Source organism: Blastomonas ursincola, from assembly GCF_013607875.1.
Lineage (GTDB): Bacteria > Pseudomonadota > Alphaproteobacteria > Sphingomonadales > Sphingomonadaceae > Blastomonas > Blastomonas ursincola.
Genome location: NZ_VDES01000002.1, coordinates 1,041,132 through 1,096,800, shown reverse-complemented (window position 1 = coordinate 1,096,800; position 55,669 = coordinate 1,041,132). Strand labels below are relative to the sequence as shown.

The 55,669-nt window shown below is 65.2% G+C and carries 56 protein-coding genes and 1 tRNA gene (1 of these 57 running past the window's edge); 37 read left to right on the top strand and 20 right to left on the bottom strand.

From position 1 onward, the window contains the following. The 9 genes in view from FG486_RS11425 to FG486_RS11385 are tightly spaced (at most 37 nt apart) and all read left to right on the top strand, a layout consistent with a single transcriptional unit that may run on beyond the window. Positions 1-246: the 3' portion of an STAS domain-containing protein gene (locus FG486_RS11425; protein WP_060977763.1), read on the top strand. Its footprint begins 33 nt before the window's first position; the window shows 246 of its 279 coding nt (coding positions 34-279); the start codon falls outside the window, past its left edge; its stop codon occupies positions 244-246. Then, on the top strand, positions 243-2,585 hold the full coding sequence (locus FG486_RS11420) for a chemotaxis protein CheA (protein WP_181267565.1): 2,343 nt from the start codon (positions 243-245) through the stop codon (positions 2,583-2,585). Before FG486_RS11425 ends, FG486_RS11420 begins: the two co-directional genes overlap by 4 nt. After that, positions 2,582-3,451 (top strand): CheR family methyltransferase, encoded by an 870-nt coding sequence (locus tag FG486_RS11415; RefSeq protein WP_181267564.1) that lies wholly within the window; start codon positions 2,582-2,584, stop codon positions 3,449-3,451. The genes FG486_RS11420 and FG486_RS11415 overlap by 4 nt, the downstream gene beginning before the upstream one ends. Beyond that, on the top strand, positions 3,448-4,485 hold the full coding sequence (locus tag FG486_RS11410) for a protein-glutamate methylesterase/protein-glutamine glutaminase (protein ID WP_066276669.1): 1,038 nt from the start codon (positions 3,448-3,450) through the stop codon (positions 4,483-4,485). The genes FG486_RS11415 and FG486_RS11410 overlap by 4 nt, the downstream gene beginning before the upstream one ends. Next, a complete protein-coding gene (locus FG486_RS11405; protein WP_066276674.1) occupies positions 4,485-5,027 on the top strand; it encodes a chemotaxis protein CheD in 543 nt (180 codons plus the stop codon). The genes FG486_RS11410 and FG486_RS11405 overlap by 1 nt, the downstream gene beginning before the upstream one ends. A gap of 16 nt (positions 5,028-5,043) precedes the next feature. Next, positions 5,044-5,424: a response regulator gene (locus FG486_RS11400; protein ID WP_081096883.1), complete on the top strand. Its 381-nt coding sequence runs from the start codon at positions 5,044-5,046 to the stop codon at positions 5,422-5,424. Between the two features lie 30 nt (positions 5,425-5,454). Further along, the gene (locus FG486_RS11395; RefSeq protein WP_023836565.1) at positions 5,455-5,892 is read left to right on the top strand and encodes a chemotaxis protein CheW; all 438 of its coding nucleotides are present in this window, start codon (positions 5,455-5,457) and stop codon (positions 5,890-5,892) included. 37 nt (positions 5,893-5,929) lie between these two features. After that, positions 5,930-6,979, top strand: coding sequence for a chemotaxis protein CheB (locus FG486_RS11390; protein ID WP_060980192.1), 1,050 nt, complete (start codon positions 5,930-5,932; stop codon positions 6,977-6,979). Next, positions 6,969-7,247, top strand: a complete 279-nt coding sequence (locus FG486_RS11385) for a hypothetical protein (RefSeq protein ID WP_066276659.1) — start codon at positions 6,969-6,971, stop codon at positions 7,245-7,247. Before FG486_RS11390 ends, FG486_RS11385 begins: the two co-directional genes overlap by 11 nt. 7 nt (positions 7,248-7,254) lie before the next feature. On the opposite strand, the gene FG486_RS11380 is transcribed toward FG486_RS11385, so the two are convergent. Continuing rightward, complete coding sequence (locus tag FG486_RS11380) at positions 7,255-8,001, bottom strand: MauE/DoxX family redox-associated membrane protein (RefSeq protein WP_241695699.1); 747 nt, start codon at positions 7,999-8,001, stop codon at positions 7,255-7,257. Continuing rightward, positions 7,998-8,270 (bottom strand): metal-sensitive transcriptional regulator, encoded by a 273-nt coding sequence (locus FG486_RS11375; RefSeq protein ID WP_066276652.1) that lies wholly within the window; start codon positions 8,268-8,270, stop codon positions 7,998-8,000. Before FG486_RS11375 ends, FG486_RS11380 begins: the two co-directional genes overlap by 4 nt. A gap of 74 nt (positions 8,271-8,344) precedes the next feature. On the opposite strand from FG486_RS11375, the gene FG486_RS11370 reads away from it, so the two are divergent. Genes FG486_RS11370 through copD form a run of 4 tightly spaced genes read left to right on the top strand, consistent with a single transcriptional unit; the run spans position 8,345 to position 12,488 of the window. After that, positions 8,345-10,108, top strand: a complete 1,764-nt coding sequence (locus FG486_RS11370) for a copper resistance system multicopper oxidase (RefSeq protein WP_181267563.1) — start codon at positions 8,345-8,347, stop codon at positions 10,106-10,108. Beyond that, positions 10,105-11,151 (top strand): copper resistance protein B, encoded by a 1,047-nt coding sequence (locus tag FG486_RS11365; protein ID WP_181267562.1) that lies wholly within the window; start codon positions 10,105-10,107, stop codon positions 11,149-11,151. Before FG486_RS11370 ends, FG486_RS11365 begins: the two co-directional genes overlap by 4 nt. A 17-nt stretch (positions 11,152-11,168) precedes the next feature. Further along, positions 11,169-11,558, top strand: coding sequence for a copper homeostasis periplasmic binding protein CopC (copC, locus tag FG486_RS11360; RefSeq protein ID WP_181267561.1), 390 nt, complete (start codon positions 11,169-11,171; stop codon positions 11,556-11,558). A gap of 3 nt (positions 11,559-11,561) precedes the next feature. Continuing rightward, positions 11,562-12,488: a copper homeostasis membrane protein CopD gene (gene copD, locus FG486_RS11355; RefSeq protein ID WP_137775296.1), complete on the top strand. Its 927-nt coding sequence runs from the start codon at positions 11,562-11,564 to the stop codon at positions 12,486-12,488. 122 nt (positions 12,489-12,610) lie between these two features. Here the strand turns inward: copD and FG486_RS11350 are convergent, their stop codons facing one another. Next, positions 12,611-14,011, bottom strand: a complete 1,401-nt coding sequence (locus FG486_RS11350; protein WP_181267560.1) for a methyl-accepting chemotaxis protein — start codon at positions 14,009-14,011, stop codon at positions 12,611-12,613. Positions 14,012-14,214: 203 nt separating this feature from the next. Between FG486_RS11350 and FG486_RS11345 the strand changes: the two genes are divergently transcribed. From FG486_RS11345 to FG486_RS11320, 6 genes are read left to right on the top strand one after another with little or no spacing between them, the layout of a single operon-like run. After that, positions 14,215-14,955 (top strand): cytochrome b/b6 domain-containing protein, encoded by a 741-nt coding sequence (locus tag FG486_RS11345; RefSeq protein ID WP_181267559.1) that lies wholly within the window; start codon positions 14,215-14,217, stop codon positions 14,953-14,955. A 15-nt stretch (positions 14,956-14,970) separates the two neighbouring features. Further along, positions 14,971-15,642 carry a response regulator transcription factor gene (locus tag FG486_RS11340; RefSeq protein ID WP_181267558.1) on the top strand — a complete coding sequence of 224 codons (672 nt, stop codon included), beginning with the start codon at positions 14,971-14,973 and terminating at the stop codon, positions 15,640-15,642. Further along, the gene (locus FG486_RS11335) at positions 15,642-16,658 is read left to right on the top strand and encodes a sensor histidine kinase (RefSeq protein WP_181267557.1); all 1,017 of its coding nucleotides are present in this window, start codon (positions 15,642-15,644) and stop codon (positions 16,656-16,658) included. The genes FG486_RS11340 and FG486_RS11335 overlap by 1 nt, the downstream gene beginning before the upstream one ends. A 46-nt stretch (positions 16,659-16,704) precedes the next feature. Then, positions 16,705-17,829, top strand: coding sequence for an efflux RND transporter periplasmic adaptor subunit (locus FG486_RS11330; RefSeq protein WP_181267556.1), 1,125 nt, complete (start codon positions 16,705-16,707; stop codon positions 17,827-17,829). A 4-nt stretch (positions 17,830-17,833) separates the two neighbouring features. Next, a complete protein-coding gene (locus FG486_RS11325) occupies positions 17,834-20,944 on the top strand; it encodes an efflux RND transporter permease subunit (RefSeq protein WP_181267555.1) in 3,111 nt (1,036 codons plus the stop codon). Then, on the top strand, positions 20,941-22,173 hold the full coding sequence (locus FG486_RS11320) for a TolC family protein (protein WP_181267554.1): 1,233 nt from the start codon (positions 20,941-20,943) through the stop codon (positions 22,171-22,173). The genes FG486_RS11325 and FG486_RS11320 overlap by 4 nt, the downstream gene beginning before the upstream one ends. A gap of 211 nt (positions 22,174-22,384) precedes the next feature. Here FG486_RS11320 and FG486_RS11315 read toward each other — a convergent pair. Beyond that, a tRNA-Leu gene (locus FG486_RS11315) sits at positions 22,385-22,471 on the bottom strand. A 233-nt stretch (positions 22,472-22,704) separates the two neighbouring features. On the opposite strand from FG486_RS11315, the gene FG486_RS11310 reads away from it, so the two are divergent. Then, positions 22,705-23,649, top strand: a complete 945-nt coding sequence (locus FG486_RS11310) for a complex I NDUFA9 subunit family protein (protein ID WP_181267553.1) — start codon at positions 22,705-22,707, stop codon at positions 23,647-23,649. Positions 23,650-23,671: 22 nt separating this feature from the next. Here the strand turns inward: FG486_RS11310 and FG486_RS11305 are convergent, their stop codons facing one another. Beyond that, positions 23,672-24,274: a TetR family transcriptional regulator gene (locus FG486_RS11305; protein ID WP_066281204.1), complete on the bottom strand. Its 603-nt coding sequence runs from the start codon at positions 24,272-24,274 to the stop codon at positions 23,672-23,674. Between the two features lie 111 nt (positions 24,275-24,385). Here FG486_RS11305 and FG486_RS11300 point away from each other — a divergent pair, with 111 nt between their 5' ends. After that, a complete protein-coding gene (locus FG486_RS11300) occupies positions 24,386-25,258 on the top strand; it encodes a metal-dependent hydrolase (RefSeq protein WP_066281219.1) in 873 nt (290 codons plus the stop codon). 127 nt (positions 25,259-25,385) lie between these two features. Here FG486_RS11300 and recR read toward each other — a convergent pair whose 3' ends face one another. Further along, on the bottom strand, positions 25,386-25,982 hold the full coding sequence (recR, locus tag FG486_RS11295; RefSeq protein ID WP_181267552.1) for a recombination mediator RecR: 597 nt from the start codon (positions 25,980-25,982) through the stop codon (positions 25,386-25,388). A 50-nt stretch (positions 25,983-26,032) separates the two neighbouring features. Between recR and fmt the strand changes: the two genes are divergently transcribed. Next, complete coding sequence (fmt, locus tag FG486_RS11290; protein ID WP_181267551.1) at positions 26,033-26,938, top strand: methionyl-tRNA formyltransferase; 906 nt, start codon at positions 26,033-26,035, stop codon at positions 26,936-26,938. After that, a complete protein-coding gene (gene truA / locus FG486_RS11285; RefSeq protein ID WP_181267550.1) occupies positions 26,935-27,675 on the top strand; it encodes a tRNA pseudouridine(38-40) synthase TruA in 741 nt (246 codons plus the stop codon). The genes fmt and truA overlap by 4 nt, the downstream gene beginning before the upstream one ends. Here truA and FG486_RS11280 read toward each other — a convergent pair. The 5 genes from FG486_RS11280 to FG486_RS11260 form a co-directional block, all read right to left on the bottom strand. Next, positions 27,672-28,991, bottom strand: coding sequence for a sensor histidine kinase (locus FG486_RS11280; protein ID WP_181267976.1), 1,320 nt, complete (start codon positions 28,989-28,991; stop codon positions 27,672-27,674). The genes truA and FG486_RS11280 overlap by 4 nt on opposite strands. Before the next feature lie 76 nt (positions 28,992-29,067). After that, the gene (locus FG486_RS11275) at positions 29,068-29,745 is read right to left on the bottom strand and encodes a response regulator transcription factor (RefSeq protein WP_060977605.1); all 678 of its coding nucleotides are present in this window, start codon (positions 29,743-29,745) and stop codon (positions 29,068-29,070) included. Between the two features lie 117 nt (positions 29,746-29,862). Further along, positions 29,863-30,183 carry a PepSY domain-containing protein gene (locus tag FG486_RS11270; RefSeq protein ID WP_137775299.1) on the bottom strand — a complete coding sequence of 107 codons (321 nt, stop codon included), beginning with the start codon at positions 30,181-30,183 and terminating at the stop codon, positions 29,863-29,865. A gap of 207 nt (positions 30,184-30,390) precedes the next feature. Continuing rightward, a complete protein-coding gene (locus FG486_RS11265) occupies positions 30,391-31,122 on the bottom strand; it encodes an SIMPL domain-containing protein (protein ID WP_181267549.1) in 732 nt (243 codons plus the stop codon). A gap of 178 nt (positions 31,123-31,300) precedes the next feature. Continuing rightward, the gene (locus FG486_RS11260) at positions 31,301-32,152 is read right to left on the bottom strand and encodes a D-amino-acid transaminase (protein WP_181267548.1); all 852 of its coding nucleotides are present in this window, start codon (positions 32,150-32,152) and stop codon (positions 31,301-31,303) included. Positions 32,153-32,273: 121 nt separating this feature from the next. Here FG486_RS11260 and FG486_RS11255 point away from each other — a divergent pair, with 121 nt between their 5' ends. Further along, positions 32,274-34,094 (top strand): ABC-F family ATP-binding cassette domain-containing protein, encoded by a 1,821-nt coding sequence (locus FG486_RS11255; protein WP_181267547.1) that lies wholly within the window; start codon positions 32,274-32,276, stop codon positions 34,092-34,094. A gap of 18 nt (positions 34,095-34,112) precedes the next feature. Here the strand turns inward: FG486_RS11255 and FG486_RS11250 are convergent, their stop codons facing one another. Continuing rightward, positions 34,113-34,424, bottom strand: coding sequence for a chorismate mutase (locus FG486_RS11250; protein ID WP_181267975.1), 312 nt, complete (start codon positions 34,422-34,424; stop codon positions 34,113-34,115). Positions 34,425-34,647: 223 nt separating this feature from the next. Between FG486_RS11250 and rpsD the strand changes: the two genes are divergently transcribed. Beyond that, positions 34,648-35,262 (top strand): 30S ribosomal protein S4, encoded by a 615-nt coding sequence (rpsD, locus tag FG486_RS11245; RefSeq protein WP_023836510.1) that lies wholly within the window; start codon positions 34,648-34,650, stop codon positions 35,260-35,262. A gap of 63 nt (positions 35,263-35,325) precedes the next feature. Here rpsD and FG486_RS11240 read toward each other — a convergent pair whose 3' ends face one another. Continuing rightward, complete coding sequence (locus FG486_RS11240; RefSeq protein WP_181267546.1) at positions 35,326-37,242, bottom strand: alpha/beta hydrolase family protein; 1,917 nt, start codon at positions 37,240-37,242, stop codon at positions 35,326-35,328. Between the two features lie 260 nt (positions 37,243-37,502). After that, positions 37,503-38,315, bottom strand: coding sequence for a response regulator (locus FG486_RS11235; RefSeq protein WP_060977458.1), 813 nt, complete (start codon positions 38,313-38,315; stop codon positions 37,503-37,505). A gap of 250 nt (positions 38,316-38,565) precedes the next feature. On the opposite strand from FG486_RS11235, the gene FG486_RS11230 reads away from it, so the two are divergent. Further along, positions 38,566-38,811 carry a NepR family anti-sigma factor gene (locus FG486_RS11230; RefSeq protein WP_181267545.1) on the top strand — a complete coding sequence of 82 codons (246 nt, stop codon included), beginning with the start codon at positions 38,566-38,568 and terminating at the stop codon, positions 38,809-38,811. Further along, complete coding sequence (locus FG486_RS11225) at positions 38,811-40,406, top strand: sensor histidine kinase (protein WP_181267544.1); 1,596 nt, start codon at positions 38,811-38,813, stop codon at positions 40,404-40,406. Before FG486_RS11230 ends, FG486_RS11225 begins: the two co-directional genes overlap by 1 nt. Before the next feature lie 101 nt (positions 40,407-40,507). Here the strand turns inward: FG486_RS11225 and tgt are convergent, their stop codons facing one another. Then, positions 40,508-41,650 (bottom strand): tRNA guanosine(34) transglycosylase Tgt, encoded by a 1,143-nt coding sequence (gene tgt / locus FG486_RS11220; protein ID WP_181267543.1) that lies wholly within the window; start codon positions 41,648-41,650, stop codon positions 40,508-40,510. A gap of 132 nt (positions 41,651-41,782) precedes the next feature. On the opposite strand from tgt, the gene FG486_RS11215 reads away from it, so the two are divergent. Next, positions 41,783-42,124 carry a BufA1 family periplasmic bufferin-type metallophore gene (locus tag FG486_RS11215; protein ID WP_060977462.1) on the top strand — a complete coding sequence of 114 codons (342 nt, stop codon included), beginning with the start codon at positions 41,783-41,785 and terminating at the stop codon, positions 42,122-42,124. 105 nt (positions 42,125-42,229) lie between these two features. Here the strand turns inward: FG486_RS11215 and FG486_RS11210 are convergent, their stop codons facing one another. Then, positions 42,230-43,969, bottom strand: a complete 1,740-nt coding sequence (locus tag FG486_RS11210) for a DUF885 domain-containing protein (protein ID WP_181267542.1) — start codon at positions 43,967-43,969, stop codon at positions 42,230-42,232. Between the two features lie 157 nt (positions 43,970-44,126). Between FG486_RS11210 and FG486_RS11205 the strand changes: the two genes are divergently transcribed. From FG486_RS11205 to FG486_RS11170, 8 genes are all read left to right on the top strand, one after another. Continuing rightward, positions 44,127-45,383 carry an MFS transporter gene (locus FG486_RS11205; RefSeq protein WP_181267541.1) on the top strand — a complete coding sequence of 419 codons (1,257 nt, stop codon included), beginning with the start codon at positions 44,127-44,129 and terminating at the stop codon, positions 45,381-45,383. Between the two features lie 55 nt (positions 45,384-45,438). After that, positions 45,439-46,356 carry a cysteine synthase A gene (gene cysK / locus FG486_RS11200; protein ID WP_181267540.1) on the top strand — a complete coding sequence of 306 codons (918 nt, stop codon included), beginning with the start codon at positions 45,439-45,441 and terminating at the stop codon, positions 46,354-46,356. A gap of 269 nt (positions 46,357-46,625) precedes the next feature. Next, positions 46,626-47,081, top strand: coding sequence for a helix-turn-helix domain-containing protein (locus FG486_RS11195; protein ID WP_241695698.1), 456 nt, complete (start codon positions 46,626-46,628; stop codon positions 47,079-47,081). A 57-nt stretch (positions 47,082-47,138) separates the two neighbouring features. Continuing rightward, positions 47,139-47,486: a hypothetical protein gene (locus FG486_RS11190; RefSeq protein ID WP_060977467.1), complete on the top strand. Its 348-nt coding sequence runs from the start codon at positions 47,139-47,141 to the stop codon at positions 47,484-47,486. A 31-nt stretch (positions 47,487-47,517) separates the two neighbouring features. Beyond that, positions 47,518-47,940: a hypothetical protein gene (locus FG486_RS11185; RefSeq protein WP_066280332.1), complete on the top strand. Its 423-nt coding sequence runs from the start codon at positions 47,518-47,520 to the stop codon at positions 47,938-47,940. Continuing rightward, positions 47,937-48,368, top strand: a complete 432-nt coding sequence (locus tag FG486_RS11180; protein ID WP_137775302.1) for a helix-turn-helix domain-containing protein — start codon at positions 47,937-47,939, stop codon at positions 48,366-48,368. Before FG486_RS11185 ends, FG486_RS11180 begins: the two co-directional genes overlap by 4 nt. A gap of 73 nt (positions 48,369-48,441) precedes the next feature. Continuing rightward, on the top strand, positions 48,442-49,098 hold the full coding sequence (locus FG486_RS11175) for a GNAT family N-acetyltransferase (RefSeq protein ID WP_181267539.1): 657 nt from the start codon (positions 48,442-48,444) through the stop codon (positions 49,096-49,098). A 166-nt stretch (positions 49,099-49,264) separates the two neighbouring features. Then, on the top strand, positions 49,265-49,687 hold the full coding sequence (locus FG486_RS11170) for a Ros/MucR family transcriptional regulator (RefSeq protein WP_060977111.1): 423 nt from the start codon (positions 49,265-49,267) through the stop codon (positions 49,685-49,687). Positions 49,688-49,790: 103 nt separating this feature from the next. Here the strand turns inward: FG486_RS11170 and FG486_RS11165 are convergent, their stop codons facing one another. The 3 genes from FG486_RS11165 to FG486_RS11155 are packed head-to-tail and all read right to left on the bottom strand — an operon-like array spanning position 49,791 to position 54,400. Then, positions 49,791-51,440 (bottom strand): caspase family protein, encoded by a 1,650-nt coding sequence (locus FG486_RS11165; RefSeq protein WP_181267538.1) that lies wholly within the window; start codon positions 51,438-51,440, stop codon positions 49,791-49,793. Positions 51,441-51,443: 3 nt separating this feature from the next. Then, positions 51,444-52,976 (bottom strand): SUMF1/EgtB/PvdO family nonheme iron enzyme, encoded by a 1,533-nt coding sequence (locus FG486_RS11160; RefSeq protein WP_241695697.1) that lies wholly within the window; start codon positions 52,974-52,976, stop codon positions 51,444-51,446. A gap of 56 nt (positions 52,977-53,032) precedes the next feature. Further along, a complete protein-coding gene (locus FG486_RS11155; protein ID WP_066280349.1) occupies positions 53,033-54,400 on the bottom strand; it encodes a hypothetical protein in 1,368 nt (455 codons plus the stop codon). Positions 54,401-54,618: 218 nt separating this feature from the next. Here FG486_RS11155 and FG486_RS11150 point away from each other — a divergent pair, with 218 nt between their 5' ends. Then, entirely contained in the window at positions 54,619-55,104 is a 486-nt protein-coding gene (locus tag FG486_RS11150; RefSeq protein ID WP_181267536.1) for a hypothetical protein, read from the top strand. On the opposite strand, the gene FG486_RS11145 is transcribed toward FG486_RS11150, so the two are convergent. Next, positions 55,101-55,625 carry a 2'-5' RNA ligase family protein gene (locus tag FG486_RS11145; protein WP_181267535.1) on the bottom strand — a complete coding sequence of 175 codons (525 nt, stop codon included), beginning with the start codon at positions 55,623-55,625 and terminating at the stop codon, positions 55,101-55,103. The two genes, FG486_RS11150 and FG486_RS11145, sit on opposite strands and share 4 nt — an antisense overlap. Positions 55,626-55,669 lie beyond the last annotated feature (44 nt).

Sequence of the window (55,669 nt, the reverse complement as noted above, 5' to 3'; positions counted from 1 at the left end):
CGCGCGAGCGCGATCTCGCTGCATGCCGAATTGCGCGACAAGCTGAAGGCAGGACCGGTGGCGATCGACGGGTCGGATGTCACTGCGCTGGGCCAGGCCATGCTGCAGCTGCTGCTGAGCGCGCGCCAGACCGCCAACCGCACCGGGCAGGCGCTGACCATCACTCCTTCTGAAAAAATGCGCGCGACACTGACCAATGCCGGAGCCGATCCGGACATGCTGTGCGGAAATGGAATGCCGTCATGACCAACGAGGAAATCCGTACCATCTTCTTCGCCGAGTGCGAGGAAGCTCTGGCCTCCGCCGAACGGGCGCTGACCATCTGCAAGAGCCAGCCCGACAACATGGACGCGGTCAACGACGTGTTCCGCTCGGTCCACTCGATCAAGGGTGGTGCGGGCGCGTTCGGCTATACCGCGCTGCAGGTCTATACCCACGGGTTCGAAACGCTGCTTTCGGATGTGCGCGACGGCATCCTGCCGATGACCGAGGATCTGCTGTCGCTGCTGCTTCGCGCGCTCGACCTGCTTGGCGACCATGTCGCACGGGCGCTCGAGGGCAGCGAAGCGCCCGATGACAGTGCGATGATCGCCCAGCTGGCAGCGGCGCAGCAGGGTGGCGGCGCTGCGGCTGCCGCTCCCGCCGAAGCTGCTGCTGCTCCCGCTCCGGCAGAAGCGGCGCCCGAACCGGTTGTCGAAGCGGCGCCCGAAGCGCCCACCGCCACCGGATCGTCTTCCGACGTCGACGATCTGCTCTCGTTCGATCTCGATGCGATGCTCAACGACATCGCCACCGAAGTCGCACCCTCCAAGCCCGCCTGGCGCGTCACCATGAAGCCGCAGGCCAGCGCCATGCTGAACGGCGGCGAACCGCTGCTACTGCTACGCGAACTGCGCTCGCTGGGCGAAGGCACGGTGCGGCTCGACACCAGCGCGCTGCCCGATCTCGACAGCTTCGATCCCGCCGGTGCCTATCTGGCCTGGGACGTGACGCTGCCCGGCGATGTCGAGCGCGATGCGATCGAGGACGTGTTCGGCTTTTCGGGCGACGACCTGGACGTCGCGATCGATTCGGGCGGTGTGACCCCCGAAGCTGCGCCTTCGGCTCCTGCCCCGGCGGTCGAAGCCGCACAGGCCCCCACCCCCGCGCCCGCCGCAGCGGCACCTGTCGCCGAGCCGGTGGCAGAACCCGCGCCGGCCGCTGCGCCCCCGCCCCCGGTCGCCGCACCCGAGCCCGTCGCTGTTACACCCGCCCTCACACCGGCAGCAGCGCCCGTTGCCGCGGCTCCGACTGCGCCTGCCGCTGCCCCCGTGGAAGCCGCTGCCGCTCCCGCCGAAAAGACCGAGACGCCCAAGCCCGCGCTCGTTTCGTCGCAGCCCGCTCCGGCGGCGCCTGCCGCGCCGGTTTCGCAATCGGTGCGCATCGATCTGCGCAAGCTCGATCAGCTGATCGACACCGTCGGCGAGATGATGATCGCGCAGGCGATGCTGGGCCAGCAGATGTCGACCTATGGCATGCGCAACAGCAGCGAACTCGCCATGCTCGAATCGCTGACCCGCGACGTGCAGGAACGCGCAATGGCGATCCGCGCCCAGCCGATCAGCACCGTGTTCAGCCGCGTTCCGCGTCTGCTGCGCGACCTGCAGGCGAGCACCGGCAAGAACATCAACCTGGAAGTCTCGGGCGAGACGACCGAAATTGACAAGACGATCATCGAGCGCCTTGGCGATCCGCTGACCCATCTCATCCGCAATGCCGCCGACCATGGCATCGAGGACGCGGCCACGCGCACCGCGAACGGCAAGAGCCCCGATGGCACGCTCAAGCTCTCGGCCGAGCAGCGTTCGGGCCGCATCCTCATCCGCATCGAGGATGACGGTCGCGGGATCGATCAGGCCAAGGTGCTCAAGAAGGCCGTCGAAAAGGGCCTTGTCGCGCCCGACGCCAACCTGTCGGCAGACGAGATCAACAACCTGATCTTCGCACCCGGCTTCTCGACCGCCGAAACGGTCTCGAGCATCTCGGGACGCGGCGTCGGCATGGACGTTGTCCGTCAGAACGTGAAGGATCTGGGCGGTCGCATCACGGTGAAAACCGAGCCCGGCGCGGGCACCAGCTTCATCCTGACGCTGCCGCTGACGCTCGCCATCGCCGACGGCATGACCGTCACGGTGGGTTCGCAGACGCTGGTGCTGCCGCTGTCGCACATCGTCGAAAACCTGCGTCCGGGCGAAGGCGAGATCCACCGCCTTGGCAACGGCCGCCTGATGCTCAAGGCGCGCGACCGGTTCATCCCGGTGGTCAATATCGCGCGTGCACTCGACCTCGATGGCGAGATCAACGATCCGACCGAGGCCGTGCTGATCATCGTCGATACCGAGCTGGCAGGCCAGGCCGCGCTCCTCGTGGATTCGATCGTCGACCAGCGCCAGATCGTCATCAAGAGCCTCAACGCAAACTATCGCTCGGTCGAATGCGTCGCCGGCGCGACCATTCTGGGTGACGGCCGCGTGGCGCTGATCGTCGATGTCGATGGCCTGGTCGCTGCCGAAGCAGGCACGCAGAGCTATCGGGAGGTTGCGTGAACGCGCAGGCCCTCTCTTTCGAGACGCTGCCGGGGATCAGCCGGGCGGTCTACTCGCCGGAGGATTTCGCCACCGTTCAGCGGCTGGCGCATGAAACTGCGGGTATCGTGCTGGTCCCGGCCAAGTCGATGCTGGTCTATTCGCGCCTGGCCCCGCTGGTGCGCGAATCGCGCTTCACCACCTTTTCCGATTATCTCGCCTCGCTGAAGGGCAATGAGGAAGAGCTGCGTCGGGTGATCTGCGCGCTGACCACCAACCACACCTATTTCTTCCGCGAAGACCATCATTTCGAGCATCTGGGCGAGGAAGTGGCCCCGGTGCTGATCGCCAAGGCGCGCAAGGGCCAGCCGGTGCGCATCTGGTCGGCGGGCTGCTCGAGCGGCGAGGAAACCTGGTCGATCGTCACCACGATCCTGGGCGAGGACCCGCGCATGGCGGCGACGCTGGCGGGCACCGATCTGCGCATCCTGGCGACCGATCTGGACGACAATGTGCTCAATACCGCGCGTGCAGCGAGCTATTCGACCGAGAATATCTCCGCGATGCCCGCCGAACTGCGCCGGTTGTGGACCCAGTCGAGCGGCGCCACCACCACGATCAACCCCCAGGTGCGCAACCTGGTGAGCTTCAACCGGCTCAACCTGTTGCATGACTGGCCGATGAAGCGTCAGTTCGACGTGATCTTCTGCCGCAACGTCATGATCTATTTCGACCAGCCGACCAAGGAACGGCTGGTGGCCCGGTTTGCAGATCAGCTGCTGCCCGGCGGGCATCTGTACATCGGGCATAGCGAACGCGTTATTGGCCCTGCCGCTGCCCGTCTTACGCAAATCGGTAAGACTATTTACCTTAAGGAGGGCGCATGAGCATTCGTGTCCTGATCGTCGATGATTCTCCCACCATGCGTGCGCTGCTGGTCGAGGCTTTGCGCCCGGCCGCGGACATCCAGGTCGTGGGCACGGCGGTCGATGCGCGCGAGGCGCGCAGCATGATCAAAGCGCTCAACCCGGATGTCGTCACGCTCGACATCGAGATGCCGGGAATGAGCGGCCTGGAATTCCTCGAAAAGCTGATGACGCTGCGCCCGACGCCGGTCGTGATCGTGTCGGGCCTGGCGGAAAGCGGCTCGGCGATGACGGTGCGCGCGCTCGAGATCGGCGCGGTCGAATGCTATGCCAAGCCCAGCGGCGCTGCCGGCAATATCCTCGTGTCCGATCAGGGTCGCCTTGCCGAGATGATCCGCAACGCTGCCCAGGCCAAGGTGCAGGCGCATGACCGTGCCCGCCCTGCCCCGGCCCCGCGCCAGACGCTGGGATCGGCGCAGACCCGGCTGATCGCGATCGGCGCATCGACCGGCGGTGTGGAAGCGCTGCACGTGCTGCTGAGCCAGTTCCCCGCCGATTGCCCGCCCACCATGGTGGTGCAGCATATCAACGGCGCCTTTGCCGAAGCCGTCGCGCGCCGTCTCGATTCGGTCTGCGCGCCCAAGGTGATGATCGCCGAGCCCGACCTGCCGGTGCGTGCAGGCCATGTCTATATCGCGCCCGGCACCGAACGGCATCTGGAAGTGCGCGGCAGCAGCAATTCGGGCATGTATGTCCGCGCGCGGCCCGGCCCGAAGGTCAGCGGCCATCGCCCCAGCGTCGATGTGCTGTTCCATTCGGTCGCGGAAAATCTGGGCGCCGACGCCATCGGCATCCAGCTCACCGGCATGGGCAATGACGGCGCGCACGGGCTGCTCGCCATGGCCGAAAGCGGCGCAATGACCATTGCGCAGGACGAGGCGACCTCGGTCGTGTTCGGCATGCCAGGCGCGGCGATCGCGCTGGGCGCCGCCAGTGTGGTCGCGCCGATCCATCGCATCGCGCAGGTCGCCTTCGGAGGGGTCGCGCTATGCTGATGGAAACCATCGACTTTTCCAAGCACAAGCGGGTGCGCCTGATGGTCATGCAGGGCCAGGCGCGGGTGAGCGGCGATCCCAGGCTCGAGCTGACCACCGTGCTGGGCAGTTGCATCGCCTGCTGCCTGTATGACGCCTCGAACAATATCGGCGGCATGAACCATTTCCTGCTCGCCAGCCCGAGCAACGATTCCGGGCTGGACGAACATTATGGCGTGTACCTGATGGAAGTGCTGATCAACGAGATGCTGGCTTATGGCGCGGACCGCCGCATGCTGCGCGCGCATCTCTATGGTGGCGCCAACATGTCCAGCGGCATGAGCTGGATCGGCACGGCCAATGCCGAATTCGCGACCTCGTTCCTCAAGGCGGAGGGGATTCCGTTGGTCAGCCAGTCGGTCGGCGGCCCGTCCGCCCGCCGCGTCGATTTCCGCCCCTATCATGGCCAGGCGCGTTGCCGCATCGTCGACAACTCGCAGGCTCCGAAAGACCTGCCCACACCCAAGCCTCGTGAAGATCACGGCGATATTGAGCTGTTCTGAGAGAAGGACCCCGAAGATGACCTGTGCTCAAGAAAAGACCCGCATTCTGACGGTGGACGACAGTCCCAGCATGCGCGCGCTGCTCAAGCATGCGCTGACGGCGGAGGGATTCCATGTCGACCAGGCCGATGACGGCGTTTCCGCGCTCGATTGGCTTAAGGAGAACGAGTGCGATGTCGTTATTACAGACATCAACATGCCACGCATGGACGGCTTCGGCCTGATCGAGCACCTGCGCAAGGGCGCGATTCACGAGAATCGCCCGATCCTGGTGCTGACGACCGAGGCGTCCGAGGAAAAGAAGGCACAGGCGCGCCGGGCCGGTGCGACGGGATGGATCGTGAAGCCGTTCGACGCTGTGAAGCTCGCGGCTGCCGTCCGCCGCGTCACGCACTGATCCTGCTAGCCTGTTGTTGGGGGAAGAGAAATGAACCGTCAGCTGATCACGTTTGAAGTCGAAGGCCAGACCTTCGGAATCGACATCATGGGCATCCGCGAAATCCGCGCCTGGTCGCCCACCACCCGCCTGCCGCGCGTGCCCGATTACGTTGCCGGCGTCGTCAACCTGCGCGGCATCGTGCTGCCGGTGATCGATCTGGCGGCGCGCCTGGGCTGGAACAAGTCCAAGCCCGGCGAGCGGCACGTCATCATCGTCACCGAGGTCAACGGGCAGCTCAAGGGCATGATCGTCGATGCGGTGCGCGATATCGTGACCTTCGACCAGAGCGCGCTGCAGCCGCCGCCGACCACGGGCGATTCGGTGCTGCCCTTCCTCGAAGGGCTTGCCTCGCTCGACGACCGCATGGTGATGGTGCTCGACCTCGTCGCCCTCACCCATGAAATCGAATATGCCGACGCTGCCTGATCGCAGCCTGATTTCCCGTAACTGAAGGGTCAAACCAATGACTGCCGCCGCCCGTGTTCTGATCGTCGATGACTCCATCACCATGCGTGCGCTGTTCACCAGCGCGCTGGAAAAGGACAAGAATATCGAGGTGCTGGGCGCCGCCCGCGACGTCATCGAGGCGCGCGAGATGATCGCCGAACTGCGCCCCAACGTGCTGACGCTCGACGTCGAAATGCCCGGCATGAACGGCATCGACTTCCTCGCCGAACTGATGGCCGAGCGCCCCATTCCGGTGGTGATGCTCTCCACCCTGACCCAGAAGGGCGCGGACATCTCGCTGCGCGCGATCGAGCTGGGCGCGGTCGACTGCTTCCCCAAGCCGCAAAAGGCGACGGCGGAAGAATTCGCCAAGATTTCGGGCAAGCTGTGCAAGACCGTGCTGACCGCCGCGCGCACCAATCTGGAAGCGCGCGCCAAGGCCAAGGACGCGGTCGATCTCAGCGCCTCGTTCAATTATCGCTGGAACGGCCAGGTCATCGCGATCGCGGGCGGAATGGGCTCGATCGACCCGGCCACCGTTGCGGTCACCAGCCTGCCGACCAACTGCCCGCCGACCATCGTGTCGCTGGCGATCGACGAGGCGCTCTCGGCCTCGCTGACGGCCAATCTCAACAAGGATTGCCGCGCGCAGATCAAGATCGCCGAAGACGGCGCACTGCTCGAACCGGGCATCATCCATGTCGCGGTCGATCCGCGCTATCATGTGGTGATCGACAGCTGGCCCAATGGCCGCATCCGCCTGGTCGAACGCGATCCCGTCAACGGTGCGCGTCCGTCAGCCGACCTGCTGATGGCATCGCTCGCCAAGACCGTCGGTGCCAAGGGTGTCGGCCTGCTGCTCTCGGGCGGTGGCGAAGATGGCGCCGCGGGCATGGGCGCGCTGCGTGCCGCGGAAGGCACCTGCCTGTTGCAGTCGCCCGACACCGCGCTGATCCCCGAAATGATCGGCGCCGCCATCGCCAAGGGCATCATGAACTTCGTGCCCCCGGCGGAATTCGGTGCACGCCTGTGCCCGCCCGACGAGGCGACGCAGAATGCTGCATGACCGCACGGCCCTGCGCGTCATTGCCGATCTGCTGCGCTCTACCGGGCATCTGACCGAACAGGTCGGCTCGTCGCTCTGCCAGGACGAGGAGACGGCTATCCGCAACCTGACGCTGCTGCAGGACATCGACCTGCTGGCGCAGCGTCAGGTCGCGATCGCCGAGATCCTGGAATCGGAGGACCTGTCGCAGTCGCTCGCCAATTGCCGGCTCGAATGGATCGCCAGCGCCTACCGCCCCGTCAGCAGCGGCCACGCGCCGGAGGCCTGACGCCGGATCACATGGCGGCGCCGCTGGCCATCCATAGCGCCATGGCGACCATCATGACGTTCTCGGTGAGCGAGACGAAGCCCAGCGGCACGCGCGAGCTGCCGCCGACACAGGCGCACTTGATGTCGCGCTTCTGCACATAGACTGCGTAGAAGACCGACACCGCGCCCACCGAACCGATGAACAGCGCGACCGGGATCGACACCCAGTCGAGCGCCCGCGCGAGCATCAGCACCCCGGCGAGCCCTTCGGCAAACGGGTAGATATAGGCATAAGGCAGCCAGCGCCGGGCCAGCAGGTCATAGCCCAGGAACATCGTCGCGAACGCATCGACATCCTGCAGCTTGGGCACCGCAAGCAGGCACATTGCCACCGCGATAAACGTCTCGATCGTCATCACCGACAGCAAGCTGCCCATGGTCAGCCAGCTGATCGCGCCCGCCATCAGCGCGGCGATCGCGAACAGCGCGATCACAGGCACATAGGAAACCGCATCCGCGTCCTTCACCTTCTTGCCGAAATATCGGCGCAGATCGTCATTCCCGCCGATCCTTGACCCGTCGATAAAGGTCTGCGGCGTGGTCTTGACCCCATGCTTCACCTTGAACGCATCAGTCTCCTCGCGCGTCGTCAGCCAGTGATCCTCGACCGCGTAGCCCTGGCTCTCGAGCAGATACTTGCTCTTGAGGCCATAGGGGCAGACATGCTTATCCATCACCATGCGATGGAGCACGGCGGTCTTGCGCGCGGTCATTTCTTGACCTTCTCGAACAGCTCGATCAGCTCGTTGAACTTGATCCGCTGCTCGGCCGCATCTCCCGATGCGATCGCTTCCGACACGCAGCACGCGGCGTGATCCTTGAGGATCTCGCTCTCGGCCTTGGAGAGCGCCGCCTTCACCGCCTGCATCTGGTTGAGAATGTCGATGCAATACCGGTCCTGCTCGACCATCTGCGCGATGCCGCGCACCTGACCTTCGATGCGTTTCAAGCGGTTGAGGATTGCGGTTCTGTCCTTGGCCATGCTGGTCCCTCCAAAATGGCGTTGCATACCATAGGGGGGTATAGTATGTGCGCCGCAGAGGATAAGCAAGAACCATGCGCAGAGATTTTTCCAGACGATCCATCCTGACCGGCATCGGCGGCGGCCTCGGCCTGGCCGCCATGCCCGCCTGGGCGCAGGGCCACAGCATGCACGGCGGAAGCCACGGGCGCGGCGGCCCGCGCATTCCTGCCGGCTTCGACGAGGTGCGCGGGCCTGAGGTCAATCTCTCGATCGGCAGCGGCCATCGCATCGTCCAGGGGCGGCGCGGCCCGGGTATCGCGGTCAACGGCAGCGTGCCGGGACCGCTGATCCGCCTGACCGAAGGCGATACTGTTCGCCTCAATGTCACCAATACGCTCGATGTCGACAGCTCGGTGCACTGGCATGGGCTGCTGGTGCCGTTCCAGTATGACGGCGTGCCGGGCATCAGCTTTCCGGGGATCAGGCCGGGCGAGACCTTCACCTACGAATTCCCCGTGCGCCAGTCGGGCACCTACTGGTATCACAGCCATTCGGGGCTGCAGGAACAATCGGGCCATTACGGGCCGATGATCATCGAGCCGAAGGGCGGCGAGACGATCGCGGTGGATCGCGACTATATCCTGCTGGTCAGCGATTTCACGACGCTCGACCCGCATTTCATCATGAAGCGGCTGCGCACCGGCGAGGGCTTTTTCAACCGGCAACAGAATACATGGACCGACGATTATCCGATGTCGGGCGAAGAGCGCCGGATGTGGGCCCAGATGCGGATGATGCCCACCGACATCGCCGATATCGGCGGCAAGACCTATACCTTCCTCGCCAATGGGCGCGGCCCGAAAGAGGGCATGGAATATCTGTTCAAGGCCGGTGAACGCATCCGCCTGCGCATCATCAACGGCGCGGCGATGACCTTCTTCAACATCCGCATCCCCGGCCTGCCGATGACCGTGATCGCGACCGACGGCCAGCGCGTCCGCCCGGTCGAGGTCGACGAACTGCAGATCGGCACGGCCGAGACCTATGACGTGATCCTCGAACCAGGGTCAGCCCCCGCCTACAGCATCGTGGCCGAATCGATGGACCGGTCGGGCATGGCGCTCGCGACGCTAGCGAGCGCGCCGGGGCTGCGTGCCGAGGTGCCCGCACTGCGCGATCCGCCGCTGCTGACCATGGGCGACATGGGCATGAACCATGGCAACGGAATGGATCACGGTTCCATGGATCACGGTTCGATGGACCATGGCTCGGGCAGCATGAGCATGCAGGGCATGAAGATGCGCGACACCACGCTGCTGCCGCCCGACGTCAAGGTCGGCCCTGGCATCGACATGGTCTCGATGGCGCCGGTCGACAAGATGGGCGATCCGGGCCTTGGCCTGCGCGATGTGCCGCACCGCGTGCTCAACTATCGCATGCTCGCGGCGGCCGAACCCAATCCCGAAGCGCGCGAGCCGACCCGGCTGCTCGAACTGCACCTTACCGGCAACATGGAACGCTATATGTGGTCGTTCGACGGGCGCATGTACTCAGCGGTCAGCGACGTGCCGATCCGCTTTGCCTGGAACGAGCGGGTGCGGGTGAAGCTGGTCAACAACACTATGATGGCGCACCCCATCCATCTGCATGGGCTCTTCTTCGAGATGGTCAACGGCCAGTCAGCGGCGCTGCAACCGCGCAAGAACACGATGATCGTGCAGCCGGGGGCGAGCGCGCAGTTCGACCTCACCGCCAACGAACCGGGCGACTGGGCGTTTCACTGCCACCTGCTCTATCACATGCATGGCGGGATGATGCAGACCGTGACCGTCGCCGGGCCGGAGCGCGCGGCATGAAGCTGGAGCTGCTTGTCTCGGCTGCGCTGATCCCGCTCGCCACCCCGGCGCTGGCGCAGCCGCATCAAGGGCATGGCGACCATCAGGCTGCAGGCCCGCATGCCGGTCACCAGGATCCTCAAGCGCAGGAAAAAGCCGAGCCCGCCGACCCGCATCAGGGCATGGACCATGGCACGATGGACCATGGTGAGATGGATCACGGGGCGTCGGATCAGCGGGCGGTGGACCACAGCACCATGGATCATTCTGCCATGGGCCACGGCGCGCCGGAGCCTGCGGCTGCCTCACCCGGCCCCGACATGGAAACCCCGCCCCCGCCCGAAGCCGGAAGCGGCGCGCCGCGCGCGGCAGACGCCATCTGGGGTGCCGAGGCGATGCGTGCCTCGCGTGAGGACCTGCAGAAAACCCATGGCGATTTCACCCTGTTCTGGTTCCAGGCCGACCGCGCCGAGTTTCAGGCACGCCAGGGTGACAATGGCTATCTCTGGGACCTGCAGGGCTTTTACGGCAACACCACGGACAAGTTCTTTTTCAAGAGCGAGGGCGAAGGCAGTTTCGGCGAACCGATCGAGGAGCTCGAGTTCCAGGCGCTCTATTCGCGCGCGATCGCGCCGTTCTTCGATCTGCAGGCCGGGTTCCGCCAGGATCTCGCCGGGCCCGATACCAGCTATGCGGTCGTCGGCATCCAGGGACTCGCGCCCTATATGTTCGAGCTCGATACCGCGCTGTTCCTGTCGCACCGGGGCGACCTGACCGCGCGGGTCGAGGCCGAGCTCGACCAGCGCATCGCGCAGAGCATACTCATCCAGCCGCGCGCTGAGCTCAACCTTGCGGCGCAGGACGTTCCCGAGCTCGGGATCGGCGCAGGCATCGACAGTTTCGAGCTTGGTGTCCGCCTGCGCTACGAGATCATCCGCGAGATCGCGCCTTATGTCGGTGTCGAGCAGGTCTGGAAGACCGGGCGCAGCGCCGATTTCGCGCGCGCCGCTGGAGAAGACCCCAGCGTCACCAACTTCGTCCTAGGCATTCGTTTCTGGTTTTGACGATAAGGAAGCTTGTTATGCGTCTTGGAACCCTTGTTACCGGCCTCGCCCTCGCCTGCACCACGATTGCCGCCGCTCCGGCCGTGCTCGCCCATGCCAAGGTCGTCGCTTCGACGCCAGCCGACAATGCCGTCGTGGCCAAGCCCAAAACGGTCACCTTGACGTTCAACGAGGCGCTGTTGCCGCCGACGGTCGCCACCAGTATCGTCATGACTGCCATGCCGGGGGTCAAGGATCATGGCGAGATGACCATCCGCAATTTCACCACCGCCTGGTCGAACGGAAACAAGACCATGACGCTCAACCTGCGCCAGCCGCTTCGTCCGGGCAGCTATGAGGTTCGCTGGCAGGCCGCCGGAGCCGACGGTCATCGCATGCGGGGCAAGACAAGCTTCACGGTGAAATGATCCATGGCGATGGAGCTGGTCCAGCCGGGCATGCGCTTCGTGCAATATGCCCTGTTGCTCGGCCTGTTCGGCGGCTTCGCCTTCCATGCCATGACCGCGCATGCCTTTGCGCGCACCAAGGATCGCCGCAACTGGGTGATCTTCGCAGCCATGGCGGCCCCCGTGGCCGTAGCGTTCAGCCTGGCCACTGATATCGCGGCCATGGTGGGGCAGTCGCCCCTCGATCTTGACGGGGCAGCGGTAGCATCGCTAGTCGGCGCCACCGATTTCGGACGGGCCGGGATTGTACGTGTCCTGACGGTTGTCCTCGCATGGGTGCCGGCGTTGCTTTTCCGGCCATCGCGCGCCAGCTCCAGCATCGCCGCGAGCCTTTATGGCGCCGCGCTCGGCACCCTGGCCTGGAGTGGCCATGCCGCGGTTGGCGAGGGTTTTGCCGGTTGGCTGCACCGACTGAATGACGCAGCCCATCTGCTCGCCGCAGGGCTCTGGCTGGGTGCGATCGGCTGGTTCGCGCTGCTCGTGCTGCGCGCCCATGCCGGATCCGATCCGGAGCGCACCATGGCGCTTGCGGCGGCGCTCAAGGGCTTTGCACCAGTCGGCGCGGCGCTTGTGCTGGTGGTGGCGCTGACAGGCGTCGTCAACAGCCAGATGATCTTCGGCCTCGGCCAGGCCCTGCCCGTTCTTTCGACACGCTATGGTCAGCTGCTCGTTGTGAAACTCGGACTGGTCGCGCTCATGTTGCTATGCGCCAGGTCCAATCGGTCGACAGCGCGAAGCATCCCGGACGCTTGGAACGCTGGCCCGGCCCCGGATCAGCAAGCGCTCCAGACCATGCGTCGAACGCTGCTCGTCGAGCTGCTGCTCGCGGTGGCGGTGATCGCCGTCGTCGCGTGGCTCGGACTGGCATCGCCCATGCCAGGCGACAGCTGATCGGGCAAAACCGTCTGAGAAAGCGAACGCGGCTCTGTCCGATCAATCAGCCAGTCGCACAACGCGCAAGGCCACAGCCAGGACCGGCGCGCAGACCCTGATGAGCGCCCGACCAGTCGAGGTCAGAATTCCGACCAGTCGTCCTCGTCCTGCACCGTCTGCAAGGCGAGATTGCCCGCCATTTGCGGCACCGCACGCGGCCTTGTACGATGCGTCGGAGCGCTGGGCCTGGCTTTGGCGGTCGCAGCAACAGCAGTGCCGCTGAACCGCTGCACCACCATCGCCAGATCATTGGCCTCGTCTGCCAGGCTGCGCGAAGCGGCAGTCGATTGCTCGACCATCGCCGCATTCTGCTGGGTCATCTTGTCCATTTCGCCGACGGCAAGGTTCACCTGCTGCAGACGGCTCGCCTGGACCTGCACCGAGGCCGAGATTTCCGCGATGCGGCTGTTCACGGCCGCCACGCGGTCGCCGATCTGCAACAGCACCGATCCGGTCTCGTCGACCAGCGCCACGCCATCCGAAACGCTGGCCGTCGAAGCCTGGATCAATTCCTTGATGTCCTTGGCGGCGTCGGCGGAACGCTGTGCGAGCGCGCGCACCTCGTTGGCGACCACCGCAAAGCCCTTGCCTGCATCGCCGGCACGTGCGGCTTCGACTCCGGCGTTGAGCGCGAGCAGGTTGGTCTGGAAGGCGATGCCATCGATGACATCGATGATGTTGGTGATCTCGCTCGCCGATTTCTGGATGGCGTGCATCGCATCGACCGCGCGATGCACCACTGCGCCCCCATCGGTCGCGGCGACATGCGCCTCGGCCACCTGGGTGCCGACTTCGCCCGCATTCTTCGCGGTCTGCTGCACCATCTGCGTGACTTCCGCCATGGCGAGCGCGCTGTCGCGAAGGTTGGCCGCCTGCTGCTCGGTCCGCTGGGCAAGATCGTCCGACGCGGAGCGGATTTCGGTCGCGCCGTTCAGGACATTGCTGGCGGTCTCAGCGACCTTCGAAAGGATCGCCGAAAGCGCGGCCGTCGCATCGTTGAACGCATGGCTGATGGCATTGGCCTTTTCGCCCAGCGCAGCGTTGATCTTGATCGCATAGCCCAGATCGCCATCGCGCAGATGGCCGAGCGCCGAGGTAACCTCGCCGATCACGTCCTGAAGTGCCGCATCCGATTCTTCGCGTGCCTTGGCATTGTCGCGGAAGATCAGCATCGCGCGGCTCATCCGGCCGACGCAGTCCTCGAAATGCCCATAGGGGATGGGCGAAACGAGATCGCCCGACGCGAGACCCTCCATCCGGACAACGGTGTTCACATAGGGATCGCATATGAGCTTCTTTGCGGTCAGCATCACGCCGACCACCGCTGCCAGCGCGAACAGCTCGACCAGTTGGATGCCCAGAAGGCCTCCGACACCGGACAATGTCACGACCAGCGGAATGGCAACCAGCGTGCCCAGCAGAATGATCAGAATGTCAAACTTTCGCCGGATAGGCGCATTGGCAGTGAAATACTGAATCATCGGTGATCTCCCGTCGCAGTGTGGAGAGCCTATGGGACTATGCCCAAATGCCTAACCAGTGGTTTAGATTCAGCCCCGCCCCCCAAATTTAGGGGGGTGGGATCCGACGCGCGGTGTTCCCCCAAACAGTCTGTTTCCTTGGCACCCTGTCGTCAGGCTGCCGTCAGCCAGCTTGGGCAGAACGGACTGGACAGGAGGCTGGCATGACAAAGATCTTTCATCCCGCGCATTCTACGGTACCCGTCTGGGATCTCCCGATCCGGCTGTTTCACTGGTCGCTGGTGGCAGCGATTGCGATCGCCTTTGCATCGTCGGAAGAAGCGAGCCCCCTGGCCCCATGGCACATGGCCGCCGGATATGTTGCGGCGGTGCTGATCGTGTTTCGCCTGTGCTGGGGCTTTATCGGCAATGCCCAGGCCCGGTTCGCAAACTTCGTCAAACCCGGCGCGGTTCTGCCTCATGTCCGGGAGTTGCTGGCCGGAAGACCGCAGCGCACGCTGGGGCATAATCCGCTTGGCGGTCTGGCGGTGCTGGCGCTGCTTGCCGGCACGGCAATGGTCGTCGGCACAGGCATCCAGATGACGACAGGCGCAGGAAACGAGGATTTGCATGAAATCCTCGCCTTCTCGCTGCTCGGGCTGATCCTGGTCCATCTGATCGGCGTGGTGGTGATGTCGGTCCTGACGCGCGACAATCTGGCCAGGGCGATGGTTACCGGCCGCAAGCCCGGACCCGGGATGCGCATCCCGCGCGAACCACGCGTGCGCCGCGTAATGGCGAACTTTGCAGCGCTGGTGATCGTCGGCCTGTCCGTGTTCGGCATCACCCGTTATGATCGCGACGCCTTCATGCCCGGATCGCGCGAGAAAGCCGAACATGCCGAACATCATGCATCTGCCAGCGCCCTGCGCATCGTCGGTCAGGATGATCATGACGAAGACTGATCCGGGAGCTGCGCCTTGCGTCTGCTGATCGTCGAGGACAATGAGCGGCTCGCGGGGCTGATCGCCGAAGGACTGGGGCGGCGCGGGTTCATCTGCGACATGGCGCCTGACCTCGCCACGGCGGAAGACAGCCTGGCGGGTGCCGAATTCGATGCGATCATCCTTGATCTGGGGTTGCCCGATGGCGACGGGCTCGCCTGGCTGAAGCATCAGCGTGCCCTTCGCCAGCTGGTGCCCGCGCTGATGCTCACCGCGCGCGGTGGGCTGGAGGACCGGATTGCCGGGCTCGACGCCGGTGCGGATGATTATCTCGTCAAGCCAGTGGACATCGAGGAGCTGGCGGCGCGCATCCGGGCGCTGCTGCGACGGCCCGGACCGCGCGCGGTCAGCGTGCTGGAGAGCGGTCCGCTGCGCTTCGACCCGGTGACGCGCGAGGCGCGGCTCGACGATCGGGTGATCGACCTGTCGCGGCGCGAGGCCGATCTGCTCGAGCTGCTGATGCGGCGGCTGGGCAGCGTGGTGGTGCGCGATGCGATCGAGAATGCGCTGTACAGCTTCAACGAGCCGGTGACCCCCAACGCGGTCGAGGCGATCGTCTCACGCCTGCGCCGCAAGCTCGAGGAAGCCGGGCTCGCCGGGCAGCTGCATACCGTGCGCGGCGTCGGCTACATGCTGCGGAGCGGGTGATGGAGCGGCCAACACCGTCGATCTTTCGTTCGCTCGCGCGCGGCCTGGCGGTGGTCGTTACCGGCGGCACGTTCCTGCTGCTGGGCGCAGTGCTGCTCGAATACTGGAGCAGTTTCGCCGCGATGTCCGCGCCCGACGCGCTGCGGTCCGCGCTGCGCGAGATGGCCGAACATGTCGTGCTTCCGGTGCTGGCGCTGGCCATCCCGATGATGCTGGCGATGCATTTCGTCATGCGACGCGCGCTCCAGCCGCTCGCCGAGGCGACCGACAGGCTGAACGCGGTATCGGGCCAGGACCGCAATATCCGTGTCGATGACGCACATCTGCCCGCGGAAATCTTGCCGTTCACGACCGCCGTCAACACGCTGCTGGGGCGGCTCGAGCAATCGGCGGCGCAGCAGGAAGCCTTTGCCGCCGATGTCGCGCACGAACTGCGCACCCCGCTCGCGGCGATGATGCTCGAACTCGACGGGATGGAGGGGGAGCCGGCGGCACGGCTGAAGGGCGATGTCGCGGCGATGCGGCGGCTGATCGACCAGCTGATGCTGCTGGCGCAGATGGATGCGCAGGAGGCTGCGGCGACCGCGACCGACGATGTCGATCTGGCCCAACTTGCCAGCGACGTGATCGCCCGCACCGCGCCGACCGTGATCGCCTCGGGTCGGATGATCGAGCTGGTCAGCGACGGCCAGCCGCCGAGCCTGCGTGGACGCCGCGAGGCGATCGGGGCCGCCCTGCGCAATCTGATCGACAACGCGGTGCGCGTGACGCCTCCTGCCGGTACGGTGCGGGTGATCCTGGATGACAGCGCCGTCATCCGCGTGTCGGACGGGGGTCCGGGGCTTTCGGAAGAGCAGCTCGAACGGATGATTCGACGCACCGCGCGCGCCGATCACGCCAGTCCCGATGGCGCCGGCTTGGGCCTGGCCATCGTCCACCGCATCATGCAGGTGCATCGCGGATCGATCCGCACCGATCCAGCCTCGAGCAGCCTGATCCTCGATTTCCGGCAATAGCAGCCGCTGTCAGGCAACCGTCAGCTTTGCCCGTCACGAGGTCGCGATGGACAGGGCAAAGATTCTCTACGCAACTCTCGCGGCACTGGCGATTGTCGCCGCCTTCGCTGGCTATCGGCTGCTCGGAGGATCGGGTCAGCCTGATGGTGCCGGTCAGGAAACGGCCGATATGCCGGTCGCCACGGGGGCACTCAGCGCGCAGCAATTGCGGCGCCTGGGCGTCCAGACTGTAGTGGCTGAGGCCGCGATGAACGTGCCGCTGGGCACCGTCCCTGCCGCCATCACCCTGCCCCCCGAAGCCCAGGTGGCGGTCACCGCCCCGTTCGACGGCGCGATCGTCCGGCTGCATGTCATCCAGGGTCAGCAGGTTTCGGCCGGACAAGCCCTGGCGACCGTCAGGAGCCGCGAACCGCTGCAATATGGCGCGGAGCTTGCGCGCGCCCAGGCGCGGCTGGGCCTGGCCGAAGCCAGCGCCGCACGTACCCGTCAGCTGGTGCAGGAAGGCATTGTCGCAGGCGCGCGCGCCGACGAGATGAACGCCGCGATCCGCGTCGCGCGCACCGATGTCGCGGAAAACGCGCGCATCCTTCGTCAGGCAGGCGCCAGCGCATCAGGGGAGGTCACGCTGCGCGCGCCAATCGGCGGGCGCGTCGCGGCGATGACCGCACAGGTCGGCGGGCCCGTCATGGCGACCTCGGCGCCCTTCGTGATCGAGAACAGCGCCGCGTTCACGCTCGATCTGCAGCTGCCCGAGCGGCTGGCGGGCCAGGTCCGCCCCGGCATGCGCATCGCCGTCCCGGCAACGGGCGCGATGCCGGAACTGACCGGTTCGATCCTGTCGCTGGGCAGCTCGCTCGATCCGGCGACCCGGTCGATCATCGCCAAGGCGCGGATCGACGGCACCCCGCCGCTGGTCGCGGGCAAGTCGGTGATGGTGGTCATCCATCATGACAGCGCACAGCCCGGCGTCAGCGTGCCTTCGCGCGCGATGACCACCATCGACGGCAAACCGCATGTGCTGCTGCAGACCAGCAAGGGCTTCGCGCCGCGCGCGGTGACGGTTGCAGGCCAGTCTGGCGACCGGACGATCCTGTCCGATGGGCTGAAGCCGGGTGACAAGGTCGCGGTATCGGGCATCAGCGAGCTCAAGATGCTGCTGGCAGGGAACTGATCCGATGCTGCGCAAGCTGGTCGAAGCCTCGCTCAATTTTCGCCTTGTTGTCGCCGGGCTTGCGCTTGCGACTGCGGCGCTCGGAGCATGGTCGTTCATCAACCTGCCGATCGATGCCTTTCCGGACATCAGCTCGACCCAGGTCAAGATCATCCTGAAAGCCCCGGGCATGACCCCCGAGGAGGTCGAAAGCCGCGTCATCACCCCGATCGAGATGGAGATGCTGGGCATCCCCAACCAGACGGTGCTGCGATCGGTCGCCAAATATGCGATCGCCGATATCACCATCGACTTTGCCGATGGCACCGACATCTATTGGGCGCGCAGCCAGGTCGCCGAGCGGCTCGCCAATGCGACGGCGGACCTTCCCGCCACGGTCGAGGGCGGGATGGCCCCGATCTCGACGCCGCTGTCCGACATGTTCATGTTCACCATCGAAGGCCCGCTGTCGCTGACCGAAAAACGGCGGCTGCTCGACTGGACGGTGCGGCCCGCCCTGCGCACCGTGCCAGGCGTTGCCGATGTCAATGCGCTGGGCGGCATGGTGGAAACCTATGAGGTGCAACCCGATGGCGCAGCGCTCGCCGCCGCGGGCCTGACCATCGAGGACCTCAAGGCCGCGATCGAGGCGAGCAACCGCAATGATGGTGCGGGGCGGCTCAGCGTCGCCGAGGAATCGCTGATCGTCCGGTCGGTGGGGGCCATCGCCTCGCTCGACGATCTGGCGTCGGTCGTGCTGCGCAGCGCAGGCGGTGCGGTGGTGCGCGTCGGCGATGTCGCGACGGTGCGCATGGGCAGCCTCACCCGCTATGGCGCGGTGACGAAGAACGGCAAGGGCGAGGCGGTGCAGGGTCTGGTCATCGGCCTTCGGGGCGCGGATGCCAGCAAGATCGTCGCCGGGATCAAGCAGCGGCTCGAAGAACTGCAGCCGACGCTGCCGCCGGGCGTCACGGTGAAGCCGTTCTACGACCGATCTGACCTGATCGGCCGCGCAGTCGGCACGGTGGAAAAGGCGCTGCTCGAAGCGACGGTGCTGGTCGTCATCCTGCTGCTGCTGTTCCTGGGCGATGTGCGCGCCTCGGTGATCGTCGCGCTTGCGCTGCCGATGGCGGCGCTGATGACCTTCATCTGGATGCGCTCGATCGGCCTGACCGCGAACCTGATGAGCCTGGGCGGGCTCGCCATCGCGGTCGGCATGCTGGTCGACGGCGCGGTTGTGGTGGTGGAGAATGTCGTCGAGCGGCTGTCCGATCCGAAGCATCGCGGTGCGACCAAGCTCAACGCGGTGTTCGTCGCGACAGCGGAGGTCGCAACCCCGGTCGCCTCGGGCATGGCGATCATCGCGCTCGTCTTCCTGCCGCTGCTCACGCTCGAAGGGCTTGAGGGCAAGCTGTTCGCGCCGGTGGCGATGACCATCGTGCTGGCCTTGCTCTCGGCGTTGATCCTGTCGCTGACCCTGGTCCCGGTGCTCGCCTTCTATGGCCTCAAGCGCGTCGAGGGGCATCATGAGCCGGTCCTGATGCGGTGGATCACACCGCTTTATGCCCGGCTGCTCGATGCGAGCTTTGCGCATCCCCGCCAGGTCTTCATCGGCGCTGGCGCCGCTCTGGTGCTCGCGGGCGGGGCCTATGCGGTGACCGGCAAGACCTTCCTGCCGACCATGGACGAAGGTTCCATCATCGTGCAGCTGAGCAAGCTGCCGAGCATCGGCCTTGATCACAGCACCGCAGGCGACATGAAGGTGCAGAAGGCGCTGCTCGCCGATGTGCCCGAAATCGAGGCAGTGATCGCGCGCGTCGGCAGCGACGAGCTGGGGCTCGACCCGATGAGCCCCAACGAGACCGACAGCTTCCTGCAATTGAAGCCGCGCGACGAGTGGCGCCGGGGCGACAAGGCCTGGCTGACCGACCAGATTCGCAATGTGATGCACGATTTTCCCGGCATCGAGCCGACCTTTACCCAGCCGATCGAGATGCGCATTTCCGAGATGCTGACCGGCGCGCGCGGTGATCTAGTGATCAAGCTGTTCGGCCCGGATCTCAAGGAACTGTCGCGGCTCGCCGGGCAGATTCAGGCCCGGCTGGAGAAGATCGAGGGCACGACCGAGGCGATGACCGTCGCCAACGACACCGTCGACTATCTGCAGCTCGACATGGACCGCGTGGCTGCCGGACGCGCCGGGATGCCAGTCGATCTGCTGCAGGACATGATGCGCGCCAATGTCGAGGGCGTGCGCGCAGGTACCGTGACCGAAGCGGGACGCCGCGTGCCCGTAATGATCAAGGGCACCGGCGGCGCGGGCATGGACCCAGCGCAATTTGCCGATCAGCTCTACCGCGCGCCTTCCGGCCAGCTGGTGCGGGCAAGCGATGTGGCGCAAGTCCGCCAGGTCGCAGGCCCGGTGAAGCTGGAGCATGAAAACGGCTCGCGCTACGCGATGGTCCAGGCCTTTGTCGGCGGCCGCGATCTGGTCGGCTATGTTGACGATGCGAAGCGCGACATAGAGGCCAATGTGAAGCTTCCCCAGGGCTATCGGCTGGTCTGGGGCGGGCAGTTCGAGAACCAGCAGCGGGCCTCGGCGCGGCTGATGGTGGTGCTGCCGATCTCGCTCGTGCTGATCTTCCTTGTGCTCTACGCGACGCTGGGATCGGTACGCGCCTCGCTGCTGATCCTGGTCAACATCCCCTTCGCTATGGTCGGCGGGATCATCTCGCTCGCGCTTTCGGGCGAATATCTCTCCGTCCCTGCCTCGGTCGGGTTCATCGCGCTGCTCGGCATCGCGGTGCTCAACGGGCTGGTCATGGTCACCTGTTTCCGCCAGCTGCGCGAGGACGGTCTGAGCCTCGAACAGGCGGTGCGCCAGGGTGCGGCGCGGCGACTGCGCCCGGTGATGATGACCGCGACGATCGCCGCGTTCGGGCTGGTGCCGCTGCTGTTCGCAACCGGGCCGGGGTCGGAAATCCAGCGCCCGCTCGCGATCGTGGTGATCGGCGGGCTCGTCAGCGCAACGATGCTGACGCTGATCCTGCTCCCCATTCTCTACCAGCGCTTCGGCGAGAGCCGGGCAGAGCGCGACGCCGGCGCGCTGGGCGCTGCCACCGGAGAAGCCGCATGAAGCGCCGATTCGTCCTGATCGCCGCGCTGCTCGCCGGTTCCGCGCCCACGCTTGCCCAGCCTGGCCTGCCGCCCGAGCCACAGGTCCGCGAGGCGCTCGACCAGCATCCCACGGTGCTTGCCGCGATGGCGCGGGTCGCGGCTGCACGCGCCGATGGCGAGGCGCTGCGCGCGGGCCCGCACGAGTTCCAGCTGACCACCAGCGCGATCCAGCGCAGCGTCGATCGCGACGGCCGCTATGCCGAGTTCGATGCGTCGCTCAGCCGCCCGATCCGGCTGCCGGGCAAGGCGCGGCTCGATCGGCAGGCAGGAGCCTCGGGCGTCGCGGCGGCGGAAAACCGGATGGAGGATGCGCGGCATCAGGCGGCCCTGTTGCTCGCCGACTATTGGTGGGACTGGCTGGGCGCGGCGGCCGAGCAGCAGATCGACGCGCAGGCGGTGCAGAATCTGGAGCGCTCGCTCGCCAGTATACGACGCCGGGCAGAACTGCGCGATGCCGCACCGATGGAGGTCGATCAGGCCGAGGCGGCACTGGGTTCGGCGCGGTTGCAGGTGCAGCAATCGGCGGGCCGCGCTGAGCTGGCCAGGGCGCGGATCGCGGCGCAGTTTCCGGGCTTGGCACTGCCTGCCGCGCCGGACGACCTCCCGCTGCCCGAGATGCCGCAGGCAAGCCTTGCCGAACTGCGCGCTCTGGTGATCGCGCGCAGCCACGAGATCGGCGCGGCCAGGGCAGAGGCTGAACGGATGCAGGCGCTGGCCGATCGCGCGCGGCGCGACCGCATCGCCGACCCCAGCGTCGGCGTTCGCGCGTTCAGCGAACGCAGCGGCCAGGAAACCGGGATCGGCCTGATCGCCACCATCCCGATCGGCGGGCGGCACCGCAGCGCGCTCGCCGACCGCGCGGGCAGCGAAGCGGCGGCAGCCGAAGCGATGGCAACGGCTGTCGCGTTCGACGTGCAGGAAATGGCCGATACCGATGTCGTCCAGGCCGATGCGGCCTGGTCCGCCTGGCAACGCAGCCGCGATGGCGCCAAGGCGCAAGTCGCCGCCGTGCTGAAAATGCGCAAGGGCTATGATCTTGGAGCGATCGACCTGGCCGATCTGCTGCTCGCCGAACGGCAGACGCAGGACATGTTCCGAGCCGAGGTGCAGGCGCGCACCGAGGCGCTGCGCGCCATCACCCGCATCCTGATCGACAGCCACAGCATCTGGATCAGCGACGAGCTGTAGCGGACAAATTCCTCGAAGCTTCGGACACCGGCAATATCCTTTGCCACCCGTGGTGAAGCGGTCAGCAGCCTGCTGCAACGGTCGTGTTGAGATTGCCGAACCAGGACCCGCGAATACGCATCTCCGACGGCACCGGTCCGAACTGGGGCTGGAGAAAACGCTGGTTGTCCGGGGCTTTGGCCCATTCGCGAGGCGCTCAGCGAATGGGTAATGGTGCCCAGAAGAGGACTCGAACCTCCACGCCCTTGCGAGCGCCAGCACCTGAAGCTGGTGCGTCTACCAATTCCGCCATCTGGGCACGGGGTAGGAGCGCGCCTCTAGCCGGAGTGTTTGCAGGCGTCAACCGCCTCTGGGCACATTCTTCAAAGAAAAATGCCTTCGTCTTCAAACCAACCCGCAAAAGCGCAACTGGGGCGTTGCGCGCTGCGTTCGGGTGTTGCAAAGGCGGGAGCAGAGACGCATCGGCCAGCGGTCCTGCGCGCCTGATAGGCAGCGCGGCACCGGGCCGAAGAGAATCACGGGACGTAAAACATGCGCGACACACTGATCACGATTTTCGGCGGCGGCGGTTTTCTGGGGCGGCACATCACCCAGCATCTGACCGCTGCGGGCGCGCGCGTGCGCATCGCGCAGCGCAACATCCGGATCGCGCAGGACGTCAAGCCGCTCGGCAATCTGGGCCAGACCCAGCTGATCGCCGCCGACATCCGCAAGCCTGAAACCGTCGCGCGCGCGGTGCATGGCGCCGATGCCGTGATCAACCTGGTGGGCATCCTCAAGGGCGATTTCGACGCGTTCCACCATGAAGGCGCGGCCAATGTCGCCCGCGCTGCAGCGGCTGCAGGCGCACAGGCGCTGGTGCATGTCTCGGCCATCGGTGCCGATGCGGGTTCGAAAAGCGCCTATGGCCGCAGCAAGGCCGAAGGCGAAGCCGCCGTGCGCGCCGCCTTCCCGAGCGCGACGATCCTGCGCCCCTCGATCGTGTTCGGACGCGAGGATCAGTTCGTCAACCGCTTCGCCGGGCTCATCTCGAGCCTGCCCATCGTACCGATCATCGGCGGCAAGGCACGCTTCCAGCCGGTCTATGTCGATGACGTGGCCGAGGCGGGGAAGCTCAGCCTTTCCGACCCTGCGCGGTTTGGAGGGCGCACCTTCGAGCTCGGCGGTCCCGAGACGATCAGCATGGCGGAACTCAACAAGCGCATCGCCAAGGAGATCGGCGAGGACCCGAGTTTCATCGACATGCCCGATTCGCTGTCCGGCCTGATGGCAGGCCTGACCGGCTGGCTGCCCGGCGCGCCGATCACGCGCGACCAATGGGCGATGCTGCAGAGCGACAATGTCGTGGCCGAGGGCACGGACGGCCTCCAGGCATTCGGCATCACCCCCACCCCGATGGCGGCGGTGATCGGCGATTATCTGGTGCGCTTCCGCAAGCACGGCCGTTTCGGCGCACGCGCCAAGCGCGTCGGCTGAAGCGCACTGCGCGGCGAGCGGACTAGCCTGCCGTCGCCGCCGCTTCCTGCCAGCTGAGCAGCGACGCCGTCAGCTGTTTTTCCGCAATCGCGCGGCCGGTGTCGCGGTCGAGCCCCAGCGCGCCGGCGAGCTGCGCCCCCATCAGCGCGTCGCCCAGCGCCATGGTGCACAGGCTTAACGTGTCCTCGTGCAAAGTGCGGCCTTCGGGCGCATGTTCGGCGAGTTCGTCGACCAATTGGTGAATCGCCTCGACGATCGGGTCGAGCGCATCCTCGTTGCCCGACAGCAGCATCCAGCAGGCCAGCGCCCCTGCCCCTTCGCGGTCGAACGCGTCGAACGCCATGTCGACAATGTCGCGCGGCGTGCCCTCACCGTTGCGCAGGCGGATGACCGCTGCGCCGATCATCTGGCAGATCGATTGCGCCAGATACTCCGCCAGCGCCTTTTGCAGCCCCGAGGCCGAGCCGAAATGATGGAGCAGATTGGCATGCGTCCGCCCGATCCGCCCGCTCACCGCTTTCAGCGTCACCGCCTGCGGTCCGGTCTCGATCAGCAGCTCGCGCGCGGCGGCGAGCGCGGCGGTGCGGCTCTGCTCTGGGCTCAGCCGTCTTTTTGCTATTGACATCTATGTAAGTAACCTTATTGTCATCAGTGTAAGCAACACCCCTGCATTATGGACCCCGCCATGAACGCTCCGCAATCCTTTTCGCCGCAATCCCTTGCGAATGCCGATTCCATGGATCGCAAGCACACGCCTGCCGATCTGGAGCTGATCATCCGCGACCGCCGCTTTGGCCGCGACAGCAAGATGCGTCGCTGGTGGATGGGCGGCGACCCGATCGGCACCGCCTTCTACAACGCGCTCTCGGTCACCTTCCCCAAGGGCGAGGCCTTTTTCATCGAGAGCGTGAAGGAATTCCGCGAAGGCACGTCCGAGCGGCTGGCGAACGAGATTCGCGCCTTCGTGAAGCAGGAAATCAACCATACGCGCGAGCATGTCGCGTTCAATCGTCGCGTCGTCGACGCCGGTTACGACGTGAAGCTGCTCGAGGAAGATGTCGACAAGGCGCTGGCGCTGACCAAGGGCCGCCCGAAGATCGCCAACCTTGCCTCGACCATGGCGCTCGAACATTTCACCGCGATTTTGGCGCAGCAGTTGCTTGCCAATCCGAAGCATCTCGAAACCGCAGACGCCGATTCGCGCGACTTGTGGCGGTGGCACGCGATGGAAGAGATCGAGCATAAGGGCGTCGCCTTCGACACCTGGATGCACGCGACCAAGGACTGGAGCCGCTGGCAGCGCTGGAAGGTCAAGTCGCTGGTGATGCTGGTCGTCACCAAGAACTTCCTGCACCATCGCGCGGTCGGCATGCTCGAACTGCTGCGGCAGGACGGCCTGACCGGCCCCAAGGTCTGGGCGCAGCTGTTCTGGTACGCGTTCGGCAATCCCGGCATGGCGCGGAAGATCATCCTGCCCTGGATGACCTATTTCCTGCCCGGCTTCCATCCGTGGAAACATGACGACCGCCACCTGATCCAGCTCGCCGAAAGCGACTATCAGGACGCAGTGATGGCGAAGTCGGAACCCGCGCTGGTTCCGGCGGAATAAGGGTTTACCCCCTCCGTTTGTCCCGAGCGTGTCGAGGGACCTTGCTCGACCATCCGATATTACGTCCCTCGACTTCGCTCGGGACAAACGGATTTTGATACGGCTGGACCAGTGAGTCCGGTGGCCCCTACACCACCGGCTTTCTCGCCCGCAGCGCTTGGGCCAGCGTCCCCTCGTCGAGATAATCGAGTTCGCCGCCCATCGGCAGGCCTTGCGCAAGCTGGGTGAGGCGCACGGGATAGCCCTCCAGCCGCTCGGCCAGATAATGCGCGGTCGTCTGCCCCTCGAGCGTCGCGTTCATCGCCAGCACCACCTCGTCGATGCCGCCTTCGGCCACGCGCGCGATCAGCGAGGCGACGCCCAGATCCTCCGGCCCGATGCCGTCGAGCGCAGACAGGCGGCCGCCCAGCACATGATAGCGCCCGACGAACAGCCGCGAGCGATCGAGCGCCCAGAGGTCCGACACCTCCTCGACCACGCACAGGCTGCGCGGGTCGCGGCGCGGGTCGGTGCAGATGCCGCAAGGATTCTGCGTATCGACATTGCCGCAGATGTCGCAGGTGGCAAGGTTCGCGCGCACCCGCTCCATCGCCTCGACCAGCGGGGTGAAGGCGCTCTCGCGCTTCTTGAGCAAATACAGGACCGCGCGGCGCGCCGAGCGCGGCCCCAGCCCCGGCAGGCGGGCGAGCGCGGCGGCCAGGTCCTCAATCTCTTGCGATGCCATGGCCTGAGCTTTACGGAGCCGCATCGCCCCAAGCAAAAGAAAAGTCCGTCATGCGCCTCGCCTTCATGGGAACCCCCGATTTTGCCGTGCCGACCCTGCGCGCGCTAGTGGAGGCCGGGCACGAAATCGCTGCGGTCTACAGCCAGCCGCCGCGCCCGGCGCATCGTGGCAAGAAGCTGACCCCCTCGCCCGTGCACCAGCTGGCCGAGGAGCTGGGGCTGGAGGTGCGCACGCCCGTCTCGCTCAAGGGCGAAGACGAGCAGGCCGCTTTCGCCGCGCTCGAGCTCGATGCGTGCGTGGTCGCAGCCTATGGCCTGATCCTGCCGCGCGCGGTGCTCGATGCGCCGCGTCATGGGTGCCTCAACGTGCACGGATCGCTGCTGCCGCGGTGGCGCGGGGCCGCGCCGGTGCAGCGCGCGATCCTCGCCGGAGATGAGTTTACGGGCGTCACGATCATGCAGATGGAGGCCGGGCTCGATACCGGGCCGATGCTGCTCAAGGGCGAGACCCCCGTTTCGGGTAAGACGGCAGGTGTGCTCACCCAGGAAATTGCCGAGCTCGGCGCGCAGCTGATGGTGCAGGTGCTGGGCGATCTTGCCGCCTATCCGCCGGTGGTCCAGCCGGACGAAGGCGTGACCTATGCCGCCAAGATCGACAAGGCCGAGGCGCGGCTCGATGTTTCGCAGAGCGCCGCACAGGTCGAACGCCAGGTGCGTGCGTTCAACCCGATGCCCGGCGCGTTTTTCGAGCTGAAAGGCGAGCGGCTGCGGGTGCATGCCGCCGAGATGATCGCAGGCAGTGCCGAACCCGGCACGATCCTCGACGACCAGCTCACCATCGCCTGTGCCGAAGGCGCGATACGCCCGACGATCATCCAGCGAGCCGGTCGTCCCGCGATGCCGATCGAGGACTTCCTGCGCGGTTTTGTCGTCGCCCCGGGCACGGTCATCGCATGACCCGCTTTGCCCTGACGCTGGAATATGACGGCGGCCCGTTCATGGGACTGCAGCGCCAGGCGCATGGCCCCAGCGTGCAGCAGCATGTCGAGGAAGCGGTGGCCGCGATTACCGGAGAAGAGGTCATCATGCATGCGGCCGGCCGCACCGATGCCGGCGTCCATGCCCTCGCGATGCGCGCGCATGTCGATATCGCCAAGCGCATCGAGCCGTTCCGGCTGATGGAGGCGCTGAACGCGAAACTCAGACCGCAGCCCATCGCAGTGCTCGCCTGCGAGATCGTGCCCGATGACTGGCACGCGCGATTCAGCTGCACCGGCCGGTCCTATATCTACCGCATCACCAACCGCCGCGCGCCGCTGACGCTCGAACGTGGCAAGGCGTGGCAGGTGTCCGCGCCGCTTGACGTGCCCGCGATGCACGCCGCCGCGCAGCATCTGGTCGGGCACCACGATTTCACCACCTTCCGCTCGGTGCACTGCCAGGCCGCGAGCCCGGTCAAGACGCTCGACCGGCTCGACGTGATCCGCGATGGCGACGAGATCGACATCCACGCCGCCGCGCGCTCGTTCCTCCACCATCAGGTGCGATCGATGGTCGGCTGTCTGGTGCTGGTCGGGCGCGGAAAGTGGACGGGGAATGACCTGAAGGCTGCGCTCGAGGCCCGCGACCGCGCCGCACTGGGTTTCAACGCCCCGCCCGACGGGCTGTATTTCGCCGGCGCGACCTACAGTTAGAGCGCGCGCGGCAGCCGGAGCCGAACCAGCAACCCGCCCAGATCCTCGCTCTCGTCGAGTTCGACCTTGCCGCCATAGATTTCCGCGACATCACGCACGATCGCGAGGCCGAGCCCCGTACCCGGCTTGCCGGTATCGAGCCGCGCGCCGCGATCGAAGATGCGCTCGCGCTCCTTTTCGGGAATGCCGGTGCCGTCGTCCTCGATCCAGATATCGACCAGCTTCGGATCGGTCGCCCCCTTGGGATCGATGGTGACGAACACGCTCCCGCCGCCATATTTTCCTGCGTTTTCAACCAGGTTACCGAGCATTTCCTCGAGATCCTGGCGCTCGATCGCGACCTCTGCTGTCTTGCTGCCATCGAGGTCGCAGCGGACGTGCGGATAGAGCCGCACCACCGCGCGCTCGACCGCCTGCGCGCTTTCCCACACGTTCGCGCGCGCCAGCGCCTGGCCGCGCCGTCCGACGGCGCGCGCGCGGGCGAGATGATGGTCGACCTGCCGCCGCATCACCGCCGCCTCGCGGATCACGGTATCGGCGAGATCATCGGCGCGCGCGGTGGCGCTGTTCATCACCACGGTCAGCGGCGTCTTGAGCGCATGCGCCAGATTGCCTGCGTGCCGCCGCGCCTCTTCGGCCTGTTTCTCGTTATGCTCGAGCAGCGCGTTCAGCTCCTCGACCATAGGCATCACCTCGATCGGCATCGGATCGCGCACCCGGTCCATGCGGCCCGTGCGCATCGCCTGAATGGCCTCGCGCACCTTGCGCAGCGGCCAGAGGCCATAGAGCGTCTGCAGCCCCGCCATGATGATCAGCCCCAGCGCGAGCAGCGCGAAGCTGTAACCGAGCGTCTGGCGAAGCTCGCGCAGCTGCAGGTCCATCTCCTCGCGCGACTGCGCCACCATGAAGCGCCAGCGCACCCGGGAGCCGGGCAGGTAGATCGACTGTTCGATGATGCGCAGCTCGTGATCGGGAAACTGGTCGCTGTCATAGATATGCGGCTGCGCGTCGCTATGATCGGTCTCGATCTTCAGCGCGCGGTCCCACAGCGAACGCGAGGTGAAATCGGCATGGCCCTGGCCGCTGATCTGCCAGTAGAGCCCGCTATTGGGCTCCAGAAAGCGCTGGTCGCCGAGCGGGCGGTTGAAAAACACCTCGCCGTCGGGGCCGATCTCCGCCGAGGAGATCATCGCGGTCAGCACATATTCGAGCTGGTCGTCGAAGCTGGTGGTGATGGTGTTGGTCAGGATGCGGTCGAGCGCGAGGCCACCGCTCAGCAGCAGCACGAAGATCCATGCCGCCGCGATGCCGATCATGCGGCGGCTGAGCGACCCGGTATTGGGCAGCGGCGCGGGCGCGGTGACCTGGTCTGCCGCGCCCGGCTGCAGGGCTTCAGCTGCTGACACGCTCGGCAGGATCTTCAAGGCTGTAGCCCAGGCCGCGGATCGTGGTGATCACATCAGGGCCCAGCTTCTTGCGGATGCGCGTAACAAACACCTCGATCGTGTTGGAATCGCGGTCGAAATCCTGATCGTAGATATGCTCGATCAGCTCGGTACGGCTGATGACCTTGCCCTTGTGGTGGAGCAGATACGACAGCAGTTTGTATTCCTGCGCGGTGAGCTTCACCGGCTCGCCGTTCAATGACACCTTGCCCGAGCGCGTGTCGAGCCGGACATCGCCTGCGATCAGCTCGCTCGAGGCATTGCCCGAGGCGCGGCGGATCAGCGCGCGCAGCCGGGCGATCAGCTCTTCGGTCTGGAAGGGTTTGGCGAGATAGTCGTCCGCGCCAGCATCGAGCCCTGCGACCTTGTCCGACCAGCTGTCGCGCGCGGTGAGCACCAGCACCGGGAAGGTGCGGCCTTCCTTGCGCCACATGCCGAGCACGGTCAGGCCGTCGATCTCGGGCAGGCCGAGGTCGAGGATGACCGCGTCATAATCCTCGGTCGATCCCATGAAATGGCCGTCCTCGCCATCGGTGGACAGGTCCACCGCATAGCCGGTCGCCTCCAGCGTGGACTTGAGCTGTTTGCCAAGGGTGGGTTCATCCTCGACGATCAGAATGCGCATGGGCAACTCCTGGAATTCGGGTGCAATGCCGGACGACGGTCGCCGCCCTTATGGAAAGCTCCCCATATCGGGGAAATGAACAGGGGTTACAAGGTAAGAAGCCGCGCCCGGACAGGCTCAACCGGCCTGGCGCAGGATCGCGCCGGTGCGGGCATCAACATCGACAAAGATCACCCTGCCATTGTCGAGGAACTTCAGCCGGTAAACCTGTGTATCGGCGTCATATTCCGGTCCCAGATACTGCATCCCGCGCATCCGGGGGAGGATGCGGCCCTCGATCTCGCGCAGCGACTTGACCTGCCCGGCCATGAACTGCTCGCGCGCCTCGCTCTGCTCGCCCCGCCGCTTGCCATCGAGCGCATCGGCCTGGGGCGCGCTGGAGGCCAGAGCGACCGAAGCCAGCGCCAGTGCAGACAGGGTGGAGGTGAGCAGGTTCATGATGCGTATCTAGCCCGGTTTCATTGAATAACCGCTGAATATCCCGCTAACGCCTTGTGCAGCCTTTGGCCAGTGCTTCGCGACCTCTTGCCTGCCCTCCCCCCGTCATTCCCGCGAACGCGGGAATCCCGCTTCTCAGCCAAGGTCGGCGACGAAGCGGGACCCCCGCGTACGCGAGGGTGACGGGTTAAGCTGGTGCGATAATCGTCAGCGCGTCATCTGATAGGTCACGTTGACGGTGACGCTCGTGCCCACCTGGCCGCCCTCGATGGGTGGGGCTGCCGCAACGATCCCCGGCATGGCACGCACCTTCATTTCGGCGCCACCGAACGGCGAGGCATTGTAGGTCGCTTCCGACACCGCGAGCACCTGCACGCCGGTGAATCCGACGCGCTTGGCATAATCCATCGCCTGCATCTGCGCGCGCTTCATCGCCTTGTCGCGCGCCTCGGCCTGCGCGGCGCTGTCATCGTCGATGCTGAAATACGGGCCGGAAATGTTGTTCGCACCCTGCGAGACCACCGAATCGAGGATCGCCCCCAGCCGGTCGACCTGGCGCACCTTGACTGTGACCGTGTTGGTCACCTGGTAACCGATGAAGCGCGGCGCACGGCCATCGGTCCCATATTCATAGTCCATGTTGAGGTTGATGCCCGAGGTCTGGATGTCCTCGCGCTTGATGCCGAGCGCAACGATCTGCCTGATGACCTTGTCCATGTCCGCAGAGTTCTGGCGCAGCGCGGCGGACGCGGTCGGGGCCTTGCTGGTCACGCCGGTGCTGAACGTCGCGGTATCGGGCGCACCGAGCACGGTTTCGGTGACGCTCAGTTCGACGATCGGCGCACCGGCGCTGGGGGTGATCTCGACAGCCGCCATGGCGGGGGTCGCCGCTGCTGCGAGGATCGCAAGGGGAAGAGCGCGGACGAGCGGGGTGGTCATGGGGAATTTCTCCAGATGTGTTCAACGTGTTCCGGCGAACGCCGGAACCCAGAGGCGGTTGCACGGGCGGCCCCGTGCCTGGACCCCGGCTTTCGCCGGAGAACGGCCTGGCTATGAAATGAAACGCTTTGCCGCAGCCTGAACGGAAAGGTCAGACGCCTGACAGGCTCGTGATTGCTCAACCCTGCGCGCGGGCGTGGTCGATATAAGCCTTGCGCAGCGCCAGCGTCTCCATGCCCGGACGCCCGTCACCGACGCTCAGCCCGTCGATCTCGACCACCGGCATCACGAACAGCGACGCGGAGGTGACAAACGCTTCTGCCGCGCCCTGCGCCTCGGGAATCGTGAACGGCCGCTCCTCCACGGTGATGCCGCTTTCCCGCGCGATGTCGATCAGGCTGAGGCGCGTGACGCCGGGCAGGATGTGGTGCCCCAGATCGCGCGTCACCAGATGCCCGTTCGGGGTGATGATGCACGCGTTCTGCGATGTGCCCTCGGTGACGACATCGCCTTCCACCAGCCAGACGTCGTCAACGCCCGCCGCCCTGGCCTCCATCTTCATCATGCTGGCATAGAGCAGCTGCACCGTCTTGATGTCGCGCCGCCCCCAGCGCCGATCGGGCCGGGTGATGATGCGCATGCCCCGCGCGGCCATCGGGTTGGTGACCAGCGCGCGGGCCTGGGTAAAGGCGAACACCGTCGCCGGCGTGCCCGGCTTGGGGAAGAGGAAATCGCGATCCGCCGCGCCGCGGCTGATCTGGAGATAGATCGTCCCCTCGGTCAGCGCGTTGCGCTCGATCAGGGTCGCGACGATGCCCGGCCAGTCTGCCGCGCTGCAGTCATAGTCGATCGTCATCTCGGCGAGCGAGCGCTCGAGCCGCATCATGTGTGCGGCATAATCGATGACCCGCCCGTCGAGCACCGAGAAGACCTCGTACACCGCATCGGCAAACAGCAGCCCGCGATCGAAGATCGAGACATGCGCTGCATCCTCCGCGACGAACTGGCCGTTGATGTAAACCGTACGCATGCGCGACCCTTTCTCGGCGATTTTCCCTGCGTCTTGCGCCCGCGCTGCGCCTGCGGTCAAGCCGGATATGCTGCACAGTGCGGGGATTGCGCCCTGCCCCGCCCCCGCCTAAGTGGCGGGCATGTCCACTCCCCCCGTCCTTTCGTACGAAGACCTTGGCCTGGTGCAGGGCACCGGCTGGCTGTTCCGCGATATCAACCTGCATATCGGCCCGCGCGACCGGCTGGCGCTGATCGGCCGCAACGGGGCAGGCAAGACAACAATGCTGCGGCTGATCGCGGGCGAGATCGAGGCCGATCGCGGACGCCGCACCGTGCAGCCGGGCGTGCGCGTGGTGATGCTGGCGCAGGACCCGGACTTCAAGGGCTTTGCGACGCTGAACGACTGGGCATTGGCCGGAGACGACGCCCCGCCCGCGCACGAGGTCGCCGCGATCGCCGACCAGATCGGCATCGACCTGTCACGCGACGCTGCCACCGCCAGCGGCGGCGAGCGCCGCCGCGCCGCCATCTGCCGCGCCTTGGCAAGCGAACCCGATGTGCTGCTGCTCGACGAGCCGACCAACCATCTCGACCTGGCCGCGATCGACTGGCTCGAAAGTTGGCTGGGCCGCTTCAACGGCGCGTTCGTCGTCATCAGCCATGACCGCACGTTCCTCGAGCGGCTGACCCGCCAGACGCTTTGGCTCGACCGCGGCAATCTGCGTCGCCAGGAAATCGGCTTTGGCGGCTATGAGGCCTGGATGGAGCAGGTCTATGCCGAAGAGGCGCGCGCCGCCGACAAGCTCGATGCCAAGCTGAAGATCGAGGCGCACTGGCTGGAGCGCGGCGTCACCGCACGGCGCAAGCGCAACCAGGGGCGCCTCGCCAAGCTGTGGGAGATGCGCGCGCAACGCGCCTCTATGCTCGGTCCGCAAGGCACAGCCAAGCTGGAGGCGGTGAGCGACAACAGCAAGACCAAGTCGGTGATCGTCGCCGACCGCGTTTTCAAGAGCTTCGGCGAGGGCGAGGCGAAGCGCACGATCATCAAGGACTTTTCGCTGCGGGTGCAGCGCGGCGACCGCATCGGCATCGTCGGTTCCAACGGCGCGGGCAAGACCACGCTGATCCGCCTGCTCACGGGCGAGCTGGAGCCCGATAGCGGCACGATCACGCTCGCCAAGACGCTCGACGGCGTCATCATCGACCAGCAACGCAAGCTGATGCAGCCCGAAAAGCGCGTGCGCGACGTGCTGGCCGAGGGCGGCGACTGGATCGACGTGCGCGGGGTGCGCAAGCACATCCAGGGCTATCTCAAGGAATTCCTGTTCGACCCCGGGCTGGTCGAGGCACGCATCGGAACGCTTTCGGGCGGCGAGCGCTCGCGCCTGCTGCTGGCGCGCGAATTCGCCCGCGCCTCGAACCTGCTGGTGCTCGACGAGCCGACCAACGATCTCGATCTGGAAACGCTCGACCTGCTGCAGGAGGTAATTTCGGATTATGACGGCACCGTGCTGATCGTCAGCCATGACCGCGACTTTCTCGATCGCACCGTTACAGTGACGTTGGGGCTCGACGGATCGGGCACGGTCGATGTGGTCGCAGGCGGCTATGCCGACTGGGAAAAGCAGCGCAAGCAGCGCATGGCGAACTGGGTCAAGTCAGGCGCGTCCAAGGCAGCCGCTGCCGCCGCCGCTGCTGCGCCCCCTCCCCCGCCGAAACCGCAGCGTGCGAAGCTCAGCTACAAGGACCAGCGCGATTATGACACGTTGCCCGAGCGGATCGAGGCGATCGAGGCAGCGATCGCGCGCGACGAGGCGGCCTTGTCCGACCCCGATCTTTACACCCGAGATCCGGCGAAATTCGCCGCGCTGACCAGGGCGATCGAAAAGGCGCGCGACGAGAAGGACGCCGCAGAAATGCGCTGGCTGGAACTCGCGGAAATGGTCGAGGCGATGGGCTGAACGCTCATACCCGCCGATTCAGCGCCGCAGCAACTCCCAATGCTCGCCCTCATAGGCGATCGAGGCTTCGACCAGCCGGTCCCAGAAATCGCCGATCAGGCCGACGGGCACGCCGAGCTCGAACGCCGCAGCCTTGGCCTGGGCGATCACTTGCGCCTTGCGCGCCTCGTCGCGGACCATCGAGCGGTCGGGCTTGATCCGGGCGGCGGCGCGCATATAGCTGAAACGCCGCGCGAACAGTTCGATGAGCTCGCGGTCGAGCGCATCGACGCCCGCGCGCACCTCGGCCATGGTCGCGCAGTCTTCCGGTGCTTTGACAGTTTCTGACATGGCCTTGCGATAGCCGCGCCTGCCGCGCCTGTCGAGCGCGCGGCGCGACTTGACTCTCGCAGCGACCTTCGTCATAGGCCGCGCTTCGCAATTGGCCCTGCACCCCGGTGAAGCAGCGGCCGCATGGCGCATTCTTGGCACCATGGCGCGATCCCGGGACATCTGGCCGCAGCACAGGGCAGCGGCCTCGCCTGGCAACAGGCAGCAAATTGGAGAATGACGCGTGTCCAAACGCAACAGTGCAAAGTACAAGCTCGACCGCCGCATGGGCGAGAACATCTGGGGTCGCCCCAAGTCGCCGGTCAACAAGCGCGAATACGGCCCCGGCCAGCACGGCCAGCGCCGCAAGGGCAAGATGTCCGACTTTGGCCTGCAGCTCCGCGCGAAGCAGAAGCTCAAGGGCTATTACGGCGAAATCACCGAGAAGCAGTTCAAGAAGAACTACACCGAAGCCAGCCGCATGAAGGGCGACACCAGCCAGAACCTGATCGGTCTGCTGGAACAGCGCCTCGACATGGTCGTCTATCGCGCCAAGTTCGCGCCGACCATCTTCGCTGCGCGCCAAATCGTCAGCCACGGCCACATCCGCGTCAACGGCGTGAAGTGCAACATCGCTTCGCGCAAGGTGAAGCCGGGTGACGTCGTGTCGCTGGGCAAGAAGGCGCAGGAAATGGCGCTGGTCATCGAAGCCCAGGGCCTGGCCGAGCGCGACATCCCCGATTATGTCGCTCCCGACGGCACCGACAAGGTCACCTTCACCCGCATTCCGACGCTGGACGAAGTGCCCTATCCGGTGAAGATGGAACCCAATCTGGTCGTCGAATTCTATTCGCGCTGATCCGGTTCATCACCGAAACAGATACGAAAAAGGCGGGCCGCAAAGCCCGCCTTTTTTGTTGCTTCATTGGCCGGCAAAGGCCTTTTCCATGAACGCGGCGCTGGTGCGCAGCAGCTCGGCGCGGATTTCGCCATCTTCCAGATAATGGTCGCGGTTCTTGTAGATGTGCAGCTCTGAGCTGCGCCCAGCATCCTTCAGCTTCGCGTCCATGAGTTTGGCATGCCCCACGTCGACATTGCGGTCGATATCGCCATGGAACATCAGCACGGGTGCCTTGAACGCCGCTGCGTTCTGTGCGGGCGAGCCTTCCTTGATATGTTTGCCTTCGCCCAGCAAATCGCGGACATAGGCATAGTCGCCCCAGCCATAGCTGTCGCTGCGCAGCAGGGCGAGGTCGGTCACCGGCGCGACCGCGACGACCGCCTTGAACAGGTCCGGCTCGAGCACATTGGACTGCAGAGCGGCATAGCCGCCATAGGACCAGCCGAAAATGGCCATGCGTTTTGCGTCAGCGCCCTGCCTGGTCAGCCAGTGGGCGCCATCGTTGATATCGCCGATGGCAAGCTGCCAGTCCTGGAATGCGTTGCGTTTGAGCCAGCTCTGGCCATAGCCCGCAGATCCGCGGAAATTGGGTTGCAGCACCGCATAGCCGCGCTGGGCAAAGAACTGGGGCAGCCAATCGAATCCCCAACTGTCGCGCGCCTCCGGCCCGCCATGCGGCATCACCACTACAGGCAGCCCTGACGCGCTGGTCTTGCCCGGGGGAAGCGTCAGATAAGCCGGTATCTGGGTTCCGTCGCGGGCCGGATAGGTTATCGACTGCATCTTGCCGAGCGCTACCTGTTCCAGGCCCGGCCGCATCGCGAGCAGATTGGCCAGCGTCTTGGCATCCCGGTCGAACAGGAAGAAGCGGCCGGCATTGGTGTCGCTGCCCGCCCAGATCAGCATCTTGCGCTCATCCTCGCTCGATTCGACCACCTCGACGATCGGCAGATGCGGAATCGCCTTGGCGAGTTGATCGACCATTTTCTGTACATCGGGATCGATATAGTGAATTTCACCGGCATCGGTCGTGTAACGCACGCCAATCACGCGCCCGCGCCGACCGATCCGAGCAAAACCGCTGACATCGACCTCCGGGTGCGCGAACACCAGTGTCTCGGCATCGGTGCCATCGAGCGAGCGCCGAAAAGCCGCCAGCCGCCCGTCCACGCGGTTCAGGCCGTAGACAACGTTCAGCTTGGGGTCGACTGCATACGGATCGAAGCCCTGCCGATTCTTGTCCACGGTGCTCAATGGCAGCCAGTCCTTGCTGTCGGGCTTGCGATAATAATAGCGGCGCAAGCCCAGTTCGGCATTCTCGCGCGAGGACATCGTGCCCTTGATCCGCACCCTTCCATAACCGTCGGAGATGAACTCCATGGCTTCGAGATCGGGTTGCTCGACAATCTTGCTGCGCAGGGTGCGCGTATCGACCAGATCGACTCCGGTGCCGGATTTCTTCTGTGCGATCAGCGTGCCGGAGCCGGAAGAACTGACCGCCTCCTGCGGAATATATTCGCGCACCATCAGAATGTTGCCATCTTCGGACGGGTTCCAGTCGATGACATTGCCGCCGCTCAGAGCCACGCCGAGGCGCATGCCCGTACCGCCCTTGCGGACATTGATAACCTTGACCTCACCTCCGGCCGCATCGACCGCGATCAGGCGCGAGGCATAAAGCGGCCTGCCCTCCAGCATTACCGATGCGATGAGCATGCAGACGAGCCGATCGTTGCCCGACCAATGGCAGGATTCGATGCGCTCCGGCTCACCGTCGACCCGGAAGACGCCCCGCGGTGTCTGCGGGGTTGGCACCAGGTCGGCCACCATGACGGCGACACCCTGTCCACGGGTCGGTGAAAGATAGACCAGCTTGGTGCCGTCGGGCGAAAGACTGGCATTGGTCACCATTTCGCGGGCGCCGAACTGTTCAGCCATGTCGGTCGATGGGGAGGCATCCCCACTTTGCGCTGACAGAATCGCTGACGTCGACGCTGTCATCAGACTGGCAAGGATGCCAGCCGCCCGGATAGAAAAACGCATCACAGATCCACTCCCCAAACTCGATCGTGACAAAAATTGCCGTGATTACAAGCAGGGGGCAAGCGTGATCTGTTGATCGCAAAGAAAAAGGCGGACCACCGGCCCGCCTTTTAACATCGCATCAAAATACATCCAAAATGGATATAAATTCGCGATCACACCGTTTCGGGATCGAAGAAGAACAATGCCTGGCTGATCGCCGCGCGCACGGTGTTGCGGTGGAACGGCTTGGTGATCAGGAAGGCCGGTTCCGGACGCTCGCCGGTGAGCAGGCGCTCGGGAAAGGCGGTGATGAAGATGACGGGCACGTCGATCTCGCGCAGGATGTCGGCGACGGCATCGATGCCCGAGCTGTCGTCGGCGAGCTGGATGTCGGCGAGCACCAGGCCGGGCTTGTCGCGGCGGGCCTGCTCGACCGCCTCGTCGCGGGTGACGGCGATGCCGGTCACGTCATGGCCGAGGTCGCGCACGATCGTCTCGATATCCATCGCGATGATCGGCTCGTCCTCGATGATGAGAACCTTGGCCTTGATCTGGCTGTCGATCTCGCTGAGGGCCTCGCTGACCAGGCTGGAGACGGTACGATCGTCCAGGCCCATCAGATAGGCGGTGTCGGCGTTCGAGAAACCCTCCATCGCGGTCAGCAGCAGCGCCTGGCGCGACAGCGGCGGAATGCGGCGCAGACGCTGCTCGGCGAGCAGTCGACGTGAATCGTCATCGGCGTCGGGATAGGCATCGAAGCTGTCGGCTTCCTCGCGGTCGTCATGCGTCGACCCCCAGATCACCTGGAACACGCGGTACAGACCCAGACGGGCATCGACATCGCTCGGAAACTGATCGGGCGCGGCGATGATGGCCTGAAGCGTCGCCTTCACATAGGCATCGCCATGATGCTGATCGCCGGCGAGCGCTCGGCTGTAGCGCCGCAACAGGGGTAGATGGGGAGCGAGCGTCTGGCCCAGGGACATGCAATGAAACTCCTTTATCGGCTGGCGCCGTGTCTATGGCCTTCCGCCCCCCGTGTCAAAACCGGGGGCGCAAAGGGATGCCGGATGTGAAAGCAGACAAACCGAACCTCGGCTAAGGAACAATCCGCGCCGCAGTTTGTTTCCTAGTCCGAGACGTTTATGCACAATCCCGCACGATTTTGCGGGCTTGGCAGGGTTGGGACGGCTTGCTAAGCCCATTTCGGGACGGAATTTCAACAGGCGGGATGGGATGCTCGTGCATCGTGACAATGACGATCAGTCCGGCGGCGACAAGCCTGTGAAGGGCCGCGCCGGCACCAAGCCGCATCTGGTAAGCGAAAATCCGGCGCCGGGTGATCCGGCCGCGGCCGATCAACCCGGTGGCGACGACGGCAAGACCCACCTTATCGGGGATGCGCTGAAGTCGGTCTATCAGCGCACGCTTGAGGAGGAAATCCCGGACGACTTTCTGGATTTGCTCAAGCAGTTGAAATAATGCGCAAGGCAGACCGGGCGAAGTTCCCGTTTATGGCGCCGATCACGCGCCTGTCGATCGGCACCCGCCTTTTCCTCATTCTTGCCATTGCCCTTTTGCCCCTGGCACTCGGCGCAGTTGTCGCCAATCGCAGTCTTGCCGACACGGCGAACGAGGAGCGCAGCCGCCTGCTCCAGAAGAATGTCGACGATGCCGCACTGCGGCTCAACTCGGCCATCGACAACGATCTTGCCATCCTCAGCGCCGCTGCCTCGCAAATCGCGCTCGGCGAAGATCCGGCCAAGATCTGCCTCAACCTTCGCGAGCAGCTGGGGGCCAAGCAGACGCGCTTTGCCGCCCTGCTCTATGCCAACAATGCGGGACCGCCGGCGTGCCAGATCGGCGCGGTACCGCGCGTATTGCGCGAGGTGGGCGCAGATCCCGCTCCGCCGCGCGTCACGCTGGCTATACCCGCCAAGGGCGCGATCTTCGTCACCCGGGGCCGGGTCTCGGTGGCGCGCGCCGCCGCCTATTACTCGTCCGACAGCCTTTTTGCACTGGCCGATCCGGTGGATGACGTTCCGCTTTCGCAATTCGAGCTGCGCTCGCGCGACGATGTGCTGCCGCTCACGGAAATTCCCCCGAACTGGCAGCGCAGCCTGAATGCACTGATGACCGCGCGGCGCATGGTGGCGGGCATCAATCTGGACCTGCGCTATGTCCGGCCGAAACAGTCGCCGCCCGAATTCCTGGCCCAGATCATTCCGTTCATAACCCTGCTGGCAGCGGCGATCATCGGCTGGCTGGTGGTCAACATCATGCTGATCCGCCCGCTGACGCTGCTGCAGCGCAAGGTGCGCCAGTACGAGATCGGCGAACAGATGGCGCCGATGGACAGGGCCGCGTTCAATGCCAGCGAGATCGAGGAGCTGGACCAGGGCTTTGTCGCGCTGGCGCACAAGGTGTCGGTGGACCGCGAGGCGCTGGACGAGGGTCTGAAGCAGCAGGTCCTGCTGACGCGCGAAGTGCATCACCGCGTGAAGAACAACCTGCAGATCATCGCCAGCCTGATCAACCTGCATGCCCGCACCGCGGATTCCGATCCGGCAAAGCTCGCCTATGGCAAGATCCAGCGCCGCGTCGATGCGCTGGCGGTCGTCCATCGCAACCATTTTGCCGGCAACGAGCGCAACGAGGGCATCAATCTGCGCGCGCTGGTTGGCGAGCTTGCGGGCAGTTTCGAACATGCCGACAATGTGCATGGCGGCGATGGCCCCGATATCATGATCGATATCGACAATGTCCATGTCAGCCAGGATGTCGGCGTGCCGATCGCGTTTCTGCTGACCGAGATCCTCGAGCTGATCCACCTGACCCGGCCAGACGCGCCGATCCGCATCTCGGCGGTGCGCAAGAGCGACGATCCGGCCAAGATCGTGCTGCGCGTCGCTTCGCCCGCGCTTGGCCCCAATCCGGCGCTGGAGGAAATGCTGGGCGATGGCATCGACCGCGTGATGACCGGCCTTGCCCGCCAACTGCGTGCACCGCTGGAGCGCGATACCGCATTCGAGTGCATCGCGATCGCGGTGCCGGTGTTCGTGCCCGCACGGGCTTAGGCCAGTATAGGATAGCTCGTCACCCCCGCGAGGGCGGGGGTCCCGCTTGTCATCCGGCGCTGGTGCAGAAGCGGGATTCCCGCGTTCGCGGGAATGACGAATCAGCCACCCTTCGCGTAATAGCGCGCGCGGAAATCCTCACCGAACCGCGTCATCCGCCCCTCGCCGATCGCCGCGCGCATCGCTGCCATGAGGTCTTGGTAAAAGCGCAGATTGTGCTCGGTCATCAGCATCGCGCCCAGCATCTCGCCCGATTTGACGAGATGATGCAGATAGGCGCGGCTGAACCGGGTGCAGGCGGTGCAGCCGCAAGCCTCGTCCAATGGTCCCTGGTCCTCGGCATGCCGCGCATTGCGGATGTTGATCGGCCCGTCCCAGGTGAACGCCTGGCCGTTGCGGCCCGACCGCGTCGGCAGCACGCAGTCGAACATGTCGACGCCGCGCTCGACCGCGCCGACCAAATCGTCAGGCTTGCCCACGCCCATCAGATAGCGCGGGCGATCCTCGGGCAGCTGGCCGGGGGCATAATCGAGCACGCCGAACATCGCCTCTTGCCCCTCGCCCACCGCAAGCCCGCCGATGGCATAACCATCAAAGCCGATGTCGCGCAGCGCATCGGCGGATTGCTGGCGCAGCTGTTCGTCGAGCGAGCCCTGCTGGATGCCGAACAAGGCCGCGCGCTCGGCATGATCGCCGCCGCTGTCGAAGCCCTCGCGCGAACGGCGCGCCCAACGCATCGATCGCTCCATCGCGGCGGCCTGGACATCGCGCGTCGCCGTCGCGGGCACCAGCTCGTCGAACGCCATCACGATATCCGACCCCAGCAGCCGCTGGATCTCCATCGAGCGTTCGGGGCTCAGCATGTGCTTTGATCCATCGAGATGGCTGCGAAAGGCGACGCCCTCCTCGGTCACCTTGGTCAGCGCCGAAAGGCTCATCACCTGATAACCGCCGCTGTCGGTCAGGATCGGGCGCGGCCAGTCCATGAACTTGTGCAGCCCGCCGAGCCGGGCAACGCGTTCGGCGCCAGGGCGCAGCATCAGATGGTAGGTATTGCCCAGGATGATGTCCGCACCGAGCTCGCGCACCTCGGCAGGCTTCATGCCCTTCACGGTCGCCGCGGTACCCACGGGCATGAACGCGGGCGTGCGGATGGCACCGCGCTTCATCGCGAGCTCGCCCAGCCGGGCCTTGCCGTCGCGCGCGGTGATCGAAAAGGCGAATCTGGGCTGGGTCTCGGTCATGGCGGCGCGCTCTAGCGGCTTTGGCCGCGCGGAGCAAAGGTTTGAGGGTTTTGGGGGTTTGAGGGGTTTGACGACTCGGCGGGCCTGTGTCAGCGATAGCGCCGGATGCAACGCCACAGGAAAGCCCCCGCCATGTCGCACAGCCCAAGCCTCACCGCTCTTGCCTCGGCGCTGATCGCTGCGGCCTCGCTCGCGGCCTGTTCGCAGGACAAGCCGGCCGAGGCCGAGCAGACCAGCAGCAAGGCGATCGAAAAGGCGGCGACCGAATTGGCCGCGCAGGAAAAATGCTATGGTATCGCGCTCGCCAAGCAGAACGACTGCGCCGCCGGGCCCGGCACCAGCTGCGCGGGCACGTCGAACGTCGACTATCAGGGCAATGCCTGGAAGTTCACCGAGGCGGGCGAGTGCGAGAAGCTGGGCGGATCGCTGACCGAAGTGGCCGACAACGATCCGCCGGTTCCGCCCAAGGGCTAGACCCTGTTCGCTTTTGTTGGAATCAAAAGCTGGGTCTAGCTTCCTGTTGTGCCGTGATTTCCGAGCCGTGAAATGTTCCATTTCACTCGAAATCACTCTAGGCGATCAGAACACCGCCTTCGGGGTTTTCTCCTCCATCATCGCCGCGCGCACCATCGGCACCGGCGGGCCGCCATAGGACAGGAAGGCGTCGTGGAATGCCTTCCACGCCTCGCGCCCGCCCTTGCCCGCGGTCCAGTCGGCGCGCAGCTTGCGGATCATCAGCTTGCCGAGCGTGTAGTTGAGATAGCCCGGATCATAGGTGCCGCGCAGCGCCTGCTGCCGGGCGTTGCCCTCGTCGACATAGCACTGGTCGCGGAACAGCGCGATCGACTGGTCGACGCTCATGCCGCCGGTATGCAGGCCGATGGCGGAGAGATAGCGGCAGTTGCGCAGCAGCGCGTTGGCGAGCTGGCCGATATGCACCTCGGGATCGCCCTTGCCGAGCCCGGCCTCCCACATCATCTCCTCGGTATAATGCGCCCAGCCCTCGGCATAGGCATAGCCGACGAACAGCCGCCCGAAGAAGGACTTGGCGCGGTTGGCGTGGAGGAAGTTGAGGAAATGGCCGGGCCAGACCTCGTGCACGCTGGTGAACAGCAGGTCCTTCTTGGGCGGGATATATTCGGCCTGCACCTCGGGCGCCCATGAAGGGTCGGGCGGCGAGATGTAATAGACCGAAGGCAGGCCTTTCTCGTAAGGCCCCGGAATATCGATATAGGCCGAATTCTGCCGGTTGTAGGGCGGCGATTCCTCGACCTTGGCCTCTTCGGTGCCGGGGATCGAGACCAGATCCTTGTCGACCAGGAAGGCGCGGAGATCGGGCAGCTGCCGCCGCGCCTCGGCCACCGGGCCATCTTCGGGCTTGTCCTTGGCGAGCTTGGCCATGCAGTCGGGCATGGTCGCGCCGGGCGCGAACTGAGCGCAGGCATTTGCCAGCGCCTGCTGGTTGCGCTTGAGGTCCGCCTCGCCGATTGCCTTCAATTCGGCCAACGGCAGATCGACCATCTCGGTGTCCGCCAGCATCTGCGAGAACAGCTGGGGTCCGATGGCATAGCCGACCCTTGCCGTGGCCTTCTCGGCCTTGAGCCAGTCGGCGAGCCCCTGCATCGCCTTGCTCGCCTCCGCCGTGGCGGCTTCGAGGTCCTTCTTGACCGCTTCGTCGGTCACGTCGGCAAAGGCCGCGCGCGCGTCGCCGGTGAAGAAGCTGGCATAGCCTCCGAACGCGTTGACGCCATAATCGATGGCATAGGGGTCGAGCGGCGACTTGAGGTTCGCCCTGATCTGCTCGGCGGCCTTGGGCACCGCGCGCGCATAGGCGATGAACGCCTTGGCGCGCGTGGTCACATCGGCATAGGGCCGCGTCACATAGACCGAAGGATCGAGCGTGCCCGTATAGAAGGCCGGGTTGCGGTGCGGCCAGTCGGCGGCCTTGAGCCAGAACAGCTCACCCTTGACCACAGCGATCAGATAATCGCGCTCGAACCTCTGGTCCTCGTCGAGGCTGGCAGGATCCATCGCCTGCGCATCGGCCAGTGTCTTGTCGAGAAACGCGATCTGATCGGCAAGCCCCTCTTCCGACCAGTCGGGCAGCTTGCCGTCGAACTCATGCCGCCCCTGATAGACCGCGAAATCGGGATTGCGCGGGAAATAGCCGGTCAGGAACCCGTCGAGGAACTTGCCCCATTCGCTACCGGTATCGATGCCGGTGCCCTTTTCCGCCGGCTCCGAAGGAGCACCGCCGCTGCACGAGACGGCAAGTGTCGCCAGCGAGACGGCGGCTAGAATGCGTTTGGCAAGATGCATATGGGCGACCTCTTGGATTTCCGGTTTCCGCCCTTGCTGGCACCCTTGCACGCGGTTGGAAAGAGGCATTTTTTTGCAGGCGCACAACAGCCTGGGCATGGTTCGGCCAAGTTCATCTTGCTTGCCGCACGGCACGGGCTGGCCTACCGACGCGGCCATGGAATCCGTAGCTGCCCCGCATCCGTTCACCATTGCCAATTACCGCGCCTATTGGCTGACACGCCTTGCCTCGATGCTGGCGCTCTACTGCATGATGCTGATCGTCGGCTGGCAGGCCTATAATATCGCGCGCGAGACGATGGACATCGCCGCCAGTTCAGCGCGGCTGGGGATGATCGGGCTGTTGCAGTTTGCGCCGCTGTTCGTGCTCACTCCGCTGGTCGGCTGGATTGCGGACCGGATGGACCGGCGCCTGGTGGCGCGCATCGTGCTGTTCTGCCAGGCGGGTATCGCGGCGACGCTGGCCTGGACGACGGCGCAAGACCTGATCAGCCTGCCGATCCTGTACATCATCGCTGCGATGCTGGGCACCGCGCGCGCGTTCCTGGGCCCGTCGCTGAGCGCACTGGCGCCCAACCTGGTGCCCAAGGCCTCGCTCCCCACCGCGATCGCGCTGTCCTCGATCGCCTGGCAATCGGGCATGCTGATCGGCCCCGCCATGGCCGGACCGCTTTATGCGATCCGGCCCGACCTGCCCTATATCGTCAGCGCCTGTCTCTATGCGCTGGCGGGCCTCGCCATGCTGACCGTCGGCCCCGTGCCCCGCACGATCATGGACAAGGGCAAGGGACCAATTGCGCAGATCATCGACGGCATGGCCTATGTCGGCCAGAACAAACTGGTGCTGGGCGTGATCACGCTCGATCTCTTCGCGGTGTTCCTGGCGGGCTCCACGGCTTTGCTGCCGGTGTTCGCGCGCGACATATTGCAGGTCGGCGAACAGGGCCTGTCGCTGCTCGCTTCTTCCCCGGCTGCCGGCGCAGCCCTGGTGGCGTTCGTCTTCTCGTTCCGCCCGATCCGGACCAATGTTGGCAACAAGATGCTGGTCAGCGTACTGCTGTTCGGTCTTGTGACGGTGATCTTCGGCTTCAGCCGCATTCTCGTCGTCTCGATGGCATGCCTGTTCGTCGCAGGCGCAGCGGACATGTTCAGCGTCTATGTCCGCCAGTCGCTCATCCAGCTCAACACGCCCGACGACAAGCGCGGGCGGGTTTCGGCGGTCTCGCTGCTGACGGTCTCCGCCTCGAACGAGCTGGGCGATGCCTTTTCGGGCATGCTCGCCTGGTTGATCGGCCCCGTGGCGGCGGTTGTGGCGGGCGGCGGCGGCGCTATATTGATCACGGCGCTCTGGTCCCGGTTGTTCCCGCAGATCGGGGCCGCGCGCAGCTTCGATCCTGCCGAGGAAGAAGCCTGATCCCCATTTGACAGCGCCAGACATACAGGCGCGCTGAAGCAGGAGACACTTCGACATGATCGCCGCCAACATTCTCGAAACCATCGGCAAGACGCCGCATGTCCGCATCAACCGGCTGTTCGGCGACGCGCATGTCTGGATCAAGTCCGAACGGTCCAATCCGGGCGGGTCGATCAAGGACCGAATCGCGCTCGCCATGATCGAGGCGGCGGAGGCCGATGGCTCGCTCAAGCCCGGCGGCACGATCATCGAGCCGACATCGGGCAATACCGGTGTGGGTCTCGCCATGGTCGCGGCGGTCAAGGGCTACAGGCTGGTGCTGGTGATGCCCGAAAGCATGTCGATCGAGCGGCGGCGGCTGATGCTGGCTTATGGCGCGACCTTCGACCTGACCCCGCGCGAAAAGGGCATGAAGGGCGCGATCGAGCGCGCGCAGGAGCTCATCGAGCAAACCCCCGGCGCATGGATGCCGCAGCAGTTCGAGAATGCCGCGAACATCTCGGTGCATGTGCGGACCACCGCGCAGGAGATTCTCAACGATTTTGCCGACTCGCCGATCGACGTGATGATCACCGGTGTCGGCACCGGCGGTCACATCACCGGATGCGCCGAGGAGTTGAAGAAGCACTGGCCCGCGCTCAAGGTCTATGCGGTCGAACCGACTCTTTCCCCGGTGATTTCGGGCGGTCAGCCCGGGCCGCACCCGATCCAGGGCATCGGCGCGGGCTTCATCCCCGGCAATCTGCACACGCGGCTGCTCGATGGCGTGATCCAGGTCGATCCCGCCGATGCCAAGCAGATGGCGCGCCGCTCCGCCAGCGAAGAGGGCATGCTGGTCGGCATCTCGTCGGGCGCAACGCTCGCCGCGATCGCGCAGAAGTTGAGCGATCTGCCCGCAGGATCGCGCGTGCTGGGCTTCAATTATGATACCGGCGAGCGCTATCTCTCGGTACCCGACTTCCTGCCCGAATAAGCGCCGCGCACCCCAGCGCGCGGGTGCTTGCTGGATTCTCGGCGAATCGAACCGGTTCGCCGGGAAACAGGATGACCTTTTCATCCAATACTGGGTTACCGGGCCCTGCAATCTGCACAGACTGCACCGGAACGGACACAGTTATAGCGCGCCGACCGGGAATCATTCCATTCCGGCTCGAGTTGAGATATATCCGAAGTGAAGGTTAATGTATCCAAAGTGGATATACCGTCAAATCGGGGGATATCTTGGAGCCAAGTCGCACAGAATTGACCGATGTTCAGGTCAGTTGTCTGCGCCTTGTGGCAGATGGCTATACTTCCAAGCAGATCGCCAAGAAATTGGGGCTGACCCCGATGACGGTCGATCAGTATCTTCAGCGCGCGAAGACGGCGATGGGTGCGCCCGATCGACGCACGGCGGCGCGCTGGCTTGCCGAAAGCCAGCAAATTCCGCCATTCAAGTCTTTTGAACTCAAACCGCCGCCGGTTGTCGAGCCGGCCAATGATGTGACACCTCCTGTGGCGTCGGCAGCGGATATGCCGAACGCTCAAGCCACCGGCCAGTGGCAGATGCGGTTCGGATATCCTCCTGTCGGCGGCATCAGAACATCGCTGGACGCAAGCCAGAAGACGACGACCATCCTGCGGATCGCAGGCCTGTCGCTCATCTACACGACGGCATTTGCGCTGGTGCTTGGCGGGGCGCTCAAGGCGTTCAGCTGATCTGGTGCCTGGATCGCCAACCCGTGCACCGTGACCGGTGCGAGAAGGAGAAGACCCATGCACATCGATGGTAACGCCGTCCGCATTGTCGCCCAGGATACCCGCTCGTCCTTTGCCAGCTATGATCGCGCCATTCTGGACGCGGCCCGGCTTTCGATGACCATGCTGGAAGCGAACGCGCTTTCCGAAGTCCCCGCTCGCGACTCGCAGATCGCCCTGCGCGCCATCCATGAAAGCACCGGTCACCTCATTTCTGCACGCGGCAGCATGGTGAAGCTGGTCGGCCATCTGAATTCGGTCAAGCGCCGCAGCGATCAGGCCCCGATGAATGTCGGCTGCCCCGGTCCCACGCCTCTCGGGTCGCTCCAGGACGAGGCGTCGGAAGCCGAACCCGCGTTCGGATGACCGCCGGTCGGCAATGCGTTGAGCCACGACCATGATCACGATCATCTTCTGGCTCTTCGCATTGCTGAGCGGCGGCTTCGTCTGGCTGCACGGAAAGTCTGAAGGCAGACGCGCAATCCTGCTGTTTCTGGCCGCAACGCTGCTGACCGCGGCCGTCCAGGTGCTGCACACCCGGTGGCAGCAGACGCATTGGCCGTTGATGGCGGTCGATACCGCCTATCTGGTCGCCACCTATGTCTTCGCGTTGCGCAGCGACCGTTACTGGCCGCTCTGGATCGCCGCCTTTCAGCTTCTCACCGTAGCCTCCCATTTCGCGACGATCATCGCCCCGAACTATCTGCCGAAGATCTACACGGCGATTGCCACCTTCTGGGTAGTTCCCCTGCTGCTCAGCATGGTTGCCGGGGTTTATCTCGATCACCGCGCACTCAAACGCTTGGTGCCCCCCCAATGACCCAGTTCTATTGCCTCATCCTCGTCCCCGAAACCGGAGAAGCGACGCCCCCCCAGCCGCTGCTCGATGCCAATGAACCCTGGAAGGCCCGCGCCGAAGCCGCCAGCCGCTATCTCAAGCTGCGCAGCCAGCGCGACGCCATTGCCGGGCCCAGCCTGTTGTCCGATCCCGCCTGGGACATGCTGCTCGATCTCTTCGTCGGCCATATCACCGGGCGCGATGTGTCGGTAACCAGCGCCTGTGTCGCCTCGCGCCGCCCGGCAACCACGTCGCTGCGCTATATCGAGCGCATGGCGAAACAGGGGCTGATCCGCCGCGAGAAAGACTGTAACGACAATCGCAAGGTCTATCTGCGGATGACCGAAAAGGCGTTCCGTGCGGTGGCGAAATGGATCGACGCGCTGCGCGACGAGCTGATTACCGCATGAGGCGTCGGTCTTTGCCCTGCGCAACGGGCTGAAATTGTGTCATCATGCGCTGCCCGAACCGATGGAGCAGCGCATGGTGACCAGACCGCTTCTGCGGGAACTGCATGACGAAGTGATCGAAACGGTCGCCGCCGACGGCAAGCGCATCTGCCTGCGCTCGATCCGCCAGTCGGATGAGGATCGCATGCGCGAAGGCATAAAGCGGCTGTCCGAACAGTCGCGCTACATGCGCTTCTTCTCGGTCCAGCCAATGCCCTCCGATCCGGTGATCGATAAGCTGCTCGATGCCGATGGGCACGATCATATCGCCTGGGGAGCGATCCATCTCAACGGCATGGACAATCCCGCCGTCGGCGCCGTCCATGCGATTCGCAGCGAAAACCACCCGCATGCCGGCGAATTCTCGGTCGCGGTGCTCGATGATTATCACGGGCTCGGCCTCGCCCGCATGCTGACCACCGTGCTTCTGATTCATTGCGAGGTCGAGGCAATGTGCGAGCTGGAAGTCCAGACGCTCGCGGAGAACATGCCCGCCATTCGGTTCATTCTTTCCATCGGTGCACAGCGGCGCGAGAGCGAGGCTGGCATCATCAGCTTCCGACTACCGGTCAGGCCCGCAATCCGGCAGATTTCCGCCACTTCCGATCTGCAAGGCGTGCGAGATATTCTCAGCGCACTCGCCCGCTATATCCCTGTGGACGACAGTCCCTGTGCCGCTTTGGGACAGTGAAACCAGCGCTTTGCAGGGCACCTCCAACTAGCGCAGATCCTCGCCGGCAAGCCGGTTGCCGCACCGCGCCGCCCGTGGCCCTTACCGCATAGTTATGATTTGCATTTGGTCCATAACGGACTAATAGTCCCACCAGTTTGGATCGATTCACTAAGCAGGTGCGACTATGGAAGATGTGGAAACCTTGATTTCTTTGACGGCTGATATTGTCGTTGCGCATTTGAGCAACAACAAAGTGGCCAATTCGGACATTCCGCAGCTGATTTCCTCGGTCCATGCCGCGCTCCACAGCATCAACCAGCCTGCAGTTCCCGAGCCTGAAGCTCCCAAGGAGCCTGCGGTTCCGATCCGCTCGTCGATCAAGCCCGATCATCTCGTCTGCCTGGAAGACGGCAAGAAGCTTCGCATGCTCAAGCGCCACCTGATGGTGCACTACAACATGACGCCCGATGACTATCGCGCAAAATGGGGCCTGCCCAAGGATTACCCCATGGTCGCCCCGAATTATGCCGAGCGCCGCCGCGAGCTGGCGCTGCAGATTGGCCTCGGCAAGCAGGGCCGCGGCGGCGGTCGCAAGAAAAAGGTCTGATCGACCGACACTTCAGTCTGACATAGCGGACTGGGCAAGGGGGCGTCTTCGGGAGGAGACGTCCCCTTGTTTGTTTCTGGCTTTTTCGTGTTTCGTGTCACCCTCAAGGCGCGGTGTAGAGTTCCGCAATCGACAGCGATCCCCTGCCCCGCGCGCGCTTGAGCTCGGTGCGGATGATCCCTGCCAGACCCGCCGATGCGCGCTGGCCATCGGCATTGCGCAGCGCCGCGCGCAACGCCTCCGGAGCCTCGGGAGTGGCCAGCGCGATGACATGATCGACGCCAAAGGGCGGCACCACCACGGTGTCGAGCATTGACTGGCGCGTCGCAGCGTCGATCAGCCCTGCGCCATCGGCATCGAGCGGATAGATCAGCTGGACCGTTCCGTCAGACGCCAGGTTGAATACCGTGGCATGCAGCGCCGCGCCGCCGCGTCGGGTGCGCTCCAACCGCATGCTGATCGGCGTGCCCTCGGGATAGAGCTCGTCCGAACCAAGCGGATGGACCGTCAACCGCATCGCCAGTTCCGAGACGAGCGGGCGCAAGCTAATCACGGTCTGCCATTTGTCCATCACCCCGGCAAAGGCGAGCGTGCTGCCGATCCCGGTTGCAACGATGTCGCCCGAGCGCCGCAACACCTCGCCTGTGCTGAGCACCCAGAGAAAGTCTGCATCGTTCGAGCTTTGGGCCATCCGCCAGCTGGTCGCGCCGGCCGCCGTCGCCATATCATCGGGCTGGCCGGCAATGATCACATTCGGGGCGGGCAGATCGAAGGCGAGCCGCGGCGCGGGCAGTGCCGAGAAAAGCGGCCGTTCGGCCCAGCCCTGGGGATAGAAGAGCGTGCTCTCCTGCCGCTGTGCGGTGAGCATGCGCACCTGGCTGTTGAGATAGGACCCGGCTTCGACCACCGAGACCTGGCCATCGCCGTCGAGATCGGCAATCGGCGAGGCCTCGTTCGCGCCGGGCAGGCTAAACGCCTGTTCGAGCGCATAGGTCAGCACGCCGCGGTGCGGTGCGCCCTCCTGTGGCAGCTCGGTTTCCAGCGCGAGCTGATCGTCGCGCGAGGCGCCGATATATACGAGGTTGGGCAGGTCGTCGCGCCGTATGGCCACCGCCTGCGCCTCTCCAGTGTCGCTGCGCAGCGCCCCCAGTCGCGGGCCGGGCCGTGCGGTCAGGGTAATCGCGCGCGCGTCGCCGGGCCGGAAGGCGATGCGCGGGGTGAAGGCATAGCTGCGGGGATCGATCGCCCGGTGCATCGTGCCGGAATGGCAGCTGTCCACCACCATCAGGATCGCGACATCGGGCGGCAGATAGCGCTTCATCCAGGCATAGAAGTCCTTGTCGATGATGAAGGTCTCGGGGTCTTGGGCGCCGGGATCAAAGCCGGGCAGCGGCACGAACTGGTCGAATTCGCCATCCTCATCGCTGGGGTTCTGCGCCAGAGCCTGTGCGCCATGGCCGGAAAAGTAGAACAGCAGCCAGTCCCCCGGCTGCGCGCGCAGGCCCATGTCGTGCAGCGCGGTCTCGACGCTCGACCGGCTGACCGCGCCGTCGCGCAGCGACACCACGTCGCTCGCCTGCATCGATCGCGCGAGCCCCTCCATTGCGGCGAGATCATTGGCCGGGCCCATAAGATCGGGAATAGCCGGGGACTCATAGCGCGACACGCCGATCAGGATCGCGCGGGTCTCCGCCTGCGCTGCCGGGGCCGACAGCGCGATCAGAAGCACGGCGATAAGAAGGCGCCAGCGCACGGCTCAGCCCCCGCCCTCATCGGCTTCCAGATCGCGCGCGACGCGCAGGCCGACATCGTCGCGCCGCTTGGTTGCGGCAAGTCCGAAACGATTGGCCGATCGCAACTCACCCGGCACGCTCTCGAACGACCCGCCGCGCAGCGCGCGGTTGCGGCACGCGGCATCGAGGCACGCCGAGGTCCATTCCCAGACATTGCCCTGCATCTGGTACAGGCCGAAACCGTTGGGCGGATAGCCCGACACCGCCTCGGGATAGCCGCGATAGGGCGAGGTCGCAGAGCCCTGATAGCGCGCGGTATGATCGTAATTGGCGTCGGAAGGCGAGATGCCATCGCCCCAGGGAAAGGCGCTCGAGGCCCCTGCCCGGCTCGCATATTCCCATTCGGCATCGGTCGGCAGGCGATAGGTCCGGCCCGACTGGCGCGACAGCCAGCTCAAGAATGCGAGCGCATCGTCATGGCTGATGCTGGTTGCAGGGATCAGCGGGTTGGGATTGTCCGCCGCCCAGTTCGACAGCTTAGGGCACGCGCCGTCGCGCGCGCAGGCGGTCCATTCTGCGACGGTGACCTCATAGACTCCCAGCGCGAAGTCGCGCGCAATGGCCACGCGCTGCTGGGCGGGCTCGTCCTTGCCGCGGCCGGGTTCGGACGAAGGCGATCCCACCAGTGCGCTGCCGCCAGGCACGATGCGCATCCATGGGCAGTTGGCGCAGTCGTAGAAACGATTGCCGCTCGCCGGATCGCACGAGACGAAGCACGGCGGCTGGCCCTGCAGGCCGTAATCGAAGGTCGGCTTCTGGAAGCTCGCCGCCTTGGCCATCGCGACACGATCGGAGACGCGCTTCATCGCATCGGCGATATTCTGCTGCGGGCGGCGGATTTCCTCCGCCAGCACCTTGGAAAAGATGCCGTTGTCGAAGGCGAACTGATCGGCGCTGGTCGAGAAGGCGACGAGATAGCCCTGATCGGGGCGGATCGGGTTCTGCGCGGACCGCAGCACGCGCTTGAGGCCCTTGCTGCCGGTCACTTCGATGGCAGCGCCGCCGGTGACATTATCGTCGGTCGCGACCGGCAATGTCGGCAGCGCGATGACGTTGCGGCACATGTCGAGCACGACCAGCACGTTGCGCGCGCCGGAGGACATCAATGTCCGCGTCACCGCCGAACGCGACAGGCTAGCCGATGCAGCAAGATCGCCCTTGTCGGCATCGACCGGCACCATCTGCACATCGCCGCCCGCCCCCAGCGCGACGCCATGGCCCGAGAAATAGAGCACGCCGAACGCCTCGGGCCCGGCGGCGGCGAGCGCGGCGCGAAAGGCCGCAAACTCCGCCTCCATCTGCGCGGCGGTCAAGTCGCGCCGGGTGCGCACCGCGCCGGTGCCCGATCCGTCGACAAAGCCAGTGGCGGTGAGCGCGGCAGAGATGCGTTCGCCATCGTCGAAGGTCGCCGACAGCCTGTCGAACCCGCGATACGTGCCATTGGCGATGACCAGGGCGAGGCGCGGCTCTCGCGCCCCGGCCTGGCCATGCGCCATGGGGGAAAGCCCCAGACCGGCAACTAGGGCTGCCAGCAGAAGGACGAACCTCAGCATCAGAAGCGGAAACCGACGCCTATGGTATAGCTGCTGAAGTCGCGTGCCTGGATGGTGCTAAGGTTGATGCGGATAAGGTCACGCGTCGCGCGCGGCGAATCCTCGCGGCCGCGCAGGCCGAAGGACAGGGTCGCCTCGTGGAAGCTGTTGTTGCGCAGGTCGCTGCCCAGATATTGCGTGAACGCATAGCTGGCGCGCATCGAACTGCCCCGGCTAAACAGCCGCGCTTTCAGCGGCAGATCATAGGCGATGCCGTTGCGCAGCGACCAGTTCTTGAGGTCCGGGTTGATATTGGCGCTTGTGCCCGGCGTGTCGAGCGTCTGGGCATAACCGATCATGTTGCCGATCACGAACTTGCCGCGCCCCACGCCGTTGATGACATAGCGGCTGGTGATCGATCCCTGCAGGATATGGCCGACCGAACCCAGATCCTCCGAATAGACCGCGCCATAGCCGATGCGCGGCTCGATCGACCATTTGCGATCGATCACCGGGATTTCGAGCCCAATGCCAAGCTGCGCGCTGTATGTATCCGACCCGTTGATCCGCGCGTAGTTGAGCGGCAGGTCGATCTTCAGCATCGCACGGTTGCCCTCGAAAATGCGGAAGCTGCGCTGGATACGGGCATCGACGCGGTCGATATCGAAGCGGCCTGCCGAACCGGTATTGTAGGTCGCGCCGATCAGCCAGGGGTCGTTAGGCACCGCAACACCTTCGGGCACCGGGTCCTGCTCGATCGCGGAATCGCCATTGGCAAGATCGAGCGCGCTGCGGGTCAGGCTGGCCTGGAGGCTGTTCGGGTTGCCCGCAAGCGGATCGGCGGGCGAGAAGCGCGCGAACGAGCGCGACAGACAGCCCAGGATCGCCTGCGACGTCGGGGTGCTCTCGTCATCGACCAGCGCATCGAAGGTGTTGAACGTCTGCTGGCGGTTCGCACCGTTGAAGCTGAACGTACAGGGCGTGCCATTTTCCTGCAGCAGCACCTGCCCGGTAGGCGACACGACACTGATCGTCAGCACCGAACTGTTCTGCGCATAGCTGCCGATCGCCGTGCCGCCGCGAATGTCGAACACCGCCTGCACCGCGCCGAAAAAGGCATTCTGCAGGCCGACGACGGTTGCGATCTGGCTGGGATCGAGGAAATCGGTAATGTCTTCGATCGTGTCCTGCTCGAACCGCGCCGACTGGTCGAAATTGTTGAGCTGGTTGGTCACGCGCACGCCGATGCGGAAGGATTTGCGCAGCTGCTGATAGTTGGCGATGTTCGGCGGCGGCGTCGGTGTTGGGGTCTGCTGGGCAAAGGCGCTGGTGCTGGCGCACACCAGAGCGCCGGCGGCAAGCCACCGGGCGGGCGAATATCTGGACACGAGTGAACCCCCTGAAACTTGGTTTGACGGACAGGTCAGAGCGCTTCACTATCTTCGCAGTAGCCCCCTACCCACGTGGCCAAGCATGCACTTTCGGGGCGTCGTGCGCGTGTGGCAAATTGTCGCAAACGGTCACAAATCGCTGCCTGTTCAATAGCTTACATGCTTTCATGTTAATTTACCCCTGATTTGGGGATTTACCGAGCGGACTCCCATCCATGCCTCATCATCTGCCTGTGCTTTCCCGCACCAGCGTCATCGCGATCAGCTTTGCCGCGATGGTGCTGCTCGGGGGGCTGCTCCGTCAGACGGGGGCAGCGCTGGGCGGGATGCTCGATCTGACGCTGACCGGGGCGGAGGCGCGTGCGCTGCTGGATAGGCTCACGCCCTGGCAGCGCGATGTGCATGCGCACGCGACCTTGCTTTATGACGGCCTCTATCCGCTCGCTTATGGCGCATTCTTCGCCGGGCTCGCGGTTCGCCTGGGCGGTGCGAAGGCGCGCTGGATCGCGCTGGTGATGCTGGGCGGCATGGTCGCCGATTATGCCGAGAACATCGTGCAGCTGCTCGCGCTGAGCGGGCGGGCGGATTGGCTCGATGCGAAGACGCTGCTGACCCCGATCAAGTTCGCGCTGACCGGCACTGCGGTGGCGGCGACGCTGGTGCTGGCGATCAGGGCGACATGGGCCAGAGTGCGGCGCTAGCGCGCGACCGCCTTGCCACGAAAGGGCCAGCTGCCGATCTGCTTCCACGGTCCGCCGAGATAGCGGTGCAGCGCCAGGCCCGTGATCGCCAGCGGGCGCGGCATGAAAGTGGCGGAAAGCGCAGCATGCAAGGCGCGCGCGGTGGCGGCTTCCACCTTGTTCTGCACGGTTATGTGCAGCCGAGGCGTGCCCTGGTCCTGCGCGGTGAGCAGGCCGTGCAGGTCTTCCGCCATCATCGCGCGGATCGTCAGCAAGCCGGGTGATTGGATGCGGAAGGCGACGCCATTGCCCATCCGCATGACCTCGCTGAGCCTGGCATCGGGGCAGGCGAATTCCCGCGCCAGCGCCCGCGTCCGCTCGACGATCTCGCCCTCGCAATGGCCCGGCAGTTGGTGAAACAGCGTGACATGCGCCTCGACCGCATTGCGGTCGGCAGGGTAATGCGCGCGGCGCAGCGCATCGGCCCAGGCCTGGTCGGCCGCGCCCATCGTCGCTGTCATGATGATCGGTTCGCGCCGCATTTCAGCTTCCTAGCGGGGAACGGCGCATGCACAAAGGGGCGCGG

Bases quoted from the DNA above. Each gene is read 5' to 3' on its own strand.
- FG486_RS11240 (WP_181267546.1), bottom strand. From the start codon at position 37,242: ATGGCTGAACAGTTCGGCGCCCGCGAAATGGTGACCAATGCCAGTCTT.
- fmt (WP_181267551.1), top strand. From the start codon at position 26,033: ATGCGCCTCGCCTTCATGGGAACCCCCGATTTTGCCGTGCCGACCCTG.
- copD (WP_137775296.1), top strand. From the start codon at position 11,562: ATGGCGATGGAGCTGGTCCAGCCGGGCATGCGCTTCGTGCAATATGCC.
- FG486_RS11345 (WP_181267559.1), top strand. From the start codon at position 14,215: ATGACAAAGATCTTTCATCCCGCGCATTCTACGGTACCCGTCTGGGAT.
- FG486_RS11185 (WP_066280332.1), top strand. From the start codon at position 47,518: ATGATCACGATCATCTTCTGGCTCTTCGCATTGCTGAGCGGCGGCTTC.
- copC (WP_181267561.1), top strand. From the start codon at position 11,169: ATGCGTCTTGGAACCCTTGTTACCGGCCTCGCCCTCGCCTGCACCACG.
- FG486_RS11330 (WP_181267556.1), top strand. From the start codon at position 16,705: ATGGACAGGGCAAAGATTCTCTACGCAACTCTCGCGGCACTGGCGATT.
- FG486_RS11190 (WP_060977467.1), top strand. From the start codon at position 47,139: ATGCACATCGATGGTAACGCCGTCCGCATTGTCGCCCAGGATACCCGC.
- FG486_RS11175 (WP_181267539.1), top strand. From the start codon at position 48,442: ATGGTGACCAGACCGCTTCTGCGGGAACTGCATGACGAAGTGATCGAA.
- FG486_RS11275 (WP_060977605.1), bottom strand. From the start codon at position 29,745: ATGCGCATTCTGATCGTCGAGGATGAACCCACCCTTGGCAAACAGCTC.
- FG486_RS11225 (WP_181267544.1), top strand. From the start codon at position 38,811: ATGCGCAAGGCAGACCGGGCGAAGTTCCCGTTTATGGCGCCGATCACG.
- truA (WP_181267550.1), top strand. From the start codon at position 26,935: ATGACCCGCTTTGCCCTGACGCTGGAATATGACGGCGGCCCGTTCATG.
- FG486_RS11145 (WP_181267535.1), bottom strand. From the start codon at position 55,625: ATGCGGCGCGAACCGATCATCATGACAGCGACGATGGGCGCGGCCGAC.
- FG486_RS11270 (WP_137775299.1), bottom strand. From the start codon at position 30,183: ATGAACCTGCTCACCTCCACCCTGTCTGCACTGGCGCTGGCTTCGGTC.
- FG486_RS11310 (WP_181267553.1), top strand. From the start codon at position 22,705: ATGCGCGACACACTGATCACGATTTTCGGCGGCGGCGGTTTTCTGGGG.
- FG486_RS11385 (WP_066276659.1), top strand. From the start codon at position 6,969: ATGCTGCATGACCGCACGGCCCTGCGCGTCATTGCCGATCTGCTGCGC.
- FG486_RS11205 (WP_181267541.1), top strand. From the start codon at position 44,127: ATGGAATCCGTAGCTGCCCCGCATCCGTTCACCATTGCCAATTACCGC.
- FG486_RS11255 (WP_181267547.1), top strand. From the start codon at position 32,274: ATGTCCACTCCCCCCGTCCTTTCGTACGAAGACCTTGGCCTGGTGCAG.
- FG486_RS11410 (WP_066276669.1), top strand. From the start codon at position 3,448: ATGAGCATTCGTGTCCTGATCGTCGATGATTCTCCCACCATGCGTGCG.
- FG486_RS11180 (WP_137775302.1), top strand. From the start codon at position 47,937: ATGACCCAGTTCTATTGCCTCATCCTCGTCCCCGAAACCGGAGAAGCG.
- FG486_RS11210 (WP_181267542.1), bottom strand. From the start codon at position 43,969: ATGCATCTTGCCAAACGCATTCTAGCCGCCGTCTCGCTGGCGACACTT.
- FG486_RS11380 (WP_241695699.1), bottom strand. From the start codon at position 8,001: ATGACCGCGCGCAAGACCGCCGTGCTCCATCGCATGGTGATGGATAAG.
- FG486_RS11150 (WP_181267536.1), top strand. From the start codon at position 54,619: ATGCCTCATCATCTGCCTGTGCTTTCCCGCACCAGCGTCATCGCGATC.
- FG486_RS11300 (WP_066281219.1), top strand. From the start codon at position 24,386: ATGGATCGCAAGCACACGCCTGCCGATCTGGAGCTGATCATCCGCGAC.
- FG486_RS11230 (WP_181267545.1), top strand. From the start codon at position 38,566: ATGCTCGTGCATCGTGACAATGACGATCAGTCCGGCGGCGACAAGCCT.
- FG486_RS11320 (WP_181267554.1), top strand. From the start codon at position 20,941: ATGAAGCGCCGATTCGTCCTGATCGCCGCGCTGCTCGCCGGTTCCGCG.
- FG486_RS11395 (WP_023836565.1), top strand. From the start codon at position 5,455: ATGAACCGTCAGCTGATCACGTTTGAAGTCGAAGGCCAGACCTTCGGA.
- FG486_RS11250 (WP_181267975.1), bottom strand. From the start codon at position 34,424: ATGTCAGAAACTGTCAAAGCACCGGAAGACTGCGCGACCATGGCCGAG.
- FG486_RS11390 (WP_060980192.1), top strand. From the start codon at position 5,930: ATGACTGCCGCCGCCCGTGTTCTGATCGTCGATGACTCCATCACCATG.
- FG486_RS11400 (WP_081096883.1), top strand. From the start codon at position 5,044: ATGACCTGTGCTCAAGAAAAGACCCGCATTCTGACGGTGGACGACAGT.
- tgt (WP_181267543.1), bottom strand. From the start codon at position 41,650: ATGACCGAGACCCAGCCCAGATTCGCCTTTTCGATCACCGCGCGCGAC.
- FG486_RS11215 (WP_060977462.1), top strand. From the start codon at position 41,783: ATGTCGCACAGCCCAAGCCTCACCGCTCTTGCCTCGGCGCTGATCGCT.
- FG486_RS11335 (WP_181267557.1), top strand. From the start codon at position 15,642: ATGGAGCGGCCAACACCGTCGATCTTTCGTTCGCTCGCGCGCGGCCTG.
- FG486_RS11365 (WP_181267562.1), top strand. From the start codon at position 10,105: ATGAAGCTGGAGCTGCTTGTCTCGGCTGCGCTGATCCCGCTCGCCACC.
- FG486_RS11160 (WP_241695697.1), bottom strand. From the start codon at position 52,976: ATGGCGCATGGCCAGGCCGGGGCGCGAGAGCCGCGCCTCGCCCTGGTC.
- FG486_RS11350 (WP_181267560.1), bottom strand. From the start codon at position 14,011: ATGATTCAGTATTTCACTGCCAATGCGCCTATCCGGCGAAAGTTTGAC.
- FG486_RS11375 (WP_066276652.1), bottom strand. From the start codon at position 8,270: ATGGCCAAGGACAGAACCGCAATCCTCAACCGCTTGAAACGCATCGAA.
- FG486_RS11280 (WP_181267976.1), bottom strand. From the start codon at position 28,991: ATGATCGGCATCGCGGCGGCATGGATCTTCGTGCTGCTGCTGAGCGGT.
- FG486_RS11325 (WP_181267555.1), top strand. From the start codon at position 17,834: ATGCTGCGCAAGCTGGTCGAAGCCTCGCTCAATTTTCGCCTTGTTGTC.
- FG486_RS11420 (WP_181267565.1), top strand. From the start codon at position 243: ATGACCAACGAGGAAATCCGTACCATCTTCTTCGCCGAGTGCGAGGAA.
- FG486_RS11235 (WP_060977458.1), bottom strand. From the start codon at position 38,315: ATGTCCCTGGGCCAGACGCTCGCTCCCCATCTACCCCTGTTGCGGCGC.
- FG486_RS11260 (WP_181267548.1), bottom strand. From the start codon at position 32,152: ATGCGTACGGTTTACATCAACGGCCAGTTCGTCGCGGAGGATGCAGCG.
- cysK (WP_181267540.1), top strand. From the start codon at position 45,439: ATGATCGCCGCCAACATTCTCGAAACCATCGGCAAGACGCCGCATGTC.
- FG486_RS11265 (WP_181267549.1), bottom strand. From the start codon at position 31,122: ATGACCACCCCGCTCGTCCGCGCTCTTCCCCTTGCGATCCTCGCAGCA.
- FG486_RS11370 (WP_181267563.1), top strand. From the start codon at position 8,345: ATGCGCAGAGATTTTTCCAGACGATCCATCCTGACCGGCATCGGCGGC.
- FG486_RS11305 (WP_066281204.1), bottom strand. From the start codon at position 24,274: ATGTCAATAGCAAAAAGACGGCTGAGCCCAGAGCAGAGCCGCACCGCC.
- FG486_RS11170 (WP_060977111.1), top strand. From the start codon at position 49,265: ATGGAAGATGTGGAAACCTTGATTTCTTTGACGGCTGATATTGTCGTT.
- recR (WP_181267552.1), bottom strand. From the start codon at position 25,982: ATGGCATCGCAAGAGATTGAGGACCTGGCCGCCGCGCTCGCCCGCCTG.
- FG486_RS11405 (WP_066276674.1), top strand. From the start codon at position 4,485: ATGGAAACCATCGACTTTTCCAAGCACAAGCGGGTGCGCCTGATGGTC.